At 70.6% G+C, this 54,684-nt stretch carries 63 protein-coding genes and 1 pseudogene (1 of these 64 only partly in view); 30 read left to right on the plus strand and 34 right to left on the minus strand.

Annotated elements, in window-relative coordinates; translation table 11 throughout:
• The first annotated feature begins 246 nt into the window (after nt 1-246).
• The 5 genes from IF29_RS0133950 (at nt 247) to IF29_RS0133970 (ending at nt 4,690) form a co-directional block, all read left to right on the plus strand.
• A complete protein-coding gene (locus IF29_RS0133950) occupies nt 247-1,329 on the plus strand; it encodes a C40 family peptidase (RefSeq protein ID WP_051726386.1) in 1,083 nt (360 codons plus the stop codon).
• Nucleotides 1,326-1,970: a hypothetical protein gene (locus IF29_RS0133955; RefSeq protein ID WP_051726387.1), complete on the plus strand. Its 645-nt coding sequence runs from the start codon at nt 1,326-1,328 to the stop codon at nt 1,968-1,970. The genes IF29_RS0133950 and IF29_RS0133955 overlap by 4 nt, the downstream gene beginning before the upstream one ends.
• Entirely contained in the window at nt 1,967-2,854 is an 888-nt protein-coding gene (locus tag IF29_RS0133960) for a hypothetical protein (protein ID WP_030263387.1), read from the plus strand. The genes IF29_RS0133955 and IF29_RS0133960 overlap by 4 nt, the downstream gene beginning before the upstream one ends.
• A 280-nt stretch (nt 2,855-3,134) precedes the next feature.
• On the plus strand, nt 3,135-4,418 hold the full coding sequence (locus tag IF29_RS0133965) for a hypothetical protein (RefSeq protein ID WP_030263390.1): 1,284 nt from the start codon (nt 3,135-3,137) through the stop codon (nt 4,416-4,418).
• A gap of 2 nt (nt 4,419-4,420) precedes the next feature.
• Entirely contained in the window at nt 4,421-4,690 is a 270-nt protein-coding gene (locus IF29_RS0133970; RefSeq protein ID WP_030263393.1) for a helix-turn-helix domain-containing protein, read from the plus strand.
• A 3-nt stretch (nt 4,691-4,693) separates the two neighbouring features.
• On the opposite strand, the gene IF29_RS0133975 is transcribed toward IF29_RS0133970, so the two are convergent.
• A complete protein-coding gene (locus IF29_RS0133975; RefSeq protein WP_157624064.1) occupies nt 4,694-5,197 on the minus strand; it encodes a hypothetical protein in 504 nt (167 codons plus the stop codon).
• 66 nt (nt 5,198-5,263) lie between these two features.
• Complete coding sequence (locus tag IF29_RS0133980; RefSeq protein ID WP_030263399.1) at nt 5,264-5,569, minus strand: hypothetical protein; 306 nt, start codon at nt 5,567-5,569, stop codon at nt 5,264-5,266.
• A 311-nt stretch (nt 5,570-5,880) separates the two neighbouring features.
• Between IF29_RS0133980 and IF29_RS46450 the strand changes: the two genes are divergently transcribed.
• The gene (locus tag IF29_RS46450; protein ID WP_157624066.1) at nt 5,881-6,111 is read left to right on the plus strand and encodes a hypothetical protein; all 231 of its coding nucleotides are present in this window, start codon (nt 5,881-5,883) and stop codon (nt 6,109-6,111) included.
• Nucleotides 6,112-6,211: 100 nt separating this feature from the next.
• Here IF29_RS46450 and IF29_RS0133990 read toward each other — a convergent pair whose 3' ends face one another.
• On the minus strand, nt 6,212-7,711 hold the full coding sequence (locus IF29_RS0133990) for a hypothetical protein (RefSeq protein WP_030263401.1): 1,500 nt from the start codon (nt 7,709-7,711) through the stop codon (nt 6,212-6,214).
• 399 nt (nt 7,712-8,110) lie between these two features.
• Between IF29_RS0133990 and IF29_RS0133995 the strand changes: the two genes are divergently transcribed.
• A complete protein-coding gene (locus IF29_RS0133995; RefSeq protein WP_030263403.1) occupies nt 8,111-8,332 on the plus strand; it encodes a hypothetical protein in 222 nt (73 codons plus the stop codon).
• 21 nt (nt 8,333-8,353) lie between these two features.
• Here IF29_RS0133995 and IF29_RS0134000 read toward each other — a convergent pair whose 3' ends face one another.
• The 10 genes from IF29_RS0134000 to IF29_RS49110 form a co-directional block, all read right to left on the minus strand.
• Nucleotides 8,354-9,085: an AbiV family abortive infection protein gene (locus IF29_RS0134000; RefSeq protein WP_030263404.1), complete on the minus strand. Its 732-nt coding sequence runs from the start codon at nt 9,083-9,085 to the stop codon at nt 8,354-8,356.
• A gap of 290 nt (nt 9,086-9,375) precedes the next feature.
• Entirely contained in the window at nt 9,376-9,672 is a 297-nt protein-coding gene (locus IF29_RS0134005) for a 4a-hydroxytetrahydrobiopterin dehydratase (RefSeq protein WP_030263406.1), read from the minus strand.
• Between the two features lie 31 nt (nt 9,673-9,703).
• Entirely contained in the window at nt 9,704-9,976 is a 273-nt protein-coding gene (locus IF29_RS0134010; protein WP_051726388.1) for a hypothetical protein, read from the minus strand.
• Nucleotides 9,973-10,374 (minus strand): hypothetical protein, encoded by a 402-nt coding sequence (locus IF29_RS0134015; RefSeq protein ID WP_157624067.1) that lies wholly within the window; start codon nt 10,372-10,374, stop codon nt 9,973-9,975. The genes IF29_RS0134010 and IF29_RS0134015 overlap by 4 nt, the downstream gene beginning before the upstream one ends.
• Nucleotides 10,371-11,513 (minus strand): methyltransferase domain-containing protein, encoded by a 1,143-nt coding sequence (locus IF29_RS0134020; RefSeq protein WP_030263414.1) that lies wholly within the window; start codon nt 11,511-11,513, stop codon nt 10,371-10,373. Before IF29_RS0134020 ends, IF29_RS0134015 begins: the two co-directional genes overlap by 4 nt.
• A complete protein-coding gene (tgmB, locus tag IF29_RS0134025) occupies nt 11,513-12,478 on the minus strand; it encodes an ATP-grasp ribosomal peptide maturase (RefSeq protein WP_037597647.1) in 966 nt (321 codons plus the stop codon). Before tgmB ends, IF29_RS0134020 begins: the two co-directional genes overlap by 1 nt.
• Nucleotides 12,478-12,780, minus strand: a complete 303-nt coding sequence (gene tgmA, locus IF29_RS0134030; RefSeq protein WP_030263427.1) for a putative ATP-grasp-modified RiPP — start codon at nt 12,778-12,780, stop codon at nt 12,478-12,480. Before tgmA ends, tgmB begins: the two co-directional genes overlap by 1 nt.
• Nucleotides 12,777-13,463, minus strand: coding sequence for a hypothetical protein (locus tag IF29_RS42620; protein WP_157624068.1), 687 nt, complete (start codon nt 13,461-13,463; stop codon nt 12,777-12,779). The genes tgmA and IF29_RS42620 overlap by 4 nt, the downstream gene beginning before the upstream one ends.
• A gap of 220 nt (nt 13,464-13,683) precedes the next feature.
• Complete coding sequence (locus tag IF29_RS44050; RefSeq protein ID WP_051726390.1) at nt 13,684-14,064, minus strand: hypothetical protein; 381 nt, start codon at nt 14,062-14,064, stop codon at nt 13,684-13,686.
• A complete protein-coding gene (locus tag IF29_RS49110) occupies nt 14,058-14,600 on the minus strand; it encodes an ATP-binding protein (RefSeq protein ID WP_380524510.1) in 543 nt (180 codons plus the stop codon). The genes IF29_RS44050 and IF29_RS49110 overlap by 7 nt, the downstream gene beginning before the upstream one ends.
• A gap of 195 nt (nt 14,601-14,795) precedes the next feature.
• Between IF29_RS49110 and IF29_RS0134050 the strand changes: the two genes are divergently transcribed.
• Nucleotides 14,796-15,656 carry a helix-turn-helix domain-containing protein gene (locus IF29_RS0134050; protein WP_030263436.1) on the plus strand — a complete coding sequence of 287 codons (861 nt, stop codon included), beginning with the start codon at nt 14,796-14,798 and terminating at the stop codon, nt 15,654-15,656.
• Nucleotides 15,657-15,658: 2 nt separating this feature from the next.
• Nucleotides 15,659-15,886 (plus strand): DUF397 domain-containing protein, encoded by a 228-nt coding sequence (locus IF29_RS0134055; RefSeq protein ID WP_030263440.1) that lies wholly within the window; start codon nt 15,659-15,661, stop codon nt 15,884-15,886.
• Nucleotides 15,887-16,090: 204 nt separating this feature from the next.
• Here IF29_RS0134055 and IF29_RS0134060 read toward each other — a convergent pair whose 3' ends face one another.
• Together IF29_RS0134060 and IF29_RS0134065 are read right to left on the minus strand one after the other, a co-directional pair.
• On the minus strand, nt 16,091-16,483 hold the full coding sequence (locus IF29_RS0134060; protein ID WP_030263443.1) for a PIN domain-containing protein: 393 nt from the start codon (nt 16,481-16,483) through the stop codon (nt 16,091-16,093).
• Complete coding sequence (locus tag IF29_RS0134065; protein WP_030263445.1) at nt 16,480-16,764, minus strand: hypothetical protein; 285 nt, start codon at nt 16,762-16,764, stop codon at nt 16,480-16,482. The genes IF29_RS0134060 and IF29_RS0134065 overlap by 4 nt, the downstream gene beginning before the upstream one ends.
• 68 nt (nt 16,765-16,832) lie before the next feature.
• Between IF29_RS0134065 and IF29_RS0134070 the strand changes: the two genes are divergently transcribed.
• The 13 genes from IF29_RS0134070 (at nt 16,833) to IF29_RS0134130 (ending at nt 28,842) form a co-directional block, all read left to right on the plus strand.
• Nucleotides 16,833-17,024, plus strand: a complete 192-nt coding sequence (locus IF29_RS0134070; RefSeq protein ID WP_030263456.1) for a hypothetical protein — start codon at nt 16,833-16,835, stop codon at nt 17,022-17,024.
• Between the two features lie 488 nt (nt 17,025-17,512).
• Nucleotides 17,513-17,917 (plus strand): hypothetical protein, encoded by a 405-nt coding sequence (locus tag IF29_RS0134075; protein WP_157624070.1) that lies wholly within the window; start codon nt 17,513-17,515, stop codon nt 17,915-17,917.
• Nucleotides 17,918-18,324: 407 nt separating this feature from the next.
• On the plus strand, nt 18,325-18,855 hold the full coding sequence (locus IF29_RS46455) for an ATP/GTP-binding protein (protein WP_157624071.1): 531 nt from the start codon (nt 18,325-18,327) through the stop codon (nt 18,853-18,855).
• Between the two features lie 23 nt (nt 18,856-18,878).
• Entirely contained in the window at nt 18,879-19,553 is a 675-nt protein-coding gene (locus IF29_RS0134085; protein WP_030263464.1) for an SAF domain-containing protein, read from the plus strand.
• Nucleotides 19,553-20,398, plus strand: coding sequence for a CpaE/TadZ family protein (locus IF29_RS48110; RefSeq protein ID WP_051726393.1), 846 nt, complete (start codon nt 19,553-19,555; stop codon nt 20,396-20,398). The genes IF29_RS0134085 and IF29_RS48110 overlap by 1 nt, the downstream gene beginning before the upstream one ends.
• Entirely contained in the window at nt 20,391-21,914 is a 1,524-nt protein-coding gene (locus IF29_RS0134095) for a TadA family conjugal transfer-associated ATPase (RefSeq protein ID WP_051726394.1), read from the plus strand. The genes IF29_RS48110 and IF29_RS0134095 overlap by 8 nt, the downstream gene beginning before the upstream one ends.
• On the plus strand, nt 21,911-22,867 hold the full coding sequence (locus IF29_RS42625; RefSeq protein WP_051726395.1) for a type II secretion system F family protein: 957 nt from the start codon (nt 21,911-21,913) through the stop codon (nt 22,865-22,867). Before IF29_RS0134095 ends, IF29_RS42625 begins: the two co-directional genes overlap by 4 nt.
• Complete coding sequence (locus IF29_RS0134105; protein WP_030263481.1) at nt 22,864-23,763, plus strand: type II secretion system F family protein; 900 nt, start codon at nt 22,864-22,866, stop codon at nt 23,761-23,763. Before IF29_RS42625 ends, IF29_RS0134105 begins: the two co-directional genes overlap by 4 nt.
• A 41-nt stretch (nt 23,764-23,804) precedes the next feature.
• Nucleotides 23,805-23,999 (plus strand): hypothetical protein, encoded by a 195-nt coding sequence (locus tag IF29_RS0134110; protein ID WP_030263483.1) that lies wholly within the window; start codon nt 23,805-23,807, stop codon nt 23,997-23,999.
• A 109-nt stretch (nt 24,000-24,108) separates the two neighbouring features.
• Complete coding sequence (locus tag IF29_RS0134115; RefSeq protein WP_030263485.1) at nt 24,109-24,528, plus strand: TadE/TadG family type IV pilus assembly protein; 420 nt, start codon at nt 24,109-24,111, stop codon at nt 24,526-24,528.
• Complete coding sequence (locus tag IF29_RS0134120) at nt 24,525-25,025, plus strand: TadE family protein (RefSeq protein ID WP_084715375.1); 501 nt, start codon at nt 24,525-24,527, stop codon at nt 25,023-25,025. The genes IF29_RS0134115 and IF29_RS0134120 overlap by 4 nt, the downstream gene beginning before the upstream one ends.
• Nucleotides 25,012-25,446 carry a TadE/TadG family type IV pilus assembly protein gene (locus tag IF29_RS0134125; protein ID WP_030263490.1) on the plus strand — a complete coding sequence of 145 codons (435 nt, stop codon included), beginning with the start codon at nt 25,012-25,014 and terminating at the stop codon, nt 25,444-25,446. Before IF29_RS0134120 ends, IF29_RS0134125 begins: the two co-directional genes overlap by 14 nt.
• 6 nt (nt 25,447-25,452) lie before the next feature.
• Nucleotides 25,453-28,842: a LysM peptidoglycan-binding domain-containing protein gene (locus IF29_RS0134130; protein WP_030263492.1), complete on the plus strand. Its 3,390-nt coding sequence runs from the start codon at nt 25,453-25,455 to the stop codon at nt 28,840-28,842.
• A gap of 33 nt (nt 28,843-28,875) precedes the next feature.
• Here the strand turns inward: IF29_RS0134130 and IF29_RS0134135 are convergent, their stop codons facing one another.
• Together IF29_RS0134135 and IF29_RS0134140 are read right to left on the minus strand one after the other, a co-directional pair.
• On the minus strand, nt 28,876-30,030 hold the full coding sequence (locus IF29_RS0134135; RefSeq protein WP_030263496.1) for a DUF2637 domain-containing protein: 1,155 nt from the start codon (nt 30,028-30,030) through the stop codon (nt 28,876-28,878).
• A gap of 209 nt (nt 30,031-30,239) precedes the next feature.
• Nucleotides 30,240-30,896 carry a hypothetical protein gene (locus IF29_RS0134140; RefSeq protein ID WP_030263498.1) on the minus strand — a complete coding sequence of 219 codons (657 nt, stop codon included), beginning with the start codon at nt 30,894-30,896 and terminating at the stop codon, nt 30,240-30,242.
• Nucleotides 30,897-31,148: 252 nt separating this feature from the next.
• On the opposite strand from IF29_RS0134140, the gene IF29_RS0134145 reads away from it, so the two are divergent.
• Together IF29_RS0134145 and IF29_RS0134150 are read left to right on the plus strand one after the other, a co-directional pair.
• Nucleotides 31,149-33,092: a pentapeptide repeat-containing protein gene (locus IF29_RS0134145; RefSeq protein WP_084715376.1), complete on the plus strand. Its 1,944-nt coding sequence runs from the start codon at nt 31,149-31,151 to the stop codon at nt 33,090-33,092.
• A 219-nt stretch (nt 33,093-33,311) separates the two neighbouring features.
• Nucleotides 33,312-33,845 carry a hypothetical protein gene (locus tag IF29_RS0134150; RefSeq protein ID WP_030263503.1) on the plus strand — a complete coding sequence of 178 codons (534 nt, stop codon included), beginning with the start codon at nt 33,312-33,314 and terminating at the stop codon, nt 33,843-33,845.
• 97 nt (nt 33,846-33,942) lie between these two features.
• On the opposite strand, the gene IF29_RS0134155 is transcribed toward IF29_RS0134150, so the two are convergent.
• The 5 genes from IF29_RS0134155 to IF29_RS0134175 form a co-directional block, all read right to left on the minus strand.
• Complete coding sequence (locus tag IF29_RS0134155) at nt 33,943-34,368, minus strand: hypothetical protein (protein ID WP_030263505.1); 426 nt, start codon at nt 34,366-34,368, stop codon at nt 33,943-33,945.
• 269 nt (nt 34,369-34,637) lie between these two features.
• Nucleotides 34,638-35,960, minus strand: coding sequence for a helix-turn-helix domain-containing protein (locus tag IF29_RS0134160; RefSeq protein ID WP_030263507.1), 1,323 nt, complete (start codon nt 35,958-35,960; stop codon nt 34,638-34,640).
• A gap of 401 nt (nt 35,961-36,361) precedes the next feature.
• Nucleotides 36,362-36,856, minus strand: a complete 495-nt coding sequence (locus tag IF29_RS0134165) for a hypothetical protein (RefSeq protein WP_051726399.1) — start codon at nt 36,854-36,856, stop codon at nt 36,362-36,364.
• Nucleotides 36,857-37,205: 349 nt separating this feature from the next.
• Nucleotides 37,206-37,646: a hypothetical protein gene (locus IF29_RS0134170; RefSeq protein WP_030263513.1), complete on the minus strand. Its 441-nt coding sequence runs from the start codon at nt 37,644-37,646 to the stop codon at nt 37,206-37,208.
• Between the two features lie 646 nt (nt 37,647-38,292).
• Nucleotides 38,293-39,177, minus strand: coding sequence for a ParA family protein (locus tag IF29_RS0134175; RefSeq protein WP_030263520.1), 885 nt, complete (start codon nt 39,175-39,177; stop codon nt 38,293-38,295).
• 1,499 nt (nt 39,178-40,676) lie between these two features.
• Between IF29_RS0134175 and IF29_RS0134180 the strand changes: the two genes are divergently transcribed.
• Complete coding sequence (locus IF29_RS0134180; protein WP_198037637.1) at nt 40,677-41,519, plus strand: IS3 family transposase; 843 nt, start codon at nt 40,677-40,679, stop codon at nt 41,517-41,519.
• Between the two features lie 57 nt (nt 41,520-41,576).
• Here the strand turns inward: IF29_RS0134180 and IF29_RS46460 are convergent, their stop codons facing one another.
• From IF29_RS46460 to IF29_RS0134230, 10 genes are all read right to left on the minus strand, one after another.
• Complete coding sequence (locus IF29_RS46460; protein WP_157624073.1) at nt 41,577-41,729, minus strand: hypothetical protein; 153 nt, start codon at nt 41,727-41,729, stop codon at nt 41,577-41,579.
• Between the two features lie 32 nt (nt 41,730-41,761).
• Nucleotides 41,762-42,442, minus strand: coding sequence for a hypothetical protein (locus IF29_RS0134190; protein ID WP_051726401.1), 681 nt, complete (start codon nt 42,440-42,442; stop codon nt 41,762-41,764).
• An 11-nt stretch (nt 42,443-42,453) separates the two neighbouring features.
• A complete protein-coding gene (locus tag IF29_RS44060) occupies nt 42,454-42,963 on the minus strand; it encodes a hypothetical protein (protein ID WP_030263529.1) in 510 nt (169 codons plus the stop codon).
• Between the two features lie 222 nt (nt 42,964-43,185).
• Nucleotides 43,186-45,429 carry a P-loop NTPase family protein gene (locus IF29_RS44065; protein WP_051726402.1) on the minus strand — a complete coding sequence of 748 codons (2,244 nt, stop codon included), beginning with the start codon at nt 45,427-45,429 and terminating at the stop codon, nt 43,186-43,188.
• A 72-nt stretch (nt 45,430-45,501) separates the two neighbouring features.
• Nucleotides 45,502-45,825, minus strand: a complete 324-nt coding sequence (locus IF29_RS0134205) for a hypothetical protein (RefSeq protein ID WP_030263534.1) — start codon at nt 45,823-45,825, stop codon at nt 45,502-45,504.
• Nucleotides 45,822-46,067 carry a hypothetical protein gene (locus IF29_RS0134210; RefSeq protein ID WP_030263536.1) on the minus strand — a complete coding sequence of 82 codons (246 nt, stop codon included), beginning with the start codon at nt 46,065-46,067 and terminating at the stop codon, nt 45,822-45,824. Before IF29_RS0134210 ends, IF29_RS0134205 begins: the two co-directional genes overlap by 4 nt.
• Nucleotides 46,064-47,302, minus strand: coding sequence for a DUF2637 domain-containing protein (locus IF29_RS0134215; RefSeq protein ID WP_030263539.1), 1,239 nt, complete (start codon nt 47,300-47,302; stop codon nt 46,064-46,066). The genes IF29_RS0134210 and IF29_RS0134215 overlap by 4 nt, the downstream gene beginning before the upstream one ends.
• Nucleotides 47,299-47,541, minus strand: coding sequence for a hypothetical protein (locus IF29_RS0134220; protein WP_030263541.1), 243 nt, complete (start codon nt 47,539-47,541; stop codon nt 47,299-47,301). The genes IF29_RS0134215 and IF29_RS0134220 overlap by 4 nt, the downstream gene beginning before the upstream one ends.
• Nucleotides 47,538-47,807, minus strand: a complete 270-nt coding sequence (locus IF29_RS0134225; protein ID WP_030263543.1) for a hypothetical protein — start codon at nt 47,805-47,807, stop codon at nt 47,538-47,540. Before IF29_RS0134225 ends, IF29_RS0134220 begins: the two co-directional genes overlap by 4 nt.
• Nucleotides 47,804-48,175 (minus strand): hypothetical protein, encoded by a 372-nt coding sequence (locus IF29_RS0134230; protein ID WP_030263545.1) that lies wholly within the window; start codon nt 48,173-48,175, stop codon nt 47,804-47,806. Before IF29_RS0134230 ends, IF29_RS0134225 begins: the two co-directional genes overlap by 4 nt.
• Nucleotides 48,176-48,434: 259 nt before the next feature.
• Here IF29_RS0134230 and IF29_RS0134235 point away from each other — a divergent pair, with 259 nt between their 5' ends.
• Nucleotides 48,435-49,262: a GntR family transcriptional regulator gene (locus IF29_RS0134235; protein WP_051726403.1), complete on the plus strand. Its 828-nt coding sequence runs from the start codon at nt 48,435-48,437 to the stop codon at nt 49,260-49,262.
• A 54-nt stretch (nt 49,263-49,316) separates the two neighbouring features.
• Nucleotides 49,317-49,571: pseudogene (locus IF29_RS49115) on the plus strand (DUF6042 family protein); the annotation flags it as partial.
• A 71-nt stretch (nt 49,572-49,642) separates the two neighbouring features.
• On the opposite strand, the gene IF29_RS0134240 reads toward IF29_RS49115, so the two are convergent.
• The gene (locus IF29_RS0134240) at nt 49,643-50,200 is read right to left on the minus strand and encodes a hypothetical protein (protein WP_030263557.1); all 558 of its coding nucleotides are present in this window, start codon (nt 50,198-50,200) and stop codon (nt 49,643-49,645) included.
• Between the two features lie 171 nt (nt 50,201-50,371).
• Between IF29_RS0134240 and IF29_RS46465 the strand changes: the two genes are divergently transcribed.
• Together IF29_RS46465 and IF29_RS44070 are read left to right on the plus strand one after the other, a co-directional pair.
• Nucleotides 50,372-50,605, plus strand: coding sequence for a hypothetical protein (locus tag IF29_RS46465; protein WP_157624075.1), 234 nt, complete (start codon nt 50,372-50,374; stop codon nt 50,603-50,605).
• A gap of 80 nt (nt 50,606-50,685) precedes the next feature.
• Nucleotides 50,686-52,425 (plus strand): zeta toxin family protein, encoded by a 1,740-nt coding sequence (locus tag IF29_RS44070; RefSeq protein WP_232242715.1) that lies wholly within the window; start codon nt 50,686-50,688, stop codon nt 52,423-52,425.
• A 70-nt stretch (nt 52,426-52,495) separates the two neighbouring features.
• Here IF29_RS44070 and IF29_RS0134250 read toward each other — a convergent pair whose 3' ends face one another.
• Nucleotides 52,496-52,765 carry a hypothetical protein gene (locus IF29_RS0134250; RefSeq protein ID WP_030263562.1) on the minus strand — a complete coding sequence of 90 codons (270 nt, stop codon included), beginning with the start codon at nt 52,763-52,765 and terminating at the stop codon, nt 52,496-52,498.
• 157 nt (nt 52,766-52,922) lie between these two features.
• On the opposite strand from IF29_RS0134250, the gene IF29_RS0134255 reads away from it, so the two are divergent.
• Nucleotides 52,923-54,684, plus strand: the 5' portion of a protein-coding gene (locus tag IF29_RS0134255) for a tetratricopeptide repeat protein (protein ID WP_030263565.1). The gene runs 920 nt beyond the window's last position; only the first 1,762 of its 2,682 coding nucleotides appear in the window; the start codon lies at nt 52,923-52,925; the stop codon falls past the right edge of the window.

Below are 54,684 nucleotides of genomic sequence, written 5' to 3' on the forward strand. Positions count from 1 at the left end.
TCCCACCCCCCCCCCCCCCACCACCCCCCCCCCCCCGCCGTTCCCGCCATCACCCCCACCACCCTCCACCCCACCTTCGCCTTCGTCCCCGCCCCGGCCGCCCTCGTCCGGGTCCTCCGGTCCCGGGCCCGTGCTGCCTGCGCACGGCCAGAGCAGCGCCGAGGCCCTGCGCAACACCGGCCGGGAGAACTTCACCCAGGCCCTGCACCGGGCCCGGCGCGAAGCCCGCGAGCGAGGTGACCTGCTGTGAGGAAGCTCTTCTGGCTGGCCGTCCTGGGGATCGGCGCCATGTCCTTGATGGTCCTGCCGCTCGGACTGGCCGCCGGCGGCAGCGCCACCGCGGACACCAGCAGCACCGCGACCGGAGCGCCGGGTCTGAACCCCGTCCTGGCCCAGGCCTACCAGCAGGCCGCCACCCGGGCGCCGGAACGCGTGCCCGCCTGCACGGGCATGACCTGGCAGATCCTGGCCGGCGTCGCCCAGGTCGAGTCGAACCAGGCCGCCGGGCATACCATCGCCGCCGACGGCCAGATCACCCCGCCGATCATCGGCCCCGCCCTCGACGGCACGGGCACCGGCGGCAACACCACCGCGGTGCGCAACGGAACCGGCTACGCCCACGCCCTGGGCCCCTTCCAGTTCATGCCCGCCACCTGGGCCGCCGACGGCATCAACGCCCGCGGCACCGCCGCCGCCCCCGACGTGCAGAACGCCTTCGACGCCTCGCTGACCGCCGCGGTCTACCTGTGCGGGAAGGGCCGCGACCTCACCCAGGCCACCCAGCTCCACGACGCGCTGTACTCCTACAACCACTCCGAGGCCTACGTCGCCCAAGTCGAGGCAGCGATCACCCAGTTCCAGCAACTCCCCACCACAGCCGCCGTCCCGGCCTCGGGGCGGGCCGCCGTGGTCATCGCGGCCGCCCTGGCCGAACGCGGCATCCCCTACTCCTGGGGCGGCGGCAATGCCCACGGACCCACCCGTGGCATCTGCTGCTCCCAGGGCGGACAGGACGGCAGCAAGGTCATCGGCTTCGACTGCTCCGGCCTGACCCTCTACGCCTACGCCCAGGCCGGCGTCACCCTGCCGCGCCTGGCCGCCGACCAGGCCGCAGTCGGCCGCCGGATCCCCGCCTCCGCCGGGCTGTCCGCGCTGCGCCCCGGCGACCTGGTCTTCTTCGGGCTGATCCCCGGCGACGACGCCTCCATCTACCACGTGGCGATCTATGAAGGGGGCGGCATGATGCTCGAGGCACCACGGCCGTCTGAAAATGTGAAGTCAGCCCCTGTGTGGTCGTACGACTATGCCGGTGGGGCGGCGGTCCTGTGAGGGCCCTTACCGCGCTGGCCGCCTCTCTCGCCCTGACCGCCACCGGACTGTGGCTCCTGCACACCCCCGCGCACCCGGCCGCCATCCCGCCCGCAACATCAACCACCGCCCCGACCACGGCAGTTTCCCCGCCGGCCGCAGTCGCAGCCGCCTCCTCCCCTCCGTCGCCTGCTGTCACCTCGCCCACCGCCGGCAGCATCCTCCCGTCGCGCGTCACGGCCGCCTCGACGCCCACCAGGGCGACCGCGACCTCTGGTGCTACCGCCGAGGCCGGGGTCCTGGCGCCGGGCGACGGGCCGGCCGGCGACCCGGCGGTCCAGACCCTGCTGGAGCGCAGCACCCCGAACAACCTGCCCGCGGTCCTCGAGCAGCAGTTGGCCCAGCTCGGCCGCCAGGTCTGGCTGGCCGACGTCACCGGCACCGGCCGCGCCCGGTGGCCCGCGTACTTCACCGGCCCCGGCTCCTCCGGCTACACCCAGGTCCGCGTCCAGGCCGCCATCGCCCGCCGCACCGGGACCACCGCGGTGACCGTGACCCTGCTCTGGGCCGGAACCTCACCGGGCGCAGAACCCCAGATCGGCCTGCCCGGCACCGTCAAACTCGTCCAACACTCCGGCGGAACCTGGGAGCCGATCCGATGACCGACACCGGGACGCTCCCGACCCTGCGACCGCTGACCGGCCGCATCCTGTTCCTGCTGCTGCGTCACCGCATCGCCACTACCGCCCAGCTGTACGAACTCCTGGCCGACCAGAGCGCCGACGCCGGCGAACTCGGCGGACGCCTCGAAGCACTCCGCGCCCAGTACCTGGCAGTGTGTCACCACGACGCCTGGCACCTGACCGAGGAAGGCCTGACCGTGGCCCGCACCCAGCCGGAGAGCCTGGGACTGTGCCCAGACCAGCCGATCACCGATCCGGCCTCGGCCGCCGCCCACGCCGCCGACGCCCTCGCGACCACCACGTTGGGCCTGCTGTTCCGGCGCCAGCACCACGCCGCGTACCCGGGCGACCTGTTCGCCTGGGACGCCCCGGCCGCGCACCACTTCAGGGATCGCGGCCACGCACCCGTGCACCTGCAGTGGACGGCGCGGTTGCGCACCTGCCGCCCCCACGTGCGGCCACTGCTGCCCATGGACGCCCTGGTCGACCTGCTGCCCCCCGACGCATCGCCGCAGACGGTCGTGGCGCGGCTGCGCGACTACAGCCGGTTCGAAGGCGGCGGACCACCCGGCACCACCACGCTGCCGGGGCCCTGGCGGCGCTGGTACCCCCGCGCCCCACACCTGCTGCTCATCGCCCACACCACCGACACCGAAACCGAGGCGCTGCTGGAGGCGTGCCGGGAACTGGCCGGCGGCGACCCGGACGTCGCCGGGCTACTGGACCGAGGTCGCGTCGGCCTGGCGGTGCTGTCCGATCTGGAACGCCACGGCACTGCGGCCGCCGCCTGGGCGACACCACACGACCCGAAGCGACACGTCTGGACCGACCTCCCTTCCGGTACTGGGGGTGGTGAACGGTGACGAGCAGGTTCACCGGGTGAGGAGGCAGGCGCCCGGGACGGCGGATAACGGCTACCACCCGGCGAACTCGGCGCGGTCAGCACGGGGAAGGCGCAGGGCCGCTGTGAGATCCTGTTGCGGCCGGTCCGTTGTGGATGCCTCGACAGCTCTCTACGGACCGGTTCTCCCATCCCAAAAACTTTCACCAAGTGTTGAAAGTTGAGGGTGCTCGGTGCCACACTGGACGTGTCGAGGCACCCAGCCACCGCCCGGTGACTGGCCACCACATCCAGGAGAGCCCATGGACGTCACCGTCCCCACGGTCCCGCACCCTCTGCACCCCGCCGCCTGCTGGCGCAAGATCCTCTCCGACCTGGACCCCGCCGCCGAAGGCGGCTACGCGGTCATCGGCCAGTTCCTCAACCCCGGCGACGTCATCGACACCCTGCCGGGCACCCTCCTGCTGACCGTCGACAAGGCCACCACCGGATGGGCCGACAACTACCACGGCAGCGGCCGCCACCGCGTCGAGGACGCCACCGTCACCGTCCACCTCGTCACCGACGACACCACCAACCCCCTCAAGGAACTGTGGTCGCGCCACTACAAGAGCAGCAAGAGCGCGTTCGGAGCCAGCACCATCAAGAAGCTCACCACGCTCCTGGCCAAGCACCCGGCCCCGCCGACCAACCTGCCCGTCGAGGTCATCCGCGAGGCCCAGCGCCCGGCCCTGGCCTCCGGAACCTGCCGCTGGTGCGAGAACCCGATCCCCAAGGGCACCGGTCACCGCGTCGGCCGCGGCGACGACACCGCCTTGGAGCACTACCAGAAGTGCCCCGAGCGCCGGGCCGCCACCGGCACCCCCTGCGCGCTGTGCGGCGTCACCGTCATCGCCGACCAGGCCCGCCAGGTCCTGATCCGCGAGTTCGGCGGCCACTGGCAGACCGAGCACCGCGCCGACGGCCTCGGATTCGACTGCCGCACCTGCGACATCATGTCGGCCGAGGACCAGATCGCCGAGCAGCAGATGATCCGCGAGCAGGAAGCCGCGAAGGCGGCGAAGGCGGCGGCCCGCAAGGAGGCCGCCCGGGTCAAGCGCGAGGAGAAGAAGGCCCGCGAGACCGCCCGCGATCTGAGCGAGCGCCAGCGGGTGTCACGGCTCACGCCCGTGTCGACCGAGCGCCGCGAGCTGTACAACAAGGGCCTGGGGCCGGGCCGGGGTCGGGCCATCCTCACCGAGTACACCGACGTCTACGCCGACGGCACCCGCATGCCCCGCTGGACCGTCGACGCCCTGGCCGACAGCACCGAGTACACCGACCTGGCCATCGCCCGCGCGTACTACCAGGACTACAAGTACGACGACGCCTACGAGGACTCCGCCCGGACTGCACCCGCGCCCCGTGCCGCCGGCCAGGCCTGCCCCACACCGCACGTGAAACACTGCGGGCACTGCGGCGGCACCGAGTCCGACGGCGGATGGATGGTGGCGAGCCTGGGCCTGGCCTGCGATGTCGACTGCTACACCGCCATGGCTGACGCTCGCGGACGCCACGACCGCCGCTACCACCCATACGAGGTGTGACCATGACCGATCCGGCCGACCAGTACCCGCTCAGCGCGGCCGAACTCGCGCGGCGCTACGGAGTCGACCGCTCCACCGTGTCCCACGCCCTGAAGACCGCTCGCGCCGCCCACGCCAAGGACGCCGCGAACCCCGCGCCGCCGGCCCCGGTCGTCACCGGGCCCGGCGGCCGCGGGCGGTACCTGCCGAGCGAGTTCGACCCCTGGTGGGCCCAGCGCCAGCCAACAGGCCGCCCCAGGAAGGCCCAGGACGCGAGCACCGACGGCGACTGAGCGTCAGCCGGTGATCGTGATCGGGACGGTGACGTGGCTCGCACGCCCACCGAGGATCACGGTCTCGGCGTCATCAATCGTGGCGATCGGGCCCGTGATCACCGAGACCACCCCCGCCTTGCGCACGTCCGGCACCCACGGACCCTTCGTCGGCAGCCCGCCGTCGTAGAAGACCAGACCATCCGGGAAGTGGATCAAGAGTTCGTCAGTGGACAGGTCCAGAGTGGCCGTCCAGCCCGGCGCAGGCTCGGAACCGAGCACGGGCGGCACCGCCAAGGGCTTCCCGCCACTGCCGCGCACCGCAACCTCGATCGCGTCGGCGTAGATCAGTTCCCCGCTCTCCGATACCCTGGACACGGTGTCGGGCTGGATCATCAGGATCGCCGGGGAACCGAGCAGGTGCAGGGATTGCGCCAGCAGCCGGGTCACTGGCGAAGTGGTGTGAACTCCGTGCTCGCCCACTGGTGCAGTGATCCGGCGCGGCTTGCCCCGCTTCTCGCGTCCCATGACCGAGGACTCTATCGGGCCCAGCACCGGCCCCGCCTCCCGTTCCGCAGGCAGGCGAACTCAGCCTCAACTGAACATCGTCAGCGGCGGGGAAAGGCATTCCCCGTGAGTGCAGACCAGGTCCGGGTCGACGTGTCGGCGCGCGGGTCCGGCCGGGGTGAGCGCCGCCAGTGCGACGGCGCTGGAAGCGGCGAGGAAGTGGCGGCGGTCCAACGGGTACTCCTGGTGGGCGGTCGGCGCTGAGCTGGGTGGTTTGGTGAAGCCGAGGGCGCGGGAGTTCCGGCCGAAGGTGGCGGTGAGCACCAGCATGGCCGGGTAGCGGGGCCAGCCCGGATCCGGGCTCTCCCACCGGCGGTAGGTGCGCACGGACACCGACCAGCCCGCGGCTGTCGCTGCTGAACCTCACCAGCGGACTCCGGGACTCCTTGACCGCCGGGGAGCTGAGCATAGAGATCGCCCGCCTGGTCGCCAAACCCCGACCAGCAGGCCGATGCTGTCCGCTCGGAACTGGCCAGGCGCGAGGACCGTCCGGCGGCACCGCAGGCGGCCATCGTGGTCACCCCACGCCGCGAGGACCGGCCCTTGCCCGCGGGCAAGGCCGAGACCCCGCGGACCGAAGGTGATTGCGGCGTAATCACCCAGCCGCCCCGAGCCGCAAGGGACGGACGGAAACGCCCCAGCCCGTGCGTCCCACCAGCGCCGCGCCGCCTGCGGCGACGACAGCGGGTGCGGACGACATCACGCACATGTCGCCGCCGACCCTGGCGGTGCTCGTCGGGTGGCTGAAGGCCACCTCCGATGAGCAGCTGGTCGAAGCACTCCTTCGGGCACGCCCCTCACCGGACCTGAACGAACTGATGAACACGCTCACCGGCCGTCTCGAAGAAGGCGGCCTGCGCGACGGGGCGCAGTGACCTGCCCGGCCGGTCGGGCGCCATCAGCGGACGCGGTCTCGGTGCCCAACTGGGCACCGAGACCTGACTGAAACCACCAGGGCAGGACGCCAGCAGTGTGCTACTCGGGCAGGCCGGGCACCCCGGTGGTGTCCGGGCCCGGGGCCAGGTACTCCTCCAAGGCCCGGCGTCGGAACGCCTTCATCTCCGCGGTGTCGTGGTCGCGACTGCTGCCGAGCAGGTCCCGGGCCAGGTCGCCGTACCCGGGTGCGACCTGGTGCCGGTTCTCCAGCTGGTCGATCAGGGTCCGCACGGCGGTCCGCTCGGGCCCTTGGGGCAGTTCGCGGCGCTGACGGTTCAAGACGTCGAGCAGGACCACCTGTCCGATGCGCAGGAAGTCGCGGTACTTGCTTCCGCCGGCGTCGAGCCGGGCGGTGGCCTGCTCGACGGTGAGTTGGCCGTTGCTGCGGTCGGCGAGCGCGGCTGCCAGGTACCGGGCCTCGGCCTGGTAGTGCTCCTCGACCAGGGCGGAGAGCTCGGCGTTGGGCATGTTCGGGTGATAGTCCGTCAGGCTCCGTCCCTCCTGGGTCCAATCGTGGGCCCAGGTGTCCGGGTGGCGCGGGCCCCAGGTCTCGGCGTACGGGTACGGACCGCCGGCCCCGACCCGCAGCAGGTCCGCGACCACGCCGACCCGGGAGCGTCCGCCGGTGAACCAGGCGGAGGAGGTCCAGCCCTCCTCCGGGGTCCAGACCACCAGCTCGTAGGTGGGCGGGTGCTTCTCCCCGTTCCGCCAGACCGGTTCGGGGGTGGGGCCGGCGGAGGCGGGGCGGCCGGGAGCCGGGGTGTCGAACGGCAGCCGGGGCAACGGCGGCCGGGCCGGGCTGGCGTCGGCGGTGTGGACCAGGTCGGGCAGGACGTTGAGGTACTGGTTGTGCTGCCAGACCTGGGCGCGGACGTAGCCGCACTCCGGCCGGGCGGTGGTCCGGTGGGCGACCGCGGCCTGGGCCAGCTCTTCAGCGTGGGCCTGTTCGGCGCACCAGGCCCAGACCTCCCAGCTGGGCGCGGTGCCGCTGTAGTCCTCGCCGGCCACCCCGTTGGGAATGTGGAAGACCCTGACCTCGTAGGGCAGGTCGGCGCTGACGGGCAGGGGGTTGAAGCCGTCGAGGATCTCGCCGTCGGCCTGCTCGACGCCCCAGCCGTTGTGGGCCCACTGCCAGCCCGGACTGCCCTCGGTCTCCCAGTGGACCAGCGGCCACAGCGCGGCGACCTGGACCAGCCCTTCGGCGGTCCGGTACGGCACCGGCACCCGGGTACCCTTGGTGAGGTCGGCCATGGCGTGGACCTGGTGCTCGTACTCGCGGATGCGATAGCCGCCGGCGGTGGCCTCGGCGATGCCCCACCGGTCCTCGTGGGCGGGCTGAGGGTCCAGCCAGATGACCCCGACCGTGGGGGTGCCGCCGTCGGCGATGATCTCGGACAGCGCGGTGACGATGTGCTCGTCCCAGCCGTAGCGAGCGACGTTGTCGGGGTGGGGCTGGACCCGCAGGGCGGTGGTGTACTTGGCGCCCTCGCGGACGGCGGCGCGGGCTCGCTTCGCGCTGGTGGGCTGCTTTTTCGGCATGACAGGTCTCCTCGGCGGGACTCCCACGCTGCCGCCGGTCGGATGCGTCATCACGGCCAGTACGCAGTCTGCTGAACGGTCGAACTCCGCGGGCCCCGGGAGACCTTGGCCGATGGGTGCCTGCGGCGTGGGCGCTGGCGTCGGCGGGCGGCAGTACGCGTCTGGCCGCTGCAAATAACGGTAGCGCCCGCCACTGACAGCGGCGGGCGCTACTTCTGAGGAGAATCTGCGGCTGATCTGAAGTCATCCGCTGCCAGGGCACGGGGGTGAGGTGACACGGCAGGCAGAGCGGGTGCCGGTGCGCGGCCTGCCACTGCAGAAGCTGTGCTCGATCCCGCGGACAGCGCCCTCGGCGGCGGCAGGGCAACACCAGATCGCTGCAAGCTCGTTGGAGAAGACATGAAGGTAAAGGATCACCTGCACGCCGCTAGTCGTCACCAGGCGCCGGAGGCGGTTGAGCTGGCAGTTCAGGAGCTTCGGAGCGCCACCACGTCGGCTGCGGCGGCGGCGCGGGGAGCAGGCGTCGGCTACTTCGAGATCGGCCGCGCCCTAGGTCTGATCGAGGACGCGGCGATCATCCTCACCGTCGCAGCCGCTGCGGTATCACCGGCTGTGGGATAGAAGCAGGGCACTCATCCGTCGTTATCCGGCTCCGCCGCTCTCCAGCACCGAGGCGATCTCGTCCGGGAGCGCTCCGGTGAGCCAGCCTGGAACCGGCCCAAGGCCTTGGACTGCTGCCCTCATCTGGCTCCAGAAGTCGTCCTCGCCCGAATCGATCGCGGCAGCCAAGGCGTCAGCATCGAGGCCATCTCGGTACTGGCCGAGGAACACGAGGAAGCCGGGGTCCTCGGCCATGTCGGCGAAGATCGGTCCCATCCACGCCAGGAGCCGCTGGAGTCGTTCCACCATCCAGCAGGCGTCCGCCTCGGAGACGTCGTCGGGGTGCAGCAGCGAGCCGTCCGCCGCCAGGTCGACGTAGAGTCCCCGGAACTTCGTCTCATTGCTCCGCGCGGCGGCCGCGTCGACTTCCGCCATCAGGTCGGCCACAGCAGCGGGGGCGTCCTGGTCAACCAGGCCCCGCAGTACGAGGTGGGCAAAGCCCGCCTTGACCGTGTGGCCGTTGAACCACTGGTCGAACTGCCGCGCGGGAAAGTCGCTGCGGTACGGCAGGGGGATCCCGACGACGGTCATGCACAGCTGGGCTTTCCCCAGTTCCTCGAAGCCGAGCGCCGCGTTGGCGAAGGCTTCTGCCCACTGGCCACCGTCGAACAGCAGCGTGGCGGCCCTCAGCTTGCGGGCGGCGCTCTCGCAGGCTGCAGAGGCCAGGCGGACGAGTTCGTCGTCGTCTGGAATCCGAACGTTCTTCTTGCCCATGAGTAATCTTCGCACCGGCGACGCCCTTCCCTCAACGGGTTTCGTCATGGACAAGCGCGTCGCCGGGCGCGGGCACCCGCCGGGGCCGGGAGTGGATTCCCGGTCAGCCGGTAGGAGGTGTTGGGTCTGTCAGGTCCGATCGCCTCTGGCTGGATGGAGGCCAAGGCCCGCGCCGACACGGGCCTGGCGGGGTCCGCAACAACGGCTCGCCATCACGGCCTGCCCCGGGTCTTCCCGGGCACAGCGGTGCCCCCGGTCAGCTCGGCCGGGGGCACCGTACCGCCTGAGGGTCAGAAGCCTTGGTCGGCGGCGATGGCAGCGATCTTCTCGGCGAGGGCGAGGTCCAGCTCGGTGATGGCGTTCCCGGCGTCGTGGGTGTTCACCTTGAACGCCATGGTGCCGTAGACGATGTGGACGTTGGCGTGGTGGTTGAGCTCGTCCTCGGCGGCGGCCACGGCCGTGTAGAAGGGCAGCGCGTTCGCCCGGCCGACCTTGTAGGTGGCGGTGAGCTCGTCGCCCTCGCGGGTCCAGCCTTCGGCCTTGGCAAGTCCGGCGGTGATCTGGTCGTCGCTCAGCGGCTCCGGCACGGTGTTCCTCTCGGTAGGGCGGGTGATGGGGTCAGGCGGCTGTGGGGGCCAGGGCCTCGTCCAGGTCCTGGCCGAGCGGGTGGTGCTGCCACGGCTTCATCTCTGCCCGTAGGCGGACCAGTTCGGCGCGGTGGCGGGCGGAGCCGGTGTCGGCTGCGATGAGTGCGGATTCGCGGGCGAGGTTGATCGCGTGCTCCGGTTCGCCGAGTGCGGCGGTGGCCTGGCGCGCAAGCTCGCCACTCTCGGGCTCACCGCGGCCGACTTCGGGCTGGAGGAGGTCAGATCTGCTGGTCCTGGCCGTCATCGAGCAGGAGCACCGTGAGGGCGGCCTCGCCTAGCGCCGCTGGCCGGCTCCCGCAGCTGGTGCTCGCGGGCTACGGCCCCGGTGGGGATCTCATCGTCCTGGCCGGAGGGGAGGGCGGGGGCCACGGTGTAGACCGGGACGGTTTCCAGGCTGGTCATGGCGTGCGGAGCACGTTGCGCCAGGTGGATCACCCGGCCGCCCTCGAGGCGGGAGCGCATGTCGGTGATCTCGTAGGGCCGGCCGTCCAGCATGATCCACATTCCCAGCTGGAGGGCTCCGGTCCGGACCGGCTGCGGGGCGACCAGCCGGCGGCCGTCTGGGAGTTGGTAGAGCTGAGCCGCAGGGGCTGGGGTACGGGTGTGCGTGTCCCACCTGGGCGACTGGGCTGCGGGGTTCACAGCGTGACCTCCCACTGTCCTCGGCGCAGTGTCGTCTGTCCGTCGGGCGTGATGGTCACCCGTGCGCCGTAGACGGGCAGCGATCCCTCCTGGAGCCACCGGCGGCGGATCCGGTCCAGGATGTCCCACAGGCGGCGCGGGCCGCCCTGGTGGACCATGGCGCCAGTGGCCCCGGCGGGCATGGTGGCGCGGGCCCATGACCCGTCAGCGTGGAGCATCCAGGCGGTGATCCGGCCGTCCTCGTCCAGCTGCAGCCGGTGCTCGATCCCCGGCGCGGTGACCGTGAGCATCGACCACACCTCCCACGCCTGGGGGACGTTGATCACGGGGTAGGGGCTCTGGGTGATGTCCTCGCCGTCCTGCTCGCGCACCTGGGCGAACATGCTGTTCAGCATCGCCGGGTAGTCATCGGCGGTGCGGGTGGTCATGAACGCCGCCCGGTCCCATTCGATGCGGCCGGAGGCCCCGCCGTCGGGCTGCTTGTCCGCGGTGAGGATGAGCCCGGTGTTCGCCAGGGTGGTGACCATCCGTCCGGCGGGCCGCAGCGCGGCGAGCCACGATACGGGGATGCGGGGCACGGAGACCATGGACACGATCCGGTCGTACTGGTCGGGCAGCTCGCCGGCGGCGTCGCCGGTGACCACCTGCGGGCGCAGGCCGATGCTGTGCAGCCGCTCGGTGGCCGCCTCGGTGAGGTAGGGGTCGATGTCCAGGCTGGTGACGTTGGCGTCGCCCAGGCGGTAGGCGGCCAGCGCGGCGCTGTAGCCGGACCCGGTAGCCATGTCCATCAGCCTGGTGCCGTGGGACATCCGGCCGTGCCGGAACATGGCGGTGACCAGTCCCGGGTTCGTGGACGAGGAGGTGGGCACCCCGACCACCGGAGCATCGGCGGCCGCGTGGTCGGCGTGCACCGCACCGACGCGGGTCACCAGCGTCGTGTCGGCGTACGTGGCGTCCACCCACGCCGTCTCATCGGATGGGCCGTCGGTGACCGTCCATCCGGTGGGGCCGGCGCTGAACCAGCGGGGAACAAACAGGTGGCGGGGAACATGGGACAGGGCACGGAACCAGCCGGGCCCGGGCGTGGACAAGGTGCGGGCGAGCCGCTCGGCGGCGGGCTGCCAGTCCAGGTGTTCCATTACGCGATTCCTTCGAGTTCGTCGGCCAGGGCTTCGGCGATCGGCAGCCCGGTCGCTCCTTGGATCCAGTCCCACTGACCGCAGGGATTGACCTCGAGGAACCAGTGGCGCCCCTGGGGGTCAACGACGAAGTCGGCCGCACCGTAGCGCAAGCCCAGCCTGGTCATCATCCGGCGCACGCCCGCGGCCACGTCGGCGGGGATGTCGGTGACCGCGTAGGTCAAGGCGCCGTAGTCGCTGCGCCAGTCGACCCGCGCGGCCGCACTGCCGGCGTACACCGCGGCCGCCAGCATCCGCTCCCCCACCACCGTCAGCCGCACCTCGTACGCCTTCTCCACCCAGGCCTGGAACAAGTGCGCGGTGGCGTCGACGCCGCGCAGGTCCGCCAGGTCCGATGGAGAGAGCTTCCGGGTGTAGACGGTCTTGAGGAGTCCCTCCTCAACGATGATGGGCGACGCCACCGGCTTGCTGACCAGCGGGCCCGGGACCTGCTCCGCGAACGACCGCACAGCCTCAGCCTGATTGGTGATCAGCGTCGGCGGGATACGCAGGCCGGATGCCCGGGCAGCGGCCAACTGGACCGGTTTGTACTCCGCTCTCGCCATGGCGGTCGGGTGGTTCACCCACCGGCACTCCAGCGCGCTGAGCACCCCGCCGAGGCCAGCCCGGGCCTGGGCCGCCGCGAACTGCTGCTCAGGCCCCGACATGGCCTCCGAGATCCCGAAGGGGCCCGGGGCGCGGTAGTACACCGCGCCGACCCGAGCCAGGTCCACCGTGCGCCAGTCGGTGCTGAGCTCTCCGGCCCATCCGTGCTCTTCGTCGATCCGGCCGGCCAGGGCGAGCTGCTGGGGGAAGTCCGTGGTGTCCATGCGGAACACCTCGCTGCCGCGCGCGCCCAGGGCGGCGACCACGCGGTCAGTGGGCCAGTCGTCGGCGGCGGCGATGACCAGGATGGGCACACTCATCAGTCCTTGGGCCCTTCGTCCAACGGCGGCGGGTTGTCGGGGTCCCCGTCGGGCACCGTGGGGGTGTGGGTGTTGGCCATACAGGTCAACAGTCCGCCGTCGCTCGCCAGGGAGACCTGCTGGGTCTGGTCGTAGACGCAGGCGGGCACGGCCACCGCGCCGGTCGAGTCCGGCACGGTCGCGAACCGCAGTGCCCACGGGCGCACGTCCGGTCCCGAGGGCGTCTCGTTGCTGTGCAGGTAGCGCCCTCCTGGCGGGGTGAGCGGGAACGCCTGGTGCGACGGTCCTATGGGTGTCGTCATTGGGGATCTCCTGTTCTCGATCTGACGACCCGTCCGGCGGATGCGCCGGTCGGAAGCTCGGCAGCCGGGTCGTTCGGCCCGGTCCGGAAATCGCCGCTGGGCTGGGCGGGCGAGGCGCTGAACTGAACGTGAACGCTGCCCGCGGTCCACTCACAGGCGTAGGGAATCCCGTCGGACAGCCAGGTCAGCACGTCGTAGAGGGCGGCAGTGTCGGCAAGCCAGGCAGCGGCCTGGCACTGTCCCTCGGCCTCCATGAGAGCGGCCATCGCCCTGACCCTGCGGCGAATCCACCGCATCGCCTGCCCGGGTAACTCCACATGACCGTCCTCACGGAGCAGCGCGGAGTCAGGGCCGAAGTCAGTCACCGTGCTGAGGTAGGCCACCTTGATCCCGCCCGGCGGGCCCGGCGGGTACATGTCCCTCTGCTCAGTCGGCACCCGGGCCGATGGAGTGTCTGCGGGACCGGTTACCGGCATGCCGTTCACCTCGTGGCACTGCGGGGCCACGGGCCTGACCGTCCAGCGGAGCCGGTGGCCCTGGTTCTCGATCGCCAGCGCGACCGGGCGACCGGCCCGCAGGTCCTCCAGGGCGCCTCGGTGGCCCTCCTGGATCCACTGCCACACAGTCTCGCCGGCGGCGGGCTCCAGGGGCTGGGAGCCGATCGTCCTCAGGGAGATCCGCATCCACCGCACCGCAGCCTCCGGCGTGGCCGCCGCATAGCGAACGTGCCGTACTGGGGTGAGGGAATCCGGCGGAGGAGTGTGGAAGCACTCGGCGAGAAAGCCCGACGAGGGAAGCTGTGAGGTCATGATGCCTCACGCTCCCGGGCCCGACTGAGCTGCAGGGGGACTGGGGTAATCGGTTTGGCGGTCACGACCAGCCCCGTGACGACGAAGTGGGTGTTCAACACGATCCACCGCCATTCGCTGGGTCGGTGATGGGCGGAATCGCGATGGGGCGGATGGTCAGCGCGTACTCGGCCGACTCCTCGTAGACCGTTAGGTCGTACGTGATGCCAACCGTCAGTTGGTAGAGGGCCTTCGCAAGCTCACGCTCGTCTTGCAGCCACCCGTCTATTACCCATGAGCCCGGCGGGTTGAGCTGCGGGCCGATGTCCTGGCCACGCTGGCGGGCCCACCGCATAGCGAGCCGAGGGGTGAGTGCGGCCGCGCCACCGAGCGAATACGCGGCGCCCGTGGCCGGGTTCGTGGCGAACCACTGGCACCAGTAGCTGAACGTGTCGTGCGCGGCGGCCTCGACCCCTGGCCGCTCCATCGTCAGCATGGTGTCCTGCTGAGCCGGCCAGGCTGCTGAATGTCGTCCTCGGGCACAATCCGCAGTGCCCACGCTTGAGTGCCCTCGGCAGATCGGGTCAGGCCCGACCTGGTCGCCTGCTTGCGTACCAGCGCCAGGCCCCGGCCGTGGACGCCCAAGGGATCGCGTCGGCCCGGGGGCTTCCACCGGCCGGTATCACGCACGGTCAGGTGGACGGTTCCCCCGCACATCGTCAGCGTCAGCGATACGTCAGAACTACCGGAATGACAGACCGCGTTGGTGACCAGCTCGGAAACGATCTCGCGGATCTCGAACTCGGATTCGCCACCGACCCCCCAGTGCCGCAGGACGGTAGCAGCGAACCTGCGCATCTGACGCGGAGCCGTCGGCCCTGCTGCTATCGCGCACGACGCCGCATAGCTGGTCAGACGCGGGCGCTGGTGGTCAACCTCCGCGGGGAGGCGTACGTCTCGTAACTGCTCTGCCGGACTGGCTGCCATGCCGTCCCCTCGGTCGCGCACGGATCGGGCGGAACATCCCGCCATCACGTCACTACATCCCGTAGTGAAATCCCTCTTAGAATGCTCCGTGCAATCCCATGACACAAGCCCATCAAAAAATTCCGCTTCCGATCGGAAGCGTCCGAGGATGATGGAGGGACCGTGTCCGATCACGCGGGCGACGATGCGGCAAACTTGCACCCAGCAAGTGCACGCCGACGACGCAGAGGAAGGCAGCGGATGAGCGATCCACAGGGACCGACCGTAAGACGGCGTCGCCTGGGCTCAGAGCTTCGTCGCCTGCGCGACCTCGCAGGCCTCCGGCTTGAGGACGTGGCCAAGGTTCTAGAGTGTTCCACCTCCAAGATCAGCCGCATCGAAACGGGGCAGGGCCTGGCCAAGGCCCTGGAACTTCGGGCCATGCTCGATCTCTACGGGGTGACCGACGAGGACGCCCGGCTGGTAATCAACGACATCCACCGGCGAGCGAGCGAATCCGGGTGGTGGGAGCAGGACGAGTACGAGGCGGTCCTTCCATCTGGCCTCGGCGTCTACGTGGGACTGGAGTACGACGCCCGCCTGGTGCAGTCCTGGGAGCTCTCCTGGGTAACCGGGCTGCTGCAGACACCCGACTACGCCCGAGCAGTCATGAGCAGTAGCCGCGTTGGCCAGTCGGACGAGGTCGACAGGCTCGTCGACGTGCGTATCGAACGGCAGAAGCGGCTCACCGCTTCGTCCGACCCGCTGGAACTGTGGGCAGTAATGGATGAGTCCGTATTCAGGCGCCCGATCGGCGGACCGGATGTGGTCCGCAACCAGATCCGGCACATCCTCGAACTGGCGGAGCTCCCGAACGTGAACGTCCAGGTCTGCCCACTATCCAAAGGGATGCACCCGGGCCTACGGGGTTCGTTCTCCATCCTGGAGTTCGGGCCAGCCGATCCGCGGGTGGTGTACGTGGAGGCACCCAGCGGAAACCTCTTCGTCGAACGGGACTCGCAGGTGAGGGCATTCCGCAGCTCCTACACCGCGTTGACGGCCATCGCGCTCGACCCATCCGAATCCGCGGCGCTCCTGCAGCGTGTCGCAAAGGAGAAATGACCATGGAACAACCCATCGACCTCACCTCGCTGCGCTGGTTCAAGTCCAGCTACAGCGGCGACCAAGGTGCCTGCGTTGAGATAGCCCACACCTCGACCGGCAGCGTCGCAGTCCGCGACTCCAAGCAGAACGACAGGCCTGGACAGCAGGTCTTCGAGTTCGACGGGGCCGCATGGCAGGCGTTCGTCAACGGCGCCCGCAACGGAGAGTTCGACCTGCCGGTTGCGTGACAGCAGGGATGGCGAAGGGCTGCACCGCGTACGCGGTGCAGCCCTTCGCCATCCCTGGAACCCAGCAGATCAACGCTGACCTTCTGCCAACGGCCTGGTCATCGTTCACCGTGAGTCTCACAGGCCTCTACAAGGGGGGGACTTGCCGGAGTTCCCGCCGACGACCGAGGCCCGGTTCGGGTGGGGAGGATCCCTGAGCAGGGGCTAGTCCAGGAGGCGATCGTCATCGATGTCGATGGTGATCGTGCCCGGGGGATAGTCATGATGGCGAGCGGTCAACAGCAGGTCCGCTTCGGGACGGTGAGCACTGGGCAAGGTGGCGTACAGGGCGTGGGCGGTATCCGGGGCGCCGTATCCGTCGCGAACCATGGCTGCCACCGCAATGGCAGCGACCGGGTCCAGTGCCTCGATGTCGATGCCCGGCAGCGACAGGGCGTGCAGTCCAGCGTCCGCTTCGGCGACCTCGGCCTGCATCAGGCACAGCGCCGGCACCAGCAGGTGCCGGAACGGCGACCGGGCCGCATTCTCGGCAATCCGCGCGAGCTTTCGATGCCCTGAGGCCAATGCCGTCACCGCGCTGGTGTCCAGGATGATCACGCTGCTCCTCGGAGCGCGTCCCGTGCCTTCTCCGCAGCGATCTCGTAGACCCGGTCCAGGGCGCCCGGGGTCGCGTCGAACTCGGCGTCGGTTAGAGGGACGCCCATCTTCTCCCGCAGGACTCGCCGAGCCTCACGTGCCCGCTGATCCGCCTGCTGAACGGTTAGCTGCTCCGCTGCCAGCGCCGTGACCAGGGCGCCGATCGTGGTCCCGCGCTCCTTCGCCAACGCTGCCAGGTGGTCGCGGGTCGCTTCAGGAACTTTGATCGTCGAGTCAGCCATGCCTCCACGGTACACCAGAAGTACACCGCCAGTAGAGAATGCGCCGATCACCCAGCAGCGTTCGACTCGTGACCGGCTGGTCGCCTGGCCAGAGGACCGCACTCCCCGCGGCAGATCGCAGCGAGCGCCTTCGTCCAGGCGCCGCGACCGATCGCCGGGAGCCGGCGCGCGATGCCGTCGCGGCGCTGAGCCAAGGCCGCGTCGACCTGGCGATGCTGGCCAACCTGGACCGCTACGGCACCACGGCCACGGTCAACTGAGCGACACCACACGGCCGGAAGATACAGGTGTGAACGGACCTCCCCTGCGGTAGAGGGGGTGGTGAACGGTGAAGAGCACATCAGTCACCGTTTTGTCGTCCTCCCGGGTGAATTCGGCTGCTTTCTCACCCGGCGAAAGCGAACGTCATATGCGGAAAGTGCATCTGACGTGGCATCACAGGTCGAACGGATCCGTCGAACGCTGCCACGGCCCGCCACACAAAGCGCTACGATCCGGACAAGATCGCTCCACAAGGAGTGAAAGGGGGATTCTCAAGGTGACACCGCGCCCTCGGTCCTTCGGCTACGCACGGACCCGTACACGTCAGAGCACCCTCGCGGCGGCTGCCGTCGGGGCGGCCCTACTGCTCTCCGCCTGCGGCGGCGCGAGCGATCAGCGCTCGGCCGACACCGCTTCCCCGTCCGCACTCGCATCAACATCGCCCAGCACGGTGCCCAGCGCATCACCGACGTTGAGCGCGATGGACATGGCGAAAGCCAAGGTGCTGTTGGCCTACCAGGGGTTCTGGAAGCTCCAGGAGGAGGCCTACTCCAGCGGCAGCCTGGACGGGCTGCCTATCAACACCTACGCCCTGGGCCAAGCGGCCGCTGACATCCGCAGCACACTGCAGTACTACCAGTCGCAGCACGAGGTGATGCGCGGTCACCCCGTCCTGACGCCGACGGTCTCGGCCCTGGACACCGCAAAGAAGACTGCGACCATCACTGACTGTATCGACACCAGCAACTTCCTCCCAGTCGACGCGACCACGGGTAAACCGGAGAAGCTGACCTCCGATGTACATCGCCATCCTTGGACGTTCACCGCCACTTTCGACAACGTCCAGTGGTACATCGTCACGGGAACGATCGATCGGGCCCGTACATGCTGAAGGTTCCCTCGCTCTTGAGTTGCGCCGGGGCCCTACTGATAGCTGCCTGGGCACTTGCCCCGGTGGCATCCGCCAGTAGCGGGACCGGCGTTGGGTGCGGTGCATTCTCCGGTGACTGCAATGTGTCTGCCGGCGGAAGCTCCCCACCTAGCGGGGGCGCAACCGGATCAGCGTCCGCCACCAGCGGTGGTGGTGGCGGAGGCAGTTCCTCATGCAGCTTTCACGGCCAGCCCTTCCCCTGCTACAGCGCTGCCAACGGATGGTTCGACCCGCAAGACGGGTGCTACTACCGACTGATGGACCCCCAGCCGACAGCGGACAGCACCCTGTGGGATGGCCATAGGCCCGGTGACGGGGCGGTGTACTCCGCCGTCTGCCCGCTACTCACGGGCAAAGGTCTTCCCGCTTTGCCGGGGCGATGGTTCCAGAACCCGCCCCCGGGCTACGGCGGCGCCGTAGACGTGGCCGCCCTGGCCCGGCAGGCAGTGAAGAACATGGCGCTAGTGGGGCCTGCGATCGGGATCGCGCCGAAGGTGGGCGGCAAGAGCGCCGTCGGTCTGCCGGTGTGGCTGTGGGACACCGTCACCCCCACGACCTGGGGTCCGAACACGGCGACCGCCGCGGCGGGCGGGGTGACCGTGACGGCGACCGGCAGTGCGACGCAGATCGTGTGGTCGATGGGCGACGGGTCGACGGTGACCTGCAACGGACCAGGCACGGCCTACCAGCCCTCCTTCGGCGACCAGGCCCCGGACTGTGGCCACACCTACTCCGTCACCTCGGCCGCGCAGCCCGGCGGCACGTACGCGATCACCGCGACGGCCACCTGGGTCGTCAACTGGACTGCGAACACCGGACAGCAGGGCACGATCACCGTCACCCGGCAGTCCGCCACGACAGCGGTCATCGGCGAACTCCAGGTCCTGAACACCCAATAAGCCCACGACGAGGAAGAAACCCGATGGCCATCACCCGGCAGCGACAGGCCCCGACCGACAACGGCCTGGCCCCCGCCCCTGTGCAGATCACCGAGACCGCGCCGCGCCGGGCCCGGCGCCCGATGCTGATGGTGGCCGGGATCGCGGTGGCAGCGGTGGGCGCCCTGGGTGCCTACACGATGGTCAACCAGGTCGGTAACCGCGTGGCGGTGATCGCGCTGGCCCATCCGGTGCCCAAGGGCCAGGTGCTGGTGTCCGCGGATCTGACGGTGGCCCAGGTCGCCCCCGACCCCGCGCTGCAGCCCATCGCCGCGGCCGACAGCAGCAGCGTGCTGGGCAAGACCGCCGCGGTCGACCTGCCCGCCGGCACCCTGCTGACCCGCTCCTCCGTCCAGGCCGGCGCGCCGTTGACGACCGGCAAGTCGGTGGTCGGGGTCCTGGCGAAACCCGGCATGATCCCGGCCGGACGGCTGCAACCCGGGCAGGCGGTGACCGTGGTGCAGACGCCCACCCAGAGCGCGGGCGGCAAGCTGCCGGTCGCGCCGTTGACGATCAGCGCCGTGGTGGTGTCGGTCAGCGCCGCGGACAGCAACGGCAACCAGGTCGTGGACCTGGCCGCCGACCCGGCCGACGCCCCGCAGCTGGCGGTGTGGTCGGCCGCCGGGCAGGACGCCATCGTGACCGCGGCGGGCCACTGATGTCGGTCATCGCCCTGGTGTCGGCCAAATCCAGTGCCGTGACCGTCAGCGCGCTGGCCCTGGCCCTCTCCGCCCCCAAGCGCACACTGCTGGCCGAGTGCGACCCGGCCGGCGGCACCATCCGCGCCGGCTACCTGCAGGGCCACAGCACCGCCGCCGTCGGCCTGCACCAACTGGCCACCGCGGAGCGCTCCGGCACCCTGGCCGACGCCTTCGACCAACACCTGGTCCCCCTGGACGGCACCGCCGGCCACCGCCTCCTGCTGCCCGGGCTGACCGACCCCACCCAAGCCCCGGCGCTGGCCGGCACCTGGGACCAGCTGGTGCGGATGTGGCCGGTCCTCGAAGGCGAGGGCTTCGACGTGGTCATCGACGCCGGCCGGCTACTGGTCGACGGCGGGGAGCTGAACGCCTCCCGCTTCCCCGCGCCGCTGCTGCGCCGCGCGGACGTGGTGCTGCTGGTGCTGCGGCAGAACCTGACCCAGGTGGTCGCAGCAGCACCGGCGGTCGCGGCGTTGCGCCGGGATCTGGGCCTGCACGGCACCGGCGCCGACGCCCTGGGGCTGCTCCTGGTGAGCGACCAGAAGTCTCCGAACTCCAGTGACATCTCCCGACACCTGGGGGTCGGCGTGCTGGCGCAGTTCGACCGCGACGAGGCGACCGCGCTCGCGCTGACCCACGGCCCCACCGGCCGGGGACTGACCGCACGCGCTCCCCTGCTGCGCCAGGCGCGCAGCAGTTGGGAGCAGATCAACGCGCTGGCCACCCGCCGCCAGGTGCAGCTGTCGCCCGGTGGCCAGGCCTCGGTGTACCGCAGTGTGCAGCAGGCGGTGACCCGTGGCTGACAGCATCCCGGGACCGGTGAACGGCTCCTTGGGTTCGGCCGGCCGGCGGCAGCGTTTCGCGGCCGCCCTGGCCCAGCCGCTGCCTCTGGCCGGCGTGGCCGCGGTGCCGGGCCAGGCCCTGCCTGCGGGCCCGGGCCAGGACGGGGTGCTGCCGGTGGGTTTCGAGGTGATCGCCGAGTTGCGGACCAAGGTGGCCGGACTGCTGGCCGCCGAGACCGCCGAGCAGCCGCTGTTGTCGGATGAGGACCGGCGCCAGGTCGGCTACACGCTGGTGCGCAAGGTGGTGGCCGGGTGGGCGACCGACTACGCCGCGGCCGCCCAGCCGCTCACCCGCGACCAGGAGGAGCTGGTACGCGCGTCGGTCTTCAACGACCTCTTCCGGGCCGGCCGGCTGCAGCCGCTGCTGGACGATCCGGGCATCGAGAACATCATGATCGACGGCCATGACGACGTGACGGTGGACTACGTGGACCGGCCCGCGGCCCGGCTGGCGCCGCTGACCGGGTCGGACGTGGAGCTGGTGGCGTTGATCAACCAGCTGGCCCGGACCCAGGGCATCGGTGAGCGGTCGCTGACGCCGTCGACGCCGACGTTGAACATGCGCCTGGCCGACGGGTCGCGACTGGCGGCCACATACCTGGTCACCGACCGGCCGCATGTGGTGATCCGCAAGCACCGGATGAAGCAGTCACGCCTGTCGGACCTGGTGGCCTGGGGCAGCATCGATCCCGCGTTGGAGCAGTTCCTGCGCGCCCTGGTCCTGGCCCGCAAGAACGTGTTCGTGGTCGGCTCCCAGGGGGTCGGCAAGACCTCTTTGCTGCGCGCGATGGCCCGCGAGATCCCGGCCGGCGAGCGCATCGGGACCCTGGAGTCGGAGTACGAGCTGTGGCTGCACGAGCTGGACAGCGGCCCCAAGGTGATCCCGTTCGAGGCCCGGGAGGGCAACGGCGAGAAGGGCCTGGACGGCTCCGCGTCCGGCGAGATCACCCTGGCCGACCTGTTCCCGCAGCTGCTGCGCATGAGCTTGCGGCGGATCATCGTCGGCGAGGTCCGCTCGGTGGAGGTCGTGCCGATGCTGCACAGCATGAACGAGAGCGAGGGCGGTTCGATGTGCACGTTGCACGCTCGCTCCGCGGCCTCGGCGATCGAACGGATCGTCACCTTGTCTCTGGAGTCAGGGATCGGGATGAGCGAGGCCCTTGCGTACCGGCTGATCGCGCAGGCCATCGACTTCGTGGTCTACCTGCGGCTGGTCGACGAGACCCCGATCGGCGGGCGCAAGCACCGGTTCGTGTCCCACGTCGTGGAGATCACCGGCCTCGGTGAGGCCGGCCGGCCGGCGCTGCAGACGGTCTTCGGTCCCAGGGACAGCGGCGGGCGCCGCGAGCCGCGGGCGGTGCCGCAGCTGACGCCGGCGTGCATCGAGGACCTGATGCGGGTGGGCTACGACCGTTCCTGGTTCCAGCATCCGTTCGGCGCCTGGCAGGCGCCGCTGACCACATTGAGGCCGCTGTGACGATCCAAGCGAGTGCCCTGATCGCCGCGCTGTGCGCGCTGCTGGCTGTGGCCGGGCTGGGCGTCGCCGTCGCCGGGGCGCTGGGCTGGGCCCCGGACGCGGCTCGGCGCCGCTCGCGTGCCGAACGCCGCCTGCAGAGCGTGCTGGGCGCGGACGGCGGCGGGGCGCGCCACCGGTGGTGGGCGGCACGCAGGGCTCGGGCCGGGGCGGCTGCGGTGGTGGCGCTACTGGTGTGGGCGGCCACCAGCTGGCTGGTGGCCGGGATCCTGACCGGCGCGGCGATCCTGGGCATGTCGTGGATGCTCAACCCGGGCAAGGACCACGCCGAGCAGATCAAACGGCTGGAGGCGCTGGAGGAGTGGGTGCGGCGGATGTCGGACATCCACACCGTGGGCATCTCGCTGGAGCAGGCCGTGGTCTCCAGCCTGCGCACGGCCCCGGCCCCGATCCTGGCCGAGGTGCGACTGATGGTCTCCCGGCTCGGTGCCGGGTGGCGCCCCGAGCAGGCCTACCGGGCGTTCGCCGACGACTTGGACGACCCGACCGCGGACATGGTCATCGCCCTGATGCTGCTGCACGTCACCGACCGCGGCGCAGGCCTGGGTCGGGCGCTGAAAGACCTGGCCGCCGCAGTGTCCGAAGAGGTCCTAATGCGGCGCAAGGTCGAGGCCGACCGGGCCAAGCCGCGGGCGAACGCGCGCTGGGTGACGATGTTCTGCCTGCTGGTGTTCGCCCTGTCGTTCTTCTCGGGCTCCTACGTCGCGCCGTATCACCGCTGGTACGGGCAGATCACCATGCTCGTCTTCGCCGCCGGATTCCTGGGCTTGTTGGTGTGGATGCGCCGGATGGCGAACCTGCGGCCGATACCTCGCTTCCTGTCGCCCGCCGACCGCACCCCTGCCACCAGCGACACCACCACCGTCACCGGGATCAGCGAAGGAGTCCGCTCATGATCAGCACTGCCCCGGTCCTGCTGGCCGGCGCCGCCGTCGGCGTGGGCGTCGTGATGGCCGTCGCCGGCGCCCTGCCCTCGCGTGCGGATGTGGGCGACGTGCTGGCGCGTATGGACGCCTCCCGCCTGGACGCCCTGGCCCCGCGCACCCCTCCCCCGGCCGCCGGCACTCTGGAACGCTGGGGCGGCGCGGTGCTGCGCCTGCTGGGCGAGCAGGTCCTGCGGGTGCCCACCCGGGAGTTGGGCATTTTGCGCGAGTCGCCCGCGTTGTTCGTGGGCCGCAAGCTGGCCACCGCCCTGTACGGGCTGGCGCTGCCGACCGTGGCCACCGTGGCGTTCGAGGCCGTCGGGGTGCACCCGCCGCTGGCGATCCCCGCGCTGGCCGGGCTGATCGCGGCCGCAGTGTTCTGGTTCATCCCCGACATCAGCATCCGCGGGCGCGCCGCCGAGGCCCGTACCGAGTTCCGCGCCGCGATCGCCTCCTACCTGGAGCTGGTCGGCCTGGAGCGGGCCGCGGACGCCGGACCCACCGAAGCCCTGCGCCGGGCCGCGGCGGTGGGCGACGGCTGGGTGTACGAGCGCATCCGCGACGCCCTGGTGCGCGCGGAACTGGCCGGCATCGCCCCCTGGGACGGGCTGCGGCAGCTCGCCATCGAGATCGACGTGCCCGAACTCGGCGCCCCCGCCGACATCATCGCCGTAGCCGGCGAAGAGGGCGCAGCGGTGTACTCCACCCTCAAGGCCCAGGCCGCATCCCTGCGCGGGGTACTGCTGACCGACCAGCAGGCCCAGGCCAACGAAGCCAGCGAAAAAATGATCATGCCGGTGGCCGGGCTGGTCATCCTCATGACCGTCTACATCGCCGTCCCCGCCATGCTCAACATCATCGCTTCCTGACCCGCCGTCACCGACACCAACCCAGACAAGGACACCCGCCGATGCTCATCCTGATGCTCGCCCAGCTCCGCTACCGCACCGACCAGCTGCGTGCCCACCTGGACGCCCAGGACCAGGACAGGGGCGCGCTGTCCATCGAACTGGCCCTCCTGGTCGGCGCCCTGGTCACCGTCGCCGTGATCATCATCGGCATCATCATCGCCAAAGTCACCTCCAAGGGCGCCGCCATCGGCTGAAGCGCGAGCCGCCCCCCGGGCTGTCCCCGCCGTTACAGGGCTCGTAGGACGACCGGATAGGCGCGCTTGCACCCCCACTCCATCGATCGTTGCGCAGAGGAGGTTCCAGATGCCCAAGCACCTACCGCGCCTTGACCGCGTCGCGGCCGCGCTGCGAGGCCGTGTCAAAGACGACCGCGGTGCGCTCTCACTGGAACTGGCGTTCCTCGCGCCGGTGGTGATGATGTTGATCTTCGGTGTGGTCCAGTTGGGTTTCTACTGGTATGCCCGTGACGTCGCCCTGACCGCCGCCCAGCAGGGCGTGGAGACCGCCCGCCTGCAAGGCGCCTCCCTGAGCGAGGGCAGTGACCGCACCTGGGACCTGCTGCACCGCACCGGCGGCAGCATCACCGGCACCTCCGTTGCCACCTCCCAGGACGGGAACACCGTGGTGGTCACGGTCAGCGGCCAGGTGGACTGCTGGATCCCGGGACTGACGTTTCCGGTCTCGCAGACCGCCCGCGCAGCGAAAGAGCAGGTCACGCCATGACGGCGCGACGCGCGGACACCGCTGACCGGGGGGCGTTGTCGCTGGAGTTGGCGATCCTGGCCCCGGTGATGATCCTGTTCCTGCTCCTGATGGCCGCAGCCGGCCGTATCTACCTGTCCGGCAGCGGCGTCGACAACGCCGCGCGCGACGCCGCCCGGGCCGCCTCCCTGCAGCGCGACCCCGCCGCAGCCCAGGCCGCAGCCCTGCAGATCGCCGAACAGACCCTGGCCGCCCAAGGCCTGCACTGCCTGTCCACCGACGTCGAGGTCCCCACCGACGGCTTCAACACGCCCCTGGGCCAGCCCGCGTCGGTGACCGTCACCGTGCACTGCCGGGTCAATCTCGCCGACGTCGCCGTGCCCGGGATGCCCGGCAGCAAGCTGTTGACCGGGACGTTCACCTCAGCACTGGACCAGTTCCGCCAGCGAGCCGACGGTCCGGTCGCACCCTGGACCCCCGAGTCGGGCCACCCCGGCAGGAGCGATGACGATGCGTAGATTCCTACGGTCCCTGCAGGCTCGCAAGCACGACGACCAGGGAAGCCTGTCGCTGATGCTCGCGATCGTCGCCGTGGCGATCTTCGCGGTGCTGGCCCTGGTCGTCGACGGCGGCGGCCGCCTCCAGGCCCTGGCCAAAGCCGAGGGCACAGCCCAGGAAGCCGCCCGCACCGGCGCGCAGAGCCTGGACTACGGCCAGGCCATCTCCGGCAACGGCTTCACCGTGGACACCACCGGCCAGGCCGTCACGGCCGCGCAGGCCTACCTACGCCAGGCCGGCGTCAGCGGCACCGTCACCCCCCAAGGCAACCGGCTGGACGTGACCGTCACCGCCACCTACACGCCGGTGTTCCCCTTTTTCGGCGCCTGGCAGGTCACCGGCCACGGCAGCGCCCAACTCCTCTACCAGGCCGGAGGCTGACCCCCCGTGAACTCCCGCATCCGCGCCCTGGCCGGCGCCCTGGGCTCGCTGCTGTTCCTGGCCCTGATCGAGATCGGCGCACCGGTGGGGCTGCTGGCCTTCGGCCTGCTTCCCCACCGCCTACCCACTCTCACCCAGGCCGGCACCGCGCTGACCTCCCCCGACAACGGCAGCCTGCTGATCGGCGCGATCACTCTTATCGGTTGGCTCGCCTGGGTCGCCTTCACGTTCGCTGTGGTGCTCGAGACCCTGGCCGCGCTGCGCCATCGCGGCGCACCGCGGGTGCGCACCCTGGGCGCGCTCCAGCAGCTGGCGGCCGGGCTGGTGGCCAGCATCATCGTGCTGCTGCCCGCCACCGGCGGAGCCCTGGCCGCATCGGCCGCTCCGGCAGCGGCGGCAACCCTGCACCTTCCGCACGCCAGCACCCTCACCGCCGGCCAGGCGGCCCAGCAGGCCGAGGCCGCCACCACCAACGCCGGCAACGCCGGCGTGCAGGCCGGTTGGAGCGGCCCGGTCCACCAGGTGACCGGCAGCGACGAGAGCATGTGGGACCTGGCCGAGCACTACCTGGGCGACGGCATGCGCTGGAGGGAGATCGCCCAGCTGAACCAGGGCGTCCCGCAGCCGGACGGGAAAACGGTGACCGCCACCACCCTGCAGCTCACTCCCGGTTGGACCCTGCGGCTGCCCGCCGACGCACGCACCACAAGCACCACAAGCGTACGGGACCAGGTCGAACCGGCGGCGGCAACCGAGACGGTCCCATCCCACCAGCAATCCGCAGCCGGCACCCCTGCGACCAGGTCCGGGACCAGCGAGAAAGTGCACGTGGTGCGCCCGGGCGACACGCTCTCGCAGATCGCCCAGGACGACCTGGGCGACCCGAACGACTACCCGCAGATCGCCGCCGCCAACCAGCACACCGTCCAGAGCGACGGACGGCACCTGACCGACCCCAACCTGATCTATCCCGGCTGGAAGCTCACCATTCCCCAGGCCAGTCAGGCAACCGCCGCACCAGCCGATCCCACCACCGGAGCGAAGGCTCCGGCCCCCACGGGAAAGCCCGGCGCCGCCACGAGCGGGCCGAGCGGCACCAGCACCAGCGGCGGCACAGCGACGGTTCCGCACCCCACCGCCGCTCCCACCACGCCGGTCGCCTCCGCACCGGCGGCCCCCCCGACCACGCCGCCGGCGGCAGCACCCTCCACCGCCCCGGCCACCGGCCAGTCCGCAACCGCGGCGACGCCCACTCCGGCCCCCACCGCGCCGCCCACGCTCGCCGCCGTACCCGCAGTCACCGCCCGGGCCGCCCAGACCAGCTCCCCCGCCCGGGTGGGCGCGGGCATCGCCGCGTTGCTGGCCGCGGGCCTGCTCGGCGGATACGGCGTCAAACGCGCCCTGCAGCAACGCAACCGGCGCCCCGGCGAGACCATCGCCGTCCCCGAGCAGACCAGCGCCCTGGAACACGCCCTGGTCCACCAGGCGCAGCCACCGTCGGCCGAACTGCTGGACCGCGCGCTGCGGACCCTGGCCGCACACCTGCCCGACCATCAGGCCCTGCCCCCGGTCGAGGGCGCGCGGCTGACCCGCGCCGGCATCGAACTGCGCTGCCCCGCGGAGGCCGTGTCCCCCTTCACCGCTGCCGGCGACGGCTGGTGGCAGCTGGACCCGGAGCAGGAACTCCTGGACCCCGACCAGGCCGACCAGATCCCCGCCCCCTATCCGCTGCTCACCGCCCTGGGCACGGACGGCGACAACGGCGCGGTCCTGGCCGACCTGCGTACCGCGCGCACGGTGCTCCTGGACGGCTCCCCCGAGCAGGTCCGCGCGGTGGCCCGGGCCATCGCCCTGGAGCAGGCGACCTGCCCGTGGGGCCAGGACCTGCAGGTCCTATGCTCCGGGATCACCGACCCCGACCTGCCCGCAATCCTGCACACCGGCCGGCTGCAGCACCTGAGCCAGCTCAGCCACGCCGCCAAGGACCTCGCCGAAGTCCTGCTCACCCTCCACCAGGACGCCTCCACCGCGCTGCCGTGGGTGCTGGTGGTCGCCGACCAGGCCAGCGAGCAGGACGCCTGGCAGCTCGCCGACCTGGTCGCCCGCGTGCCCCACGCCCCGATCGCGCTGGTGCTGCCCGCGACCGGGCTGGACGCACTGTTCCCCGAGGCCGCGCACCTGGACTGCGCCGAATCCGGCCCGCAGCCCAGCCCCGTGGACGGCCAGCCGGTGGTCCTGCAGCGCGTCACTGAAGCCGCCTATCAGCAGTTGCTGGCAGACCTGCGCACCACCGAGGAGCCCGCCACCGCGGCCCAGGGTGCCTGGCTGCACGTCCCCGAGAGCAGCGACCACCTCCAGGCCGAAACCCGGGTCGATGTCCCCCCGGATGCGCCCGGACCCCCGGAGCAGCAGCCGGAAGCCGCGGCACCGGCCTCGCCGTTCCTCGCCTTCTCCCAGCACCACGCCGCCGTCCCGGGACCGGCGGATATCCCGCTGCCCCCGGCCCCCTTCCCCGAACCGGCCGAGCCGGCCCTGGCGCCCAGTCGCGACCCGAGCGCCGTCGCAACCTCAGCAGCGGCCGGAGTGACCGGGAATGCCTCGGTGGCCGTGCCGCCGACAAGCGCGCCTTGGCCGGACCCGGATGCCGCCGAGCCCTCCACCCTGCACACGCCGCAGGTCCTGGTGTTGGGACCGCTGGACATCACCGGCCTGGGTGCTAGCGGGCGAGGCCGCCGCCTGGCCGAGCTCGCCGCCTACCTCTACCTGCACCCCCACCGCACCGCCGCGGCCATCGCCGAGGCCATGGGCTCCATGGAACCGTGGGCCGACGGCACCCTGCGCTCGCGCATGTCCCAGCTCCGCAAAGTCCTGGGCACCACCCCTGACGGCACCCCGTACGTGCCGTACCTCTCCGACAACGCCACCTATCCCCAGCTGGCGGTGCGCTGCGACTGGACCCGGTTCCTGAAGCTGGCCGAACGCGGCCTGACCGCAGGCGCCACCGACGTCGCGGACCTGGAGTCAGCGCTGGCCCTGGTCCGCGGACGTCCCTTCCAGGGCAGCAGCGCCTCCTGGGCCGTGGCCGAGCAGCAGGAGATGATCTCGCGGATCGTCGACGTCGCCCACACCGCTGCCGTCCGGCACGTTGCCGCCGGCTCCTGGGACGCCGCCCGCACCGCGATCAGCAAGGGCCTGGACGTCGAGCCCACTGCCGAGATCCTCTACCGGGACTGGATCACGCTGGAGAACCGCCGCGGCGACCGCGCCGCGCTCGGACGTGTCATCAGCGACCTCAATCGGGCGCTGCGGACCCTGGACGTCGAGATGGACGACGACACTCAGAAGCTGATCACCGACATCTACGCCCACCACCAGCGCACTCAAGGCACCGCGTGATCCGGTGCCCGGCGATCAGCGGGTCAGCCAGGGCTAGCTTCTCGCCCCGGCATCCCGCTCCGACTGCACATGCTCCTGTTCCTGTTCCCACCGTGCGCGGAAGCTCGGGAGGTACCGGCGCAGGTGCCCGGCGTTCAACGCCTTCCCGCCCCGGCCCCTGATCCCTGCCTCCTGGTCCAGCCACACGGCCAGTTGCTCGCCGTCGGGGAAGGCGTCGTTCTTCTTGCGGTAGTCGCTGAAGGCTTGGTAGTAGCGGTCGGCCGCGGTACCGACGGCCGGAGTGGCAGGACGGCCCGGATCGGTGGCCGACTGCGGCTCGGCCGGCTCCTGTGCGGGAATCGTCGCCCGATCACCCTCGGAGCCGTCTGCCGGAACCTCGGCCCCGCCTGGCGGAGCTTCGGGCGCCGGCGACGGCGCGATCTCGGGTAGCGGCGCGGGAAGCGGGGCCGGAGCCGGGGTCGGCTCGGGACCGGCGCCCAGACCCGGGAGCGCCACCGCGACCGTGGCGTCCAGGTGCGAGACGTCCAGCCGGAACGCGGGCAGCGGCTCACCCAGGTTCGCCAGCCGCAGCACCAGCAGCAGGTCCACCGGCGCGGCGCGCCGCCAGCCGCGCCCGTACTCAGCCTTCAGCCGGGCCCGGAAGACCAGACGGCGCCGCTCCATCTCGATCGCCTCCTGATAGGAGCGCAGTTCCCACAGTTGGCGGCGGCGCCAGAGCCGGAAGGTGGCCGCGGGCGCCAGCACCCAGCGCCCGATCCGGGTGCCCTCCATGAGCTGGTCGGCTTCGAACTGGGTGATGCGTCCGACGGTATGGCGCGCGGCCTCGATGGCCGCGACGAACAGGACGGGCACCACGGCGTGCATCCCCGTCGCCAGCGGGCGCGGCCACGCGGAGGCGGCGTTGAAGACGATCGTCGCGGCCGTCAGCAGCCAGGCGAGGTGGCGCAGCAGCGCCAGCGGCATCCGCATCCAGGTCAGCAGCAGGTCCAACGCCAGGAACACGGTGATGCCCACGTCGATACCCACGGGCAGGACGTAGGAGAACCAGCCGAAACCCTCCCGCACGGCCAGGTGCTGGACCGCGGTGTAGGAGCCGACAAAGCCGATGGCTGCGATCAGGCCGACCCCGGTCACCACGACCACCACCAGGGCCCGTTGACCGCGGGTCAACCTCGGTCGCTGCGCCATGCCGGATGCCCCCTCTGTCCTCGAACAGTATGTCGAGCCACTAGCTTCACACACGACCCGGTCATGACACCGTCACTGTCCAGCAGTTGCAGCACATCCGGCTCGGACCGGACCCGGCCTCCAAGCCGTCGGCCTTCGACAGGTGCCGGTGGTCTCCTTCGACGACGTCTGGCGACCACTGCGCCGCGACCAGGAGCAGGGTCAGCGTCTCAGCCGATGTAGAGAGTGCAGAGCAGCGGCACCAGGCCGGGGACACCGCGCTCGAACGCCGTCCGCAGCACCGCCCCGAACTGGGCGTAGCTCGTGACGGTCCACTTCTCGTTGTGCAGTCCGTCGTAGAAGGTCCGGTCCATCGGCCTGCCGTAGACATCCAGGACCAGGCACGTCTTGTCCAGCTCGATCAGGTCCCCGTACAACCAGGGCGCGCTGCGCAGTCCCGTGGCGCCCTCGTAGGCATGGTCGGTCTGCCAGTCGAAGTTGGGGTTCTCCTCGCCCTTTGGCACGTGGGACGCGGCCTTGAAGCGCTTGTGCTCCACTATGAGCAGTTCCGTCCTGCCCTGGACACGCATCGGTACCACGAGGTCGACGCCGTTGGAGGGCGCGTAGGCCGCCGCCGGGACCGGCGTGCCGGCGGGCCGCGGAGGCAGCCCCGCGAGCAGGGCGGCGAGCACCGCTGCTCCGGCGTGCGGATCCAGCAGGCCTGAGAGGATCAGCGCGGTGTAGTTCTCCTCGCCCATCGGCCAGACGGCTTCGGCGATGCCGCGCTCGCGCAACCACCGGCTGTGGTGGTCGTGGTCGGCCCGGGCCGCGGCTCGCTGCTCGCGGGTCGGGGCAGTGCTCTTCTTCTCAGGGTCCGAGGTGGTCATGGCGACAGACTCTCCCACGGGCGTGGGCGAGCGCCGGCAGCGCGCGGAGCACCTGGAACGGAGCGGGACGAGGACCTGGGGTGCAGTAGGAGCCTCAAGGCGGCGTGGACAGCCGAGAAGAGCAGTCCAGATGCTTCTACCGTCCGGAATCATGATCCAACCCACCTGCTATTCGGGGAGCGATAGAGGGGAGCTCGAGCAACAGGGCCATTCCGGCGCAAGGGTGCGACGCCAGCGGCTACAACACTTGCTATGGCATCGCCGAACCCGACACCGCCACTGTGGCCGCACTGTGCGTATGGCGCGTCAACCAGCGACCCGATCGGCTGCCGCGGGGTTCACATTCTCGGGCACGCGCAGTGCCTGGAACACCTGGTCGCCGCGGACCAGGCCGGCTTCATCGCCGGCCTTGCGCCCGGCTCCGATATCGACCTGCGCGGCACACGCATCACCTCTGCGCTACTGCAAGCAATATGCGATGCCCTTAGGGATCCGGCCTCGGGGCAACCCCGTTTCGGGGATGCCGAATTCGACGCGGCCACCTTCACCAGGCACGCCCGGTTCGACGCAGCCACCTTCACCGGGGACGCAGGATTCGAATCGGCCACCTTCAGCGGGATGGCCGGGTTCAACTCGGCAACCTTCACCGGGGACTCCCGATTCGACTCGGCCACCTTCACCAGCAACGCTTGGTTCGGCTCGGCCACCTTCACCGGGGACACCGGATTCGGCTCGGCCACCTTCACCAGGGAAGCCCTCTTCAGCTCGGCCACCTTCACTGGCAACGCCTGGTTCGGCTCGGCCACCTTCAACAGGAACGCCGGATTCGACGGGGCCACCTTCACCGGGGACGCCTGGTTCGACGGGGCCACTTTCGGCGGGGACGTCCGATTCACCGCTGCCACCTTCGGCGGGGACGCAGGATTCGAATCGGCCACCTTCACCGGGGACGCCGGATTCAGCTCAGCCACGATGGCCGGGGACGCCTGGTTCGAATCGACCACCTTCACAGGTCAAGCCCGGTTCGACCAAGCCACCTTCGGCGGGGACGCCAATTTCAGCTCAGCCACCTTTGCGGAACTACAGCAGGTGGGGCCCCTGCGCTGCTCCAGTCGTCTGATCTTCGACCAGGCGCGGTTCACCGGTTCGAAGGTGACCCTGGAGGCCGCGGCCACCACCGCCTCGTTCCGCAGGACTTCGTTCGCCGGATCCGCATCCATCCGCTTGCGCTATTCCCAGGTCTCGCTCAGCGGGGCGACCCTCACAGCACCTGTGGCACTCCAAACGTGGCCAGCCCCCTTCGACACTCCGAGCGGGCCTCTCAACGAGGGTCAGTTCGCAGGCACCGGCAGTGCGGAGGTGCGGCTGCTCGACTTGGAGGGGGTGGATGCCGCACAAGTGGTGCTGACCGACGTGGACCTGCGCCAGTGCCGCTTCGATGGCGCGTTCCACCTGGACCAGATCCAGGTCGGTTTCGGATGCCGGTTCGCAGAAGCACCCCGCGGCTGGCGCAGGCGATCGGGACCGGTGCCGCTGCGCTGGTCGCGCCGGAAAGTCATCGCCGAGGAACATCACTGGCGTGCCCTGCGCAGCCGAGCGGTGGGCCGCGATTGGACGCGCGGCCCGATGCATCCGCGGGCGGAACTGACACCGGGCCCGGACGACTTGGCCGGGGTCTACCAGCGGCTGCGCAAGGCCTTCGAGGACGCCGGCGACGAGCCGGGCGCGGCGGACTTCTACTACGGCGAGATGGAGATGCGCCGAAACGACCCGCTACGGCCTCGAGCTGAACGGTGGCTGCTGTGGTGGTACTGGCTGCTGTCCGGCTACGGCCTGCGGGCCTCGCGTGCCCTGGGCTGGCTGGTCGCTGCGATGGCCACCACCGTGCTGGTACTGCTCCTGGTCGGCCTGCCCAACGCCGACCCTTCACCGCAGGTCAGCGGAACCGACCAGGCTGGCCAGGTGCAGCTCTCCACCAGTACACCGGACCCGGCGCTCACTCTCCCCGTTGCCCAGCGTTTCACCGGCGCCCGCGCGGAGAAGGCCAGCCTTGTCGTGGTCAACTCTGTGGTCTTCCGGTCCAGCGGCCAGAACCTGACGGGGTGGGGCACCGTGGTGGAGATGCTGTCGCGGATCGGCGAACCCGTCCTGCTCGGCCTGGCCGCGCTGGCCGTACGCGGCCGCGTGAAACGCTGAGAGCGATCATGCTTTCCTGGGACCGTGGTGCGCATGGATACCTCGGTCGGGGAACCACTGGTCGACGCATCTTGGCGGACCTGGTCATGCATGGGCGACGGTCGACTCGTGCTGTCAGGCACCGCAGGTCCGTCGACCGGCTTGTCCTTGGCCCGGGTGCGGAGCTGGTACGGGCCGTTGCGCCCTGTGACGCGATGCCCTGCCGCCGATGAGGAGCGGGTGCTGCAACTGCTCGAAGCCGCCGGTGACCGTGCAGCCGGCAGCGCCGTGGCCGCGCTGTCCGCGCTGGTCTGTCAGCGCCTGGCCGGGCTGGAGCACCTGGACCCCCATCCGCTGACTGCCGGCGGCCAGGACCCGAAGGAAGCGCGCCGTGCCCTGGTTCTGGCCCACGGGCTGGGTGCGACCCTCGCGCAACGACCCAGGCGGATCGACGCCTACGCCACCGGCCAGCTGGTCGACATTCTCCAGCGGTGGACGTTCGGTCCCGCGTACCTGGTCCCCGTACCAGCTGAACTCTCCCACCTCTTCGCCATCCACGCCGACCGGGCCGGCGGCTGGACCCGGGTCGCGGACCGCTGGCTGCAGTTCGGCACTCCCCAGGGCAACACGGTGGACACCATCACCAAAGCCGGCGTCTACCTGCTAGCCCACGCCACCCGGGCCAGAACCCAGTTCGCTGCGGCCATCGAAGAACAGATGGAGGCCCTTGTGCGCTCTATCGCCTCCCGCTGGAGCAGCAGCACTTCCGCATAGCTCCAGGCCTGGGAGCAATCCTCCGCGTCGGACGACTCGGGAGGTTCGGCAGCACGAGCCAGCGGCGCGCTCGCCCTCCCCTGGCAGGCTGCTGCCCTCATCGCGTGTAGTTGAGGAAGATCTTGCTGCTGTCGTGGAACGTAAGCGTGGCCCCGTGCGGTACCGCTCCCGGTGTCGCCCGGATCGAGTACGCCTCCACGGAGGCGATCTCCCCGGGGTCGGCGCCCAGAAGGGCGGTGATGAGCGCCGCCTCAACCTGCTCGGGGCTGCCGACCGCGGCAGGCGCAGGGACAGGCGGTTGCGGCACCGGTCCGAGCACGGGTTCCCGCTCGTCCTGGTCGTAGCGGTCGCCCGGGGCGCTGACCGCCACGACCTGCCAGCGCGTCGTCTTCCCGCCTGCCTCGATCTCCAGCAGATAGGGACGCTTGCCACGCCCACCGTCTGGGACCGGCTCAGCCCGGGTCACCCCAGCGACAGCGGAGGCGACGGCGGACAGGTGGTTCAGGAATCGGTCAGGGCGCATCCCCGCACCGTACCCGTCGCCGCTGCAGGGTCCAGCCCCCACCCGCCGCAAGCGCCGGGGACGCTGGCCGGGACACTGAATCGGGCCGTTCCCGGTGCAAGGTCGAGACCGGGAGCGGCCACTCCCCTCCCCCGCGCGGCAGGCCGGCGGAGGGATCGGTCTGGTCCTCCGCTTCAGTGCGGTCCTGGGGTGCTTGCGAGGCGGCCGCGGCTGTGAGGTCGCGCCAGGTCGGGTGTAGACGCTGACTGCTCACGGACGGTCGAGCAACCTCACGACACAGCTTGCCGGCGCAGCGCGCGGGTGCCGTCGACTACGGCATTCGTGTACAGACGCCGGGCATAGGCCTCGCCCTGAACTTCGATGGCGAACCGCACAAGGTCCGGGGTCTGGTGGGCCAAAGCGCGCAGGTCGGCAACCTCGGCACGGGTCAGGTCCTCCAGGAGCACATCCGGGTCGTCGGGACCATGGACGGTCACTGTCACGGCCCCTGAGCCATGGATGGGCGCGGCCATCGCCAGGGCCACCCGACGCTGCACGGTAAGGCTGGTGGGCAGGCACCATGCTCCGTCCCACTCAGCGTGCCGTGCTACGGCAGCGCGTCGCGAATCGCGCCGGCTCTCAGCCAACTGGCTGCGTTGCTCCGCTGTGACGATGACCAGGTGGGCCGCCTTCACACGGGCGGCGAGAAAGGCGGAGGGTCGACGGATTCGGTCGGGTACGTGAGTGGTGTCTAGCCAGCCAAGGACCTCATCGACGGTCCACCCGGCGTCCGCTAGGTCCTTGATGACCCAGGCAATCCGAGGGACAGCTGCCCGCTGAAGCCACGGGACCTGCCGGACGAGTTCGGCGGCCAGCTGGTAGCGGCGTCCAACCCGGTTTACAGCGCGCCGGTACGGACTCCTCACGTTGCAGTTCCCCGTGCTGCCGTGGTCGAGATTCCCGTCTGCGAGCTTGCCCTCAGGGGGAAGGATGGGAGAACCGTCAGCAGAACAAGTACAGCAACCACCCTCCATTGGGGTGCAACGGCATGATGCGGCTGAGGCTGCGGAGGAGTTGAGGGACGGGGCGGACGGACGCGGTGACGCGGCGGCCTTGGCCTTGGCGGCCCGGGCGGTGCGGTGAGCGGCCCGACGGCCCAGCATTGCGATGAGCGTGCGTCCAGCGGAGGCGATGCCGGTCATGCGCCGCTGGCTACCGTGACCCGCGATGCGCACGCCCAGAGCCGTGTCGAATGCGGGCGGGATCACGAGGGCGAACTGGGAGGCCTGGGCGCGCTGGCTGCGGCAGCGGGTGCCGCGCTCGATGTAGGCGAGCAGACCCGCCTCGCGCAACATGTCCAGGTGATACTGCACGGTCCGTTCGCCGACGCCGAGCCTGCGTACCAGGTAGTCGATGCCCGGCCGGCACGGGGACAGCTCGGCAAGGAACTTGGCCAGGCGCACCGTGGTCGGGCCCATTTCCCGGGGGCCATGGCTGCGCTGGGGCGTGTAGAGGCCGGAGCCGATGACCCAGTGGACAGCCTGGAGCCAGGCATAGCCATCGGCGGCGACCCGGCCTGTGGTCTCCTCCAGCCACTGCTGACCGGTGGGCACGGCTAGGGCGGGCAGAGTCTCGGCGGGGGCGCAGGGGAAGAATCGCGCCGGTGCGCGGCCAGGCGCGCCGGGCCGGGGCCGGCGTTGCGGGGCTGTGGGCTGGAGGGCAGTGGCGGTCACGCGGTTCCTTGATCTGGGGTGGAAATGGGCGCAAAAAGCCGTGCTCCGAACAAGGTGGGAGTCCGGAACCTGAAAATGGGTGTACAAATCCGAGGCAGCGACTGTTGGCTGCCGGAGGGAACACAAAACCCACGACCCGGCGTGCATGGGCGTGTTGGACGTCCCGGGCGGGCGGTGGGTCTCTATGTGGTTATGGGGCGGGCATCACCTGCTGGCGCATATCGGGGACAAGTGGTCCGAGCTGCCGTGCGCGCCCGGCGGGCGGCGCAGCAGCAGCGGAGTCAGTGGGCGGCCTCGGCCGGGGTGCGGCTCGGCCGAGAAGGGGACGCCGGAGTGCGGCGCGGCCGAGGGGTGGGGATGCCGTCGAGGGTGCCGTCGAGTTCGGCGATCCATTTGCCGATGGGGATGCGCATGGCGGTGCGTCCGCCGAGCGTGTCCAGTTCGAAGGCGGCGCGTTCGCCAGGGGTGGTCACCACGCGGACGGCGTCGGGCATCACCCACAGGACGGTGTCCTGGGTAGTGGTGCGGTCCGAGACGGCGTCGCGGGCGGCGTTGACGGCCAGGGTCTGCCACAGCTGCAGTTCGTGCTTCTCGCTGCGGGCGCGACGTTCGCCGGGCCACGCGAGCTGAGAAACGCACACGTACACGCGCAGGGCGATGACGTCGTCCTCGGAGTGGGGGGCGTGGATGATGCCTGAGTCGCGAGCCTTCCAGGCCCATGTCTGGCTGACGCCGGCCGCTATCGCGACGGCGTGGGCGGAGAGCGCGCGGGTCATCTTCTGCCTTCCCAGGGGTCACGTGTGTTGCAGGATCACATTAACGCAACCGGAGGGGATTTCTTCGAGTGACACGAGAATCGCGCATGTCGACTTGTCCGAGTTTCTGCGGTATCCGGACTGCTAGCGCCGGGGCCTGACCCTCCGTCCGATGAATGACACTCTAGTGACACGCAGATAGTGGGATGGCTGAACAGCGCCGTGATTAGGTCGACAGACCGTCGGATCACTCGTCGGATCGACCGTTATACCGTTGTATCGAACGCTCTAGGAAACACAACAACGATGGGTGCAGCGATCGGCATGGCCGACGTTGCACCCATCGTTATATCCAGCAGGTGAGAGCCCCTCAGCCCTCCCGGGCGAACATGCTCGGCGACGGCAACTCGCCCTCTGCGTCCAACGACGCCAGCAGAGACTCCAGCGCCGCCGACACCACGAAGATGCCCTTACGGGCGTGGTCCGCCTCCTGCAGCGCCGCGTTCAGACTCGTCGCCAGCGCCTGTGCCTGCGGTCCGACCCGGTAGGTCGACTGGCGGCCGGAGTCGACCACACCCATGCGCCGCGTCAAAAACGCCTGAGCCGAGGCCACCTGCTCCCCCACCTCAGTCGGCGCGTTGCGCAGCGCCGCATCCAGGTAGTGGCCCACCGCCAGCTTCGCATTCCCCGAACTGCGCCGGTCCGCGGCCAGCCGCGCCTTCACCGCGGTCAGTATCTCGGGCACGATCCGGAACCCCAGCGTGGCCCAGGTGTTCGAAGAGATCACCGAGTCGGCGAAACTCTCGGTCACGGCCTGGTGGGCCCACGTGCCAGCGTTGCGCCGAGAGGCGCGCCGACGCGGTGCCGGGGGGCGCGGCGCGGGCGCCGCCGAGCGAGCGTCCGCATCTGGCTCCGCCTCTGACCGCGGTTGGGCGGCCACTGGTCGGGCAGCCGACTCGGCCACAGGGGGACTCTGCACTGTTGTGGCCTGGGGATCCGGGGTGACAAGGGCCTCGACGAGGGCCATGTCGGATGTCTCCGGTGTTGGGGCTGGCGCTTGCTCGGCTACCGGTGCTGGCGCCGCCGAGGGCGCCGGAAGCATGGCGCCTGACACGGCCGCGGCAGGCGCTGGCTCAGCCTGAGCTTCCTGGTCTGGTGGCGTCGGTGCAACGGGCGCCGGTTGCAGGGTAGCGGGCACCGACGCCTGGACTGCCACCGATGCAGGGGCCTCTCCGGTGCTCGGTGCTTGGGCCGGAGCTGGCAGGGTAGAGCTGGTCGGCGCAGCGCGGAACATGGCCGGCGGCTCGACGGGGGCCGGACCGCCCTGCGCGATGAAGGAGTTGGCGACGACCTCGTCGGCCCCGGCGATGACCGAGCTGAACTTGCTCTCGCCGCCGGGACGCTTGAATGCGCTCGGGGTCTTCTTCTTGCGTGTGCCGTTCGCCGGCTTGCTGGCGTCAGACAACGCTCTCCTCCTCCGCGAAGGGCGGCGGCGCGATCTCCCATGTGGCCTGAGGGGTGTCCATGCGGGTCAGTACCTCCTGCATCAGGGCCGCGTACTGTTTGCCTGGCGGAAGGTTCGTGTAGCCGAGCACCGCGGGCACCCCTCCGGCGAAGGACCGCGAGATCAGGTCGCTCTGCCGGATGTCCCCGACGAACGGCAGCAGACCCGAGGAGATCATGCCGTCGCGGACGTCGACCTCCTGCTGTTTCCAATTCGAAGGCGGGTTCGACTTGTTCAGGACCGCGCCCAGGTACTGGGGCCGGCACTCGTTGTCGGTGTTCTTCGCGACGAACTTCACCGATCCGGCCAGGGTGACCGCTCCCCGTACGGTTGCGTACTCGGGGAAGCAGACCGTGACGACCCAGTCCCCGGCGGCCCAACCGACGGCCGCCAGCGAGGAGATCGCAGGGGGAGTGTCGATCACCACGTAGTCGTAGTGCGCCGCCAAGCTCAGCAGCATGCGCCGGAGTATCGGCGTGGCCGCGAAGCCAGCCCCGACTAGGAGATCCTGGGCGCGGCTCATCGTGGACTCTTCGGAGGCCAGCAGGTGCAGCACTCCGTTGGTCTCGAACGGCTCCAGCAGGGTGGAGCGGTCGTAGATGATGCCTGGCAGGTCGGTCTCGATTCCCTGGACGTAGGCCTGCAGGGCCCAGCCGAGGGAGCGGGAGACTTCGGAGGAGGGGATGTTCAGGCCCAGGGCAGTGCCAGCCTGGGCCTGCGGCTCCAGGTCGACGACCAGGGTGCGGGCTCCCATCAGCGCCAGGGACGCCGCGAGATTGACGGTCGTCGTTGTCTTGCCGACTCCGCCCTTCTGGTTCGCCACTGTGAGCACCTGCATGCCCCCACCACACTCCCTGTCGAATCCGGTCGAGTGACACAAGATCAGGTCCGCATACAGATCCCGGGCGACTTGGGATGGTATGTCCCTTTACTTGCCCCAGGCGAGCCGCTAGATCGGCTCGCCAGAACCATTTCTGTTCTCGTGTCACATGATTTTCCGCCACGAAGATAACAGCAGCCGCCACTCCCCTGTCAGCCGACTCGCTCATTGCCCCGCCAGTGGACCGATTTTTTGCGCTCCATCCTGCTCCGGACCAGGTCCCCTCCGCTCGGGACGTCGCAGCGATAGTCGGCCGGCGGCGCGCGGGCCCCGTGGGCAGCACGATCATCCGTTCGACAGCTGGGCAGGGCTGTAGGCCGCCAGGTAGCTCGGCGGATGGCCGAGTCGGTCGACCGGTTGACCCATCGACAGCCGGTCAGCCGTGGGAACAGTCGGTCCGTTCAGCCGTGAGTACGCTCGCGCGTTCAGTTGGTAGCGGGATGCACCAGACGACTGACCGATGAGCAGACCCGTGGTCAGCCCGTCTGTTGGAACGGTAGTGACCTCCCCAGCGCGTTCGTCAGCTCCATAGCTCTTAAGAACGGCAGCCTGGCAGGCGGACAGTCGGCTCGTCAGCTCGCAACCACGGCGGCAAGACAGTCAGGTCCCTCTGTCCGCAGCAAGTCAGCGAGGAAGGCAGATAGTACGAGGGTCCGGCAGCCAGTAAGCACGGCAGACAGTTGTCTCAGCAGACCGACAGAGAGGCGGGTGATCAGGCAGGTAGTCGGTCAGCCAGACAGGTAGTTGGATCAAGCGACAGTACGTCAGCAACGCGGCTAGGCAGACAGAAGAAAGGAACGTCCGTTGGAACGCAAGGCAGCAAACACGCAAGAACCAAAGAGAGTCTGTCCGTTCGCAAGGAGGCACGACTGACACAGAGACAGGCAGCCCACTAGACAGTAAGTATGGGAGGTAGCTAGAAAGACAGCACGTCAGATGGTGCGTGATAGCGATGGTTAGAGGGTTAGTTGGATCCCTATTAAATAGGTTAGCAAATACATTAGTCTCTCCGTGATTCTGATCAGTACCGTGATCGTGAGTCTGATCACAACTCATGTAACTCTATAGATACATCTAGCCATCGTTATATCTAAGGTTGTAGTGATAGCTAGATGGCTTGGTTGGCTGGACCGGCAGGCGGGGATCATCGTTATATCAATCCATATATGAATCGTTATTGATATCGCCATGCTCGGCCGTTCGACGGGCCCGCTGGACAGTCCTGCCAGACCTCGCCGAGCGCCCGAAATGGCTAGATCTCATGCATATATCGATCGTTATATGACCAGTTGGCAGTGACAATGGGCGGTCGGCGGCCTGATTGGCCTGCTGCATCTCGTGGCTGGCCAGTTGCGCCCGAGCACCACGTAACAGGTGTGCCCTGCCGGCGCCGAGCATCGCTCACGCGCCCTCTCGGCGGGGCCGCGGTTGGACCCACTCCGGTGGGACCATCGAGCGTGCGCTGGCGCCGCGCCCGCGAGCACCCCAGCGCCCGCGCCCGCCTCGACGCCGAGCTCACCTCGAGGATCAAGGAGATACACGCCGACTCGGGTGGGATCTACGGTTCGCCCCGGGTCCATGCCGTCCTGGCCCGCGAGGGGTTGCGGATCGGCCGCAAACGAGTCGAGCGCCTGATGCGCGAGGCCGACCTGCAAGGCATCAGCCCCCGCCGGCTCGGCCGCGGCTTCACCCGCCGTGACCCGCACGCGCCCCTGGCGCCGGACCTGGTGCAGCGCGACTTCACCGCACCTGCGCCGAACCGCCTGTGGGTCACCGATCTGACGATGATCGAGACCCTGGAGGGGCCGCTGTGGCTGTCCGCGATCCGCGACGCGTTCTCGCGCCGCGTGGTCGGCTGGGAGACCTCGGCGCGTGCTGACGCCGACCTGGTCCTCTCCTCGTTGGAGTACGCCCTGGCCAGCCGCGAGGTCAGACCGGGGACCTTGATCCACCACGCCGACCACGGCACGCAATACACGTCCATCAAGCTCACAACACGCATGGTGCGCGCGGGAATCAAGGGGTCCATGGGGTCGGTGGGAGACTCGTACGACAACGCCCTGGCCGAGAACCTGTGGATGCTGGTCAAGACCGAGTGCGTGCGCGGCCGCGTCTTCACCACCCGGGCCGAGGCCAACCTCGCGCTGTTCGAGTACATCGACGGCTTCTACAACCCCCGCCGCATCCAAAAGCGTCTGGGCTACCTCAGCCCCCTCGAATACGAGGAGCAGCACTACGCCGACCAGGCGACGGCCAATCAAGCGAACCTGAAACCCCGCCAACCCGCTCTGACCAGCTAATCCGCACCTCCCGCACAGCGGGGGAACCTCATTCCCGCAGAACCCGCACGACAACTGTCAGGCCGATGTGGCGTCGCTGCCGCAGTTGATCGGCATACGTCCCGCTGGGCTCCCGAGGCCTTCGAAGGTGACCGTCAGCAGGCGTTGGTGGGCCTCGAATACCGCAGCCGGGTCGATGGCGAGCTGCTGGGCGTAGGCGATGAGCTTCAACGGCGGCGGACTGCCCCTCGGGGGATGCTGTGTCAGGGGAGTTTCTCCTCGCCGCCGCTCTCCCCCTCCTCCCCGCCGTCCTTGCTGCCGCGGCCGGTCATCTTGCGCTCATGGCGGCGCTCCCCGTACGCCCCGGCTTCTCGGATCCCGTCGCGGGCGACGCCGATTCCCTCGCGACCGAGGTCGGCGACGGACCCGACGGCCGAGGCACCGGCGGTGGCCACCTGTCCGGCCGCGGCGGCCGTCTGGCCCACCGCTCCGGCCACGGCCGCGAGGGCGCCGAACGCTGCGGTCATGGCGCCCCCGGTGGCGCGTCCGGCCGGCTTGGCGGGCCCGGCCGGGGCCGCCTTGCCGCTCTTGGCTGCGGCGGCGCCTGCGGCGCGGGCGGCGGGGGACTGGGTGGCGGCCTGCCCGGTGGCGAGGAGCGTCCCCTCGACCACGACGCTTCCCCCGGGGAGGGTGAGCCGGAAGCGCCCCGGCTTGCCGGTGGCCAGGACGCCGAGGTTCGCGGCGGTGAGCTGCTCGACGGGGAAGAAGCACTGCGCCCGCGCACCGCCGCCGTCAGGGCCCCTGTGCTTCTCCCCGCAGGTGGCGCTCACCGTAGCGCCGGTCGAGATGAGCGTGAGCTCGCGCGGGGGGCTGCCGGTCTCACGGCCAGGGCAGCGGAGCGCGGTGCCCTTCACCGTGAGGCCGCGCGCCTTGATGGTGGTCATGGTCTCGTCTCCTACTTCCTGGCGATGGCGGTTGCCGTGGCGGTAGCGGTTGCCTTGGCGAACGGGCCCCGTGCGGTGGCGGTCGTGCTCGCCGTTGCGGTGACGTTCCCGCCGCCCTTGCGCTTCACCACGGCAGCGAGGATGCCGAGCAGGACGGCGAGGACGAACGCCACCTTGGCCAGCATGACCAGGGTGGCGGCGAGGCCAGCCAGCGCGTCGGCAGCGACGCTGATGGCGTAGGCCACCATGACCGAGGAGCCGGACAGGGAGAGGGACACGAGGGCCGTGGCCTTCACCCAGGCCGGGACAGCCGAGGGGGCCGCGGTCTGCTGCGACGGGGCGGGGGCGGGTGAGCCGTACGTCGCGGCGTAGACCCACACACGGCGGCCGTCGGGGGTCTGGGCCTCGATCGCGCCCGGGATCGGGAAGGGCGACAGGTAGGGCAGGGTCGCCGAGGTCTCCACGGGCGCAGGGTGATAAATCGCCGGCTCAGCAGGGGTGTTGGCAGCGGCGGTGAACATGGGCTCGCTCCTCGAATCTGGGCCGGAGGGGGTGTCGAGGGGGTGTCTCGATCGGAGATTTGACCGCATTTGCGCCAGTCTGGGGGTGTCACGGGGGGTGTCGGGTCCCGCCCGAGGGTGTCGCTGGGGGACACCCCCGGACGGGCGGGGACACGTCCGGGACACGTCACCACCTGGGGTTATGTGGGGGTGACACCCTCCCGGACACGTCTATTCGACCTGTCATGCGCCGAGTACGAACGTGACGTCGGAGCGGCGGAATCCGCGCCCCTCGGCTCCGGCCAGAGTGGTGACCTTGACGCGGTCGAGGGTCTTCCCGGTGCCGTCGAGGGCCTCCTCGATCTCCCGGCCGAGGCGGGCGCCGACCCGGCTGGACCATGCCTTGTCGCTCTCACCCTCGCGCGGTTCCCACCCGGCAGCCGGGTCCTGACGGTGCAACAGGCGGGCAATGTCGGAGCTGCCGAGCTCGGCCGCACCGGACTCCTCGAACGCCTTCCGGATCTGGGCGAGGATGCCGGACACGGACAGCAGCCCCGATGCGGCGTAGCCGGTCAGGGTGCCTGCCTCGACCCGCAGGGCCCGACCCCGGATGCAAATCCGCTCGAACTGCTGCGGGGTGATCAGGTCGGTTTGCAGCTTCTCGGCGCCCGATTCCTCGGCGAGGATGCCGACCCCGATCACGCCGAGGCCGGCGGCGGTGTGGCCGCGCTTGGCCGTGCCATCGCCGAGGATCATGTCCGACGAGGTGTCGTCCACGGTGTGCACGCTGTAGCGCTTGAGGATCACGTCGCGGAAGTCGGTGGGCACCGACTTGGCGCTCGGGCGCTGCGCCGCAGCAACGATGATCAGGCCGCACGCCCGGCCGCGCCGGATGAGGCGGGCGAGCTTCTCGACGACGGCCGCGAATTCTTTCAGCCCCTCCTTGCGGGCGAGCAGGACCCCGAACGCCTCCTGGATCTCGTCGATCAGGAACATGAGGACGGGCATGCCGTGTGCCTCGGCCATGGCGGGCGTGAGGCGCATGTCGGGGCGCTGCGCCTTGGGCATCTTGCGGATCTTGGCGAACCGCGCGTCCATCTCCTCGATGAGTTCGTCGACCAGGTCAATGAACTCATCGACCGCCGCCGGATCAGCACCGATGATCGCCCGGTGCGCGATGCCTTCGAGCTCCTCCCAGTCCGCGCCGCCCTTGAAGTCGGCGAGCAGGATGCGGCACTGGGGGTCGAGGACGCCGGCCGCCGCCGGGAGGCGCATGGCCGAGGTCTTGCCATACCCCTGCGCCCCGCCGAACAGCATGGAGGACCACAGGAGTTGGAGGGTCTTCCGTGTGCTCTTGCGGGTGGAGCCGAACGGGACGCCGTCCCAGATCGACCAACGGTCGGCCTCGACCAGCAGGGAGACGGGCGCCGGACCGGAGAACGGGACGATGGCCGACACCCACAGGACGACGTCGTTCGGGGTCTCGCCCTGCAGCAGGTCGATGCGCTCCAGCGGCAGGCCGAGGGCCCCGGCGAACTGCTCGGCCTTGCCCCGCAGTGCCTTGCACACCACGCCGGCGGGGAGCTTGAACTCGATCGTCGTGTTCTCGAGTTCGTCGCGGGTGCCCAGGCCCACGGCTCGGATTTCCTGCTCGGCGGTGATCAACCGGATATCCCGCAGGGCCCGGGTGATCCGCTCGTCGGTCACCGGGGCGTCGCTGCCCATAGGTTGGACCTGGTCAAGGAATGCGAACGCCCCGTCGGGGGCGCGGCGGACGAGCTCGCGGTGACCGAGGGCGTAGAGGAGCCCGAACAGCGGGATGAGCGCGGGGACGGCCAGGACCAGGCCCCAGGTCTGGCCAAGGGCGATCAGGGCCGCCACGTAGGAGGTGCAGCCAGTCAGGGCGTAGACGGTGACCGGCTCGCGGCGGCGCTGCTTCCCTTCCTTGCGTCGGTCGGCCCGCAGGTCCGCGATGTGCTCCGGACCTGCGTTGGCCCGTCGGACCTTGTCGGCAATCTCGCCGAACTCCGTGGCAAACAGGTGCGACCAGGCGTCACGGGTGCCGACTCGGGCACCCAGGGCAGCAATGCTGACACCGCGCCACAGGTAGACCGGCGAACGGGTCAGGTGGAACAGGGAGGCGTTCGCCCACACGGCGCGGCGCTGACGCCAGGCGCCCAGGTCAGTGAACGTGGCGGGGATGATCTCGCGCAGGTTCCAGCCGTCGCGCTCGTCGCCCACGGGGGCCTCGTCGAGCTGCTCGAACACCCCGCCCTCGGCAACCGCGGATTCCTCGTCCTGCTCGGCCTTGTCCAGCTGGATGGTTCCGGTGCGCAGGTCGGCGACGCCGCACGGGCTGTTCCGGGCGGCGATGCGGGCGCGGCGTTCGAGCTGGTCGAGGATCTCGGGGTCACGGTAGACGGAGTGGCCGGCAAGCTCGCCGCTCTCGGCCTCGGGCTCGGTGCCCTGCTCGGTGCTGGTGGTCATGGTGCTGTCCTTCCTTGAAGAGTGGGGCCGGCGGCCCGGCCGCGCGGGGGGTGCGGCCGGGCGAGCAGGGCGTCAGAGCTTCGGCGTGACGGCGGACAGGCGGCCGTCGAGGAGGTCGAGCGAGAGGTGAAGTCGGGCGAGGGCGATCTCGGCAGCGGCCCCGAGGGCGGCCCCCTCGGCAAGGAGGGAGCGTGCGTCCTCGGCGGCCCGCCATGCCTTGTCGCCGTGCTCTCCGGTGGGGGAGTGGGTGGCGAATGCCATGTAGAGGAGGCCGAGCTCGGCGCACGTCCGGGCGATGTTCGGGTGACGGGCGGCGGCCTCGGCGTCGGCCTGGTCGGCGAGTTCGCGGGCGATCTGGTGGAAGACGTTCCCGCCGTCGGTGTTGGCCTCAATCATTTCCCTGCCTCCTTCTTCTTCGCGGCCTTGCTCTCGGCGCGGATCGTGGCCGACTGCCGGGCGGAGCGGACGAGGCGGGCAAGGGCGGGCAGGGACAGGAGGAACGCCAGGAGGAGCACGCCGAACAGGGCCGAGTCCTGCCACCCGAGGGCGGGGGCAAGGCGGATGGTCAGGTACACCCCGGCCGGGGTGGCGATGATCAGCGTCCGGGGCGGGGTGAAGCTACGGGCGGTGCTGCTCATCGGGCTGCCCTCTCGTTCTTGACGGCGTCGCGCAGACGGATCAGGTATTCGGTGGACCCGCCACCGACGGCGGAGCGGACGTTGGCGACGGACAGTTTCGTGACGTCGCGCAGGGCGGCGGCGAGGTCCCTGACCTTGTCGAGGTCGGCCTCGTCGAGGGGTTTCAGGGGGGTCTTGGCGGCGGTCCGCCCACTGACGCGCTTCCCTTTACGCCCAAGGGTTTTCGGGCCCCGGGGGCCTCCCGTGGGACTGAGGTTCGGGCCGCCGTTGGAGCGCCCGCCGCCGGTCCCGTCCTCGTCCTCCCCGGGGCCGAACAGCTCCGCGAGGAGGAGTTCGACGGCGACGGCCTCGGGGCTCATCTCGGACCCGGCGACGGCTTCGGACAGGGCCTTGTCCGCCGCGACACGGGCGGCCAGGACCGCGGCTGTGATGCCCAGGTCGGAACGGTGCACGTCGTACCAGGCGGACCGCCACGCGGTCTCGGTGGGCAGGGTGCCGTACGGTGCGGCGGTCATCAGGTCGACGTACCGGCGGTACACCGCGCGGAACCGCCGACGGCGCTTGCGGTCGTGGCGCCTGCGCCGCCGGTCCTCGCGGCGCTGCGCTTTGGTGCGCGAGCTCTTGCTCTTGTGGCGGCCGATGCCGCGCAGTTCCCAGAACGCGACGGAGCCGAGGGAGGCGAGGGCGAGCACCCAGGCGAGCCACCCGCCCTCGGGCCCGGGGGCGTGCGAGTAGTTGATCGTTGCGGCGATTCCGGCCGCGCCCCACATGGCGAGGCGGAACGGCAGGGTGGGGCGTCCCTCGCGCCGGGCGCGTTCCCCGGCGATGGTGGCGACGCCCGCCCCGGACTCCAGCATCACGGCCAGAGCAACCGCGATCATGACGGGGAGACCGGCGTCCGACAGGGCATGGAGCTGGAAGTACAGCGCCGGCCCGGCCGAGCACACCATCACGACCAGAGCGGCGACGGTGTCACCCTGGGCACGCAGCCTGGCGAACCCGGCGGCGCGGGCGGACTGGCGCTCGGTGCGGCGGCGGGTCTTCTCGCGGTCGGCCTCGCGGCGGGCCCGACGCTGGGCCTCGTCGCGCTCAGCGCGGTCCTGGCGCTCCTGCTCGCGCCGGTTGGCCTCTGCTTCGCGCTCGGCCTCGCGCTCGGCGGCCTTCTGAGCGAGCTCCAGCTCGAAGGCGGCAGCGCGGTCCTTACGGCGCTCCTCGTAGAACTCGGAGTTGTTCATCGGCGGTTCTCCTTGCGCAGGGTGCGGGCGCAGAGGGGGCATCCGGTGTAGTAGAGCCGTCCGCCCCGCTCGGCGCGGTCGATCTCGACGAACAAGGCCACGGACAGGGCGCCGAACAGGGCGGCGATCCACCACTGGCGGGCGACGGCGGCGAATCCGGCCACGCAGAACAGGCCGACAACGACAGCGGGGCTAGTGATCAGGTGGTGCGCGGCGGCGGCGACGGGGCGGCCCTTCACGGCGTCACCGCCGGCGGCGGGGTGTTGCGGTAGGTGGAGGCGGCCCGGATGGCGACGCGGGCCAGGACCGCGGCCCCGCCCAGGAACGCGGCGGCCTTGATCGCGGCCACCAGGGCGCAGACCATGGTCACGACGAGGGGGGCGGAGAGGTAGACCAGGCCGACGAGGAGGCCGACCAGGACCAGGAGAGCGGCGGGGTGCAGTCGGTCGGCGAGGCCGAGCAGGGTGCGGAAGGTGCGGGCGATGGCGCGGCGGTCGATCCTCATGCGACCCACCCCCGGAGGGCCTGGTCGACCACGTCGTGGTCGTAGCCGTCGGCGTCGTCGGCGAGCTCCAGCTCGGCAACGACGACGGCGAGGCGGGCGACGGCCTGGGGGATGTTCACGAACCCCTCGTCGATCATGTCGACCAGGGCGGCGACGCGGGCGTACTCGCCGGCGAACGCAGCGAACACGTCGTCGTCGTGGTCCTGGTCGCCCAGGTCTTCGGGGATCTCGTACTGGGAACCGAGGACGAGGTCGACGTCGAGGGTGATCGCGACGGAGAGGTCCGTCCGGGTGGCGTCGTCGACAAGGCGGACACCTGCGGCGCGGATTCGCGCGCCGGGGACGCTTTCGGGCATGGTGATGCTCACGCGGTTCAACTCCTCTACTGAGTTGGTCCGCCTGCGGCCCCGGTGCGTCTAGACCACGCATTCGGGGCCGTGCCCTTTGGTGGGCATGGCGGGGCGGGCGTCACTCTGTGAGGACCTGGCCTCACAGAGTGACGTTGACATGACTGTGCACGACGCCCAGCCCCTGTGTCAATAACCTGGCTATTGAATCAGGGGCTTGCAATACGACTGCGAGTCGCCATCCTTGCTCGGCCTCAATAGCCAGGGCTACTGTCAAGGCATGGACGACGACACCCCGGTACACGGGCCCCCGCCCGTCGCGCGCTACCGAGAGATCGCCAACGACCTGCTCCGCCGAATCGAGAGCGGCGAGTTCCCCCCGGGCTCGAAACTGCCGACGTTCGCCGAGCTGCGCGTCGAGTACGACACCGGGGGCCCCACGATCGAGGAGGCCGTGAGCGTGCTCAAGGTCGCAGGCCGCGTACGGTCCGCCCGCCGCCTCGGAACGATCGTGCTCGACGGTCAGGCCCCGGTCGAGCGCCTCGACCGGGGCCACAGCGTGCGGCGCAACGAATACGGCTACATCTTCAATGCCGGGGCCGGCCACTGGGCGCCGATCGCCTTCCGCGCCCCCGCGTGGGTCAAGGCGGACGACGAGATCGCCGCCCGCCTCGAAATCGCACCGGGTTCCCCGGTGCTCGTCCGGTGGCGTGTCGTCGGCCCGGACAGGACGCAACCGTTTCAGCTCACCTGCTCGTACATCGTCGAGGCCGTCGCCCGGGGGACCGCGGTCGAGCAGGTCGACACCGGGCCCGGGGGGTGGCTCGACCGAGCCGAGCACGACCTCGGGCACGGCCCGCTGTCCTGGGCGGAGTTCGTCACCTCACGACTTCCGGGGCCCGAGGAGGCGAAGGCACTCAAGATCCCGAGGGAAACCCCCGTCCTGGTCCTGTCGTGCGTGGCCACCAGCGGCGCCACGAAAGAACCGATAGCGGTCGACGTGACCGTGATGCCGGGCCGTTCGTTCGAGATCCGCTACCCGATCACCCGTGACAAGTCGGCCCGGTGGCCCACTGCCCCCGCCGCCGACCGGAACACACCGCGCTGATCCGACCGTCCACCGCGCCCACCCCTCGGGTCGGGAACGCGCGGTCCTACGCGAGTGCGGATCGCGAGCATCCACCAGGGGGCAAGCGGGCTGATCATCGACCTGTTCGACCCGGACAGGGCCCGGTTGCCGGTCCTCAAGACCAGCTTGCAGCGCCTGGCGCGGTCCATCGGCGGCACCACAGATGGTGCTCGCCGCGCCGTGCAGGTGCTGGTCGACAACGGCGACTTCGCAGCCAGCACCACGTTGGCCGGCCTCGCGGAGCACAAGGTCTTCGAACTGCGCTGCGACTGGGACGCCTTCGACGCGTCCCGCATCACGATCCGGCTCTCCGACCGCGGCGCGCACTGCCGTCAGCGCGCGGTGGCCGTTCGGGCACGTCAGAGGGTGCGGGTGGTGACCGTGAGGGTGGCACCTGGTCGCAGCTGGATGCTGAGGTTGCCGTCGCTGTCGGCGGTGACGAGCGATCCGGAGATCTCGGCCTGCTGCGTGCTGGCCTCCCCGGTCACATTCATGGGACGGGGCTGAAGGTCGGCAAGCGGAAGGATCCGCACAGGGTTGCGTTCGCCGCGTTGCCAGCGGATCGGGGACTCGGTTCCGATCAGGTGCGCGAAGCGTCGGGACGGCGCACCGAGGAACTGCACACGCTCGTGGCCCGCGTCGTTGGTTTCGAATACGAAGGGGTCTGCCCCGGGTACCGGTGAGGCCACGTCGTAGGCCGAGATGATCTGGCCGTTGTGGTAGCCGAGGACCAAGGCGATGCGTTCGGGTTGGAACGCCGTGCGGCGGCGGCTGTTGCCCGGACCCATCAACCACCAGCCCATGGTCTTGTCCTGCTGGGAGTCGGCGGACGTTGCCTGCGCGGCCTCCTTGCTGTTGACGATCAGAACCAGGTCGGCAGCGGGTGCGAGGGAAGTGATGGCGGAATCGGTGGACATGAAGGCTCCAGAGTGCGGCGTCGCTACGGATCCTAGCTCAAATCAGAGCACTTGCAGAAGATGATAGGGATATGGGAGAGTTCCCCCGTACCACCCAACCAGCCACCCCAGTAAGGGCAGTGATCGAACATCAGGACCGGCTCCGGCATGCGGGACTGGACAAGGAGAGTCGTGAAGGAGCACCAGGCCGGTCGAACCGATCAACGGACGCCCAGCTCCAGCCCGGTACGTGACAGCAGCACCTGGGAAGATCACCAGGGTCATGTCAGCGCCCTACGGCAGCCAAAAGACCCGCTCATCGACTTCAAGCTCCGCGTCAGAATGCATGTGCCGGCCAGGGTGGTGCTAGGGCTGCTGGGTGTCATCGGTGCCGGTGCCGGTGTCGCCGCGTGGCCGCACCGGTGAACCCGCCTCTGCCTCAGGCACCGTCGCTGGTCGAAGACCACAACGGACGCATCCTGGCTGATCGGATCCTGGCTACCGACTTGGCCGGCGCCGTGCCGCAGGAGCGGCCGGTGGTGGTGTTCGTGGCCGGGCAGGCCGGCAGCGGCAAATCGCTGGTCGTGGACCTGGTGCTGGCGGCGCTCGCCGCCAGGGGCGGTGCGGTGCGGGTAGATCGCGACCGCTACAAGACCCTCCACCCCCACTACCGCCGTCTGCTGGCCGAGGACGTGCGCACGGCCGGGGTCCGGGTGCGCGAGGACACCTACCAGTGGGCGGCCCAGGTGGAGGCCCTGCTGCGGCAGGGCCGCTACGACGCAGTGGTGGAGGCCCCGCTGGGCCGCCCGCAACAATTCCTGGAGGAGATCGACGCCTACCGGCGGGCGGGCTACCGGGTGGAGATCGTGGCGCTGGCCGTGCCCGAGGCCCTGAGCGCGCTCGGGGTGCTGGACCGCTATCTGCGCCTGGCCGAGCAGGGCCGGCCCCGCTTCGTCTCCTGGGACAACCACGACGCCTGTGCCGCCGCGCTGCCCGCCGCCCTGAACGTGGTGGAGGCCGACGGGCTGGCCGAGCGGATCACCGTGGTGCGGCGCAGCACCCGGACAGCGCTGGAGGCCGTGTACGACAACGAGGTCGGCCCTGACGGACGCTGGACGCGTCCGGCGGGCGCGGCTAAGGCGGTGCTGGCCGAGCGCCGGCGCCCGTGGGACGCGGCGCAGACCAGCCGGTTCCGGCGGGACCTGGCGGCCGCGGAGCGCCGGGTGAGCGACCCGCGGCTGCCTGAGGACTGGGGGCTGGCGGTGCGCCGCGATGCCGAGCACGCCGCGGCGCTGGCCGAGCCGCTGCGCCGCATCGCCCAGCCGCTGCGGCAGCCGCCCGGCGTCGACTACCACCGGCTGAACGCGGACGAGCACGCCTTCGTCTTCGACGAGTTGATCGTGCCGATGATGCTGAGCGCGGTTACCGCCCAGGAGCACCCGCTGGTGGTCTACGTGGCCGGCCAGCCCGGCGCCGGGAAGACCCGCGCCGCCCACCTGGTGCGCCGCGCCCTGCCCGGCGCGGTGCACCTGTCCGGAGACGACTTCAAGGTGATGCACCCGGACTACTGGGACCTGCTGCGCTCGGACCCGCGCCACGCCTCGCAGAAGATCCGGGCCGACTACCAGGCCTGGCAGGCCAAGGCCGAAGCGTACGTGCGCGAGCGCCGCGGGCACCTGGTCCTGGAGACCACCCCCGCCGACCCGGCCGCATTCGCCGCGGGGGCGCTCCGGTTCCAGCGGGCCGGCTACCGGGTGGAGTTGCTCGTGCTGGCCGTGCGCGCGGCCGACTCCCGGCAGGGCACCGCCCGGCGCTACGCGGCCGTGAGCGAGCAGGGCGCGCCCACCCGGTTCACCAGCGTCAGCGGCCACGACGCGCACTTCCAGGTACTGCCCGACGTCGTGGCGGCAGCGGAGGCGCTGGCGGTGGTGGACCAGGTCACCGTGATGCGGCGCGATGCCACCGCCCTGTACCGCAGCGAACCCACCAACAGCAGGCGGCCGCAGCGGGCGGGGGCAGCGCTGGCGGTGCTGGCAGAGCAGTCCCGGCCCTACACCGACCAGGAGGCCGCCCAGTTCTGGGCCGTCCAGCGCCAGCTGCACCAGGTGATGCCGCAGTACCGCGACGACCTGGTCGACATCGCCGCCCGGGCCATCCCGCTGATGCCCGCGACCCTCCAGCCGCGACGCCTGGAGGCGCCCGGCAGCGCGGCCGCGCTACCGCTGCTGCCGTGCCGGGCCAGGTAGCCCGACACGGCAACCGCCCCTGCCATCAGCCGGTGCCGAACCGGGGCCCGGCGGAGCGGCCCGAGGTCGGCTACGCGGTCGTGAGGGCGTTGAGCCGTTGGGTGTACTCGGCGGCCAGCCGCTCGACGTCCTCGGGCTCGGCGTCGGCGAGCCGGCTCCGGTCCGCGGCGCAAGCCTGCAGCTGGGCCGTGAGGGCGGCCTGGAGCTGCTGGTCACCGGAGCGCCGGGCCGCCATCACCTCCTTGGTGTACCAGGAGATGACAGCGTCGATCCGCTGCCGGGCGAGCTCGGTCGGGGAACCCCCCTCGCCGGGGGAGGACGCGGGTTCGGGAGCGTGCATGGCAAAACCACCTTGGGCCGGAAGTCGGGGCCGGGAGGCCGGTACCCGGCCCTGGAAGCGAGGTGCCGGCCACCGGCCTGTCTGGTCGCGATCCTGCCCTGCGGCATCGTCCACGGCATACTGGGCAGGCAGATGATCTGTCCTGGGGGGACCACGCATGGCCGACCTTCGCGCGCTGTTCAGCTCCAACGACCCGTCAGGAGTGCAGAGCGCGGAGGCGTTCACCAACCGCCAGCTGCAGTGGTCCCTGGTTGCCACAGCGCTGGGCGAGCACCTGCAGGCGATCGCCGCCCGCGGGTTCGACGTCGAGGACCTGGAGCACCCCCGCAACAACGTGATCGCGTTCTACGGCATCGGCGGGGTGGGCAAGTCCACGCTGCTGCGCAAGCTGGAGGCCGCGCTGACCGCCGCCGACCAGCGGCCCCAGCAGTGGGCCACCGCGATCGGCGCCGGTGAGCGGCTGCTGCCGGTGCGCATCGACCTGTCCCGCTCCGCGTCGACGGGAACCGACTTCGAGCGGGTCGTGCTGACGATCCGCCTGGCCCTGGCCGGCGCGGTCGGCCGCCCGCTACCCGGCTTCGACTTGGCTCTGCGCCGCTACTGGGACGCCCAGCACCCCGGTGAACCGCTGGAGGACTACATCCGGCGCACCGGACTGATGGGCAAGGTCGGCCAGCTGCTGCCGGACCAACTACAGGCAGCGGTCAGCGAGGTCGCCGGGTCCCTCCAACTGCCCGGCATGATCGGATCGGCAGCCGGCCAGGTCGCCACCGCGCTCGTGCACGCGCTGCGCGAGCGCCGCGAACGGGCCCAGGCCCTGGCCGGCGCGGCCCGCACCGCGGCCCTGCTGGAGGCCGAACCCGACCTGGAGGCGCTCTCCTACTACCCGCACCTGCTCGCGTGGGAACTCCACCACCTTCCAGCGAAGAAGAAGGTGGTGCCGGTGATCCTGCTGGACACCTTCGAAGACACCGCCGACCGGCACCGCGACCTGGAGCGGCTGCTGCAGCGCCTGGTGTGGCTGATGCCAGGCGCCTTCTTCGTCATCGCCGGCCGCAACCGCCTGCCCTGGGGCGAGGCCGCGCTGGAGGGACAGCTCGACTACACCGGACCCACCGCCTGGCCGGGCCTGACCCCCCGAGCCGAGCAGCCGGCCCACGCTGCGGGCGGCCGTCGCCAGCACCTGCTCGGGGACTTCTCCACCGCGGACTGCGACAGCTACCTCGCCCGGCGCCTGACCCACGAGGGCCAGCCGCTGATCGGCCCGGACATCCGGGCCGTCATCACCGAGCGCTCCCACGGCCTGCCGCTGCACCTGGACCTGTCCGTCGCCCGCTTCCTGGAGATCCGCCGCACCGGGCGCATGCCGGTTGCCGCCGACTTCGACCACACGTTCCCTGCCTTGATCGCCCGCACCCTGTCCGACCTGACCGACGACGAACGCCACGTCCTGCGGAGCGCCAGCCTGCTGGACGCCTTCGACCTGGACCTGGCCACCCGCGCCGCGGGCCTCGCCCACCAGGCCCCGGCCCGCCGGCTCGTGGAACGCCCGATGATCGGCGAAGACCCCTACGCGATCTGGCCCTACCACCTGCACGGAGCCATCCGCACCGCGCTGCAGAGCGACGACACCCACACCCCGGACCGTTGGACGCCCGCCGACTGGAACCAGGCCGCGACCCGGGCGCTGGCCGCACTCGGCCACCAGTGGCAGCACAGCGACCGCACCGCGGCCACCGGCGACCGCGCCTTCCTGGTCGCCTGTCTGCGCCAGGGCCTGCGACTTGCCCGCGACCACCATCTGAACGATCTCGCCTGGCTCACCGACGCCGCCTTCGCCTACATCGACGACTCCGTGTGGGAACCCATCGCCCCGCCCACTCCCGCGCCGGGGACGGGCCCGGCCGCGGACACGCCCG

The sequence above is a fragment of the Streptacidiphilus jeojiense genome (assembly GCF_000719095.1).
Taxonomy (GTDB): Bacteria; Actinomycetota; Actinomycetes; order Streptomycetales; family Streptomycetaceae; genus Streptacidiphilus; species Streptacidiphilus jeojiensis.

Bases quoted from the DNA above. Each gene is read 5' to 3' on its own strand.
- IF29_RS42620 (WP_157624068.1), bottom strand. From the start codon at position 13,463: ATGCGGATCTCCCTGAGGACGATCGGCTCCCAGCCCCTGGAGCCCGCC.
- IF29_RS0133990 (WP_030263401.1), bottom strand. From the start codon at position 7,711: ATGCCGAAAAAGCAGCCCACCAGCGCGAAGCGAGCCCGCGCCGCCGTC.
- IF29_RS0133960 (WP_030263387.1), top strand. From the start codon at position 1,967: ATGACCGACACCGGGACGCTCCCGACCCTGCGACCGCTGACCGGCCGC.
- IF29_RS0133965 (WP_030263390.1), top strand. From the start codon at position 3,135: ATGGACGTCACCGTCCCCACGGTCCCGCACCCTCTGCACCCCGCCGCC.
- IF29_RS0134215 (WP_030263539.1), bottom strand. From the start codon at position 47,302: ATGAACAACTCCGAGTTCTACGAGGAGCGCCGTAAGGACCGCGCTGCC.
- IF29_RS48110 (WP_051726393.1), top strand. From the start codon at position 19,553: ATGTCGGTCATCGCCCTGGTGTCGGCCAAATCCAGTGCCGTGACCGTC.
- IF29_RS0133970 (WP_030263393.1), top strand. From the start codon at position 4,421: ATGACCGATCCGGCCGACCAGTACCCGCTCAGCGCGGCCGAACTCGCG.
- IF29_RS0134110 (WP_030263483.1), top strand. From the start codon at position 23,805: ATGCTCATCCTGATGCTCGCCCAGCTCCGCTACCGCACCGACCAGCTG.
- IF29_RS0134190 (WP_051726401.1), bottom strand. From the start codon at position 42,442: ATGACCACCATCAAGGCGCGCGGCCTCACGGTGAAGGGCACCGCGCTC.
- IF29_RS0134105 (WP_030263481.1), top strand. From the start codon at position 22,864: ATGATCAGCACTGCCCCGGTCCTGCTGGCCGGCGCCGCCGTCGGCGTG.
- IF29_RS0134020 (WP_030263414.1), bottom strand. From the start codon at position 11,513: ATGGAACACCTGGACTGGCAGCCCGCCGCCGAGCGGCTCGCCCGCACC.
- tgmB (WP_037597647.1), bottom strand. From the start codon at position 12,478: ATGAGTGTGCCCATCCTGGTCATCGCCGCCGCCGACGACTGGCCCACT.
- IF29_RS44060 (WP_030263529.1), bottom strand. From the start codon at position 42,963: ATGTTCACCGCCGCTGCCAACACCCCTGCTGAGCCGGCGATTTATCAC.
- IF29_RS0134010 (WP_051726388.1), bottom strand. From the start codon at position 9,976: ATGACGGCCAGGACCAGCAGATCTGACCTCCTCCAGCCCGAAGTCGGC.
- IF29_RS0134210 (WP_030263536.1), bottom strand. From the start codon at position 46,067: ATGAGCAGCACCGCCCGTAGCTTCACCCCGCCCCGGACGCTGATCATC.
- IF29_RS0133995 (WP_030263403.1), top strand. From the start codon at position 8,111: ATGAAGGTAAAGGATCACCTGCACGCCGCTAGTCGTCACCAGGCGCCG.
- IF29_RS0134235 (WP_051726403.1), top strand. From the start codon at position 48,435: ATGGACGACGACACCCCGGTACACGGGCCCCCGCCCGTCGCGCGCTAC.
- IF29_RS0134175 (WP_030263520.1), bottom strand. From the start codon at position 39,177: ATGCAGGTGCTCACAGTGGCGAACCAGAAGGGCGGAGTCGGCAAGACA.
- IF29_RS0134250 (WP_030263562.1), bottom strand. From the start codon at position 52,765: ATGCACGCTCCCGAACCCGCGTCCTCCCCCGGCGAGGGGGGTTCCCCG.
- IF29_RS0134205 (WP_030263534.1), bottom strand. From the start codon at position 45,825: ATGATTGAGGCCAACACCGACGGCGGGAACGTCTTCCACCAGATCGCC.
- IF29_RS0134115 (WP_030263485.1), top strand. From the start codon at position 24,109: ATGCCCAAGCACCTACCGCGCCTTGACCGCGTCGCGGCCGCGCTGCGA.
- IF29_RS0134075 (WP_157624070.1), top strand. From the start codon at position 17,513: ATGGCGAAAGCCAAGGTGCTGTTGGCCTACCAGGGGTTCTGGAAGCTC.
- IF29_RS0134135 (WP_030263496.1), bottom strand. From the start codon at position 30,030: ATGGCGCAGCGACCGAGGTTGACCCGCGGTCAACGGGCCCTGGTGGTG.
- IF29_RS0134050 (WP_030263436.1), top strand. From the start codon at position 14,796: ATGAGCGATCCACAGGGACCGACCGTAAGACGGCGTCGCCTGGGCTCA.
- IF29_RS44065 (WP_051726402.1), bottom strand. From the start codon at position 45,429: ATGACCACCAGCACCGAGCAGGGCACCGAGCCCGAGGCCGAGAGCGGC.
- IF29_RS0134225 (WP_030263543.1), bottom strand. From the start codon at position 47,807: ATGAGGATCGACCGCCGCGCCATCGCCCGCACCTTCCGCACCCTGCTC.
- IF29_RS0134165 (WP_051726399.1), bottom strand. From the start codon at position 36,856: ATGACCCGCGCGCTCTCCGCCCACGCCGTCGCGATAGCGGCCGGCGTC.
- IF29_RS0134085 (WP_030263464.1), top strand. From the start codon at position 18,879: ATGGCCATCACCCGGCAGCGACAGGCCCCGACCGACAACGGCCTGGCC.
- IF29_RS49110 (WP_380524510.1), bottom strand. From the start codon at position 14,600: ATGGCGGGATGTTCCGCCCGATCCGTGCGCGACCGAGGGGACGGCATG.
- IF29_RS0133975 (WP_157624064.1), bottom strand. From the start codon at position 5,197: ATGGGACGCGAGAAGCGGGGCAAGCCGCGCCGGATCACTGCACCAGTG.
- IF29_RS0134055 (WP_030263440.1), top strand. From the start codon at position 15,659: ATGGAACAACCCATCGACCTCACCTCGCTGCGCTGGTTCAAGTCCAGC.
- IF29_RS0134145 (WP_084715376.1), top strand. From the start codon at position 31,149: ATGGCATCGCCGAACCCGACACCGCCACTGTGGCCGCACTGTGCGTAT.
- IF29_RS0134155 (WP_030263505.1), bottom strand. From the start codon at position 34,368: ATGCGCCCTGACCGATTCCTGAACCACCTGTCCGCCGTCGCCTCCGCT.
- tgmA (WP_030263427.1), bottom strand. From the start codon at position 12,780: ATGACGACACCCATAGGACCGTCGCACCAGGCGTTCCCGCTCACCCCG.
- IF29_RS0134140 (WP_030263498.1), bottom strand. From the start codon at position 30,896: ATGACCACCTCGGACCCTGAGAAGAAGAGCACTGCCCCGACCCGCGAG.
- IF29_RS0134240 (WP_030263557.1), bottom strand. From the start codon at position 50,200: ATGTCCACCGATTCCGCCATCACTTCCCTCGCACCCGCTGCCGACCTG.
- IF29_RS44050 (WP_051726390.1), bottom strand. From the start codon at position 14,064: ATGCTGACGATGGAGCGGCCAGGGGTCGAGGCCGCCGCGCACGACACG.
- IF29_RS0134120 (WP_084715375.1), top strand. From the start codon at position 24,525: ATGACGGCGCGACGCGCGGACACCGCTGACCGGGGGGCGTTGTCGCTG.
- IF29_RS0134000 (WP_030263404.1), bottom strand. From the start codon at position 9,085: ATGGGCAAGAAGAACGTTCGGATTCCAGACGACGACGAACTCGTCCGC.
- IF29_RS0134125 (WP_030263490.1), top strand. From the start codon at position 25,012: ATGACGATGCGTAGATTCCTACGGTCCCTGCAGGCTCGCAAGCACGAC.
- IF29_RS0134065 (WP_030263445.1), bottom strand. From the start codon at position 16,764: ATGGCTGACTCGACGATCAAAGTTCCTGAAGCGACCCGCGACCACCTG.